The organism is Chryseobacterium sp. MMS23-Vi53 (assembly GCF_047651245.1).
Lineage (GTDB): Bacteria > Bacteroidota > Bacteroidia > Flavobacteriales > Weeksellaceae > Chryseobacterium.
Genome location: NZ_CP180265.1, coordinates 1613015 through 1670685, shown reverse-complemented (window position 1 = coordinate 1670685; position 57671 = coordinate 1613015). Strand labels below are relative to the sequence as shown.

General features: G+C 33.3%; 59 protein-coding genes and 1 other RNA gene (2 of these 60 running past the window's edge). 32 read left to right on the top strand and 28 right to left on the bottom strand.

Annotated elements, in window-relative coordinates; translation table 11 throughout:
* From ACKX2A_RS07435 to ACKX2A_RS07400, 8 genes are all read left to right on the top strand, one after another.
* A protein-coding gene (locus tag ACKX2A_RS07435; RefSeq protein ID WP_415328744.1) for a KUP/HAK/KT family potassium transporter crosses the window boundary here: on the top strand, positions 1-1891 show its 3' portion. Its footprint begins 104 nt before the window's first position; only the last 1891 of its 1995 coding nucleotides appear in the window; its start codon lies beyond the left edge, outside the window; the stop codon is at positions 1889-1891.
* Between the two features lie 67 nt (positions 1892-1958).
* Complete coding sequence (locus ACKX2A_RS07430; protein ID WP_415328743.1) at positions 1959-2432, top strand: Fur family transcriptional regulator; 474 nt, start codon at positions 1959-1961, stop codon at positions 2430-2432.
* On the top strand, positions 2432-4180 hold the full coding sequence (locus ACKX2A_RS07425) for an OstA-like protein (protein ID WP_415329426.1): 1749 nt from the start codon (positions 2432-2434) through the stop codon (positions 4178-4180). The genes ACKX2A_RS07430 and ACKX2A_RS07425 overlap by 1 nt, the downstream gene beginning before the upstream one ends.
* Before the next feature lie 446 nt (positions 4181-4626).
* Complete coding sequence (locus tag ACKX2A_RS07420) at positions 4627-5463, top strand: P-loop NTPase fold protein (protein WP_415328742.1); 837 nt, start codon at positions 4627-4629, stop codon at positions 5461-5463.
* A complete protein-coding gene (locus tag ACKX2A_RS07415; protein ID WP_415328741.1) occupies positions 5445-6473 on the top strand; it encodes a hypothetical protein in 1029 nt (342 codons plus the stop codon). The genes ACKX2A_RS07420 and ACKX2A_RS07415 overlap by 19 nt, the downstream gene beginning before the upstream one ends.
* Positions 6474-6491: 18 nt before the next feature.
* Complete coding sequence (locus ACKX2A_RS07410) at positions 6492-7667, top strand: aspartate aminotransferase family protein (protein WP_415328740.1); 1176 nt, start codon at positions 6492-6494, stop codon at positions 7665-7667.
* A 189-nt stretch (positions 7668-7856) separates the two neighbouring features.
* Complete coding sequence (locus tag ACKX2A_RS07405) at positions 7857-8243, top strand: START-like domain-containing protein (RefSeq protein WP_345200590.1); 387 nt, start codon at positions 7857-7859, stop codon at positions 8241-8243.
* A gap of 81 nt (positions 8244-8324) precedes the next feature.
* A complete protein-coding gene (locus ACKX2A_RS07400; RefSeq protein WP_415328739.1) occupies positions 8325-9134 on the top strand; it encodes an aminotransferase class IV in 810 nt (269 codons plus the stop codon).
* Between the two features lie 85 nt (positions 9135-9219).
* On the opposite strand, the gene ACKX2A_RS07395 is transcribed toward ACKX2A_RS07400, so the two are convergent.
* Positions 9220-9804 (bottom strand): N-acetylmuramoyl-L-alanine amidase family protein, encoded by a 585-nt coding sequence (locus ACKX2A_RS07395; RefSeq protein WP_415328738.1) that lies wholly within the window; start codon positions 9802-9804, stop codon positions 9220-9222.
* A 109-nt stretch (positions 9805-9913) separates the two neighbouring features.
* Positions 9914-10462, bottom strand: coding sequence for a YqgE/AlgH family protein (locus tag ACKX2A_RS07390; RefSeq protein WP_415328737.1), 549 nt, complete (start codon positions 10460-10462; stop codon positions 9914-9916).
* Between the two features lie 24 nt (positions 10463-10486).
* Here ACKX2A_RS07390 and pdxH point away from each other — a divergent pair, with 24 nt between their 5' ends.
* Positions 10487-11128, top strand: a complete 642-nt coding sequence (pdxH, locus tag ACKX2A_RS07385; RefSeq protein WP_415328736.1) for a pyridoxamine 5'-phosphate oxidase — start codon at positions 10487-10489, stop codon at positions 11126-11128.
* A 249-nt stretch (positions 11129-11377) separates the two neighbouring features.
* Here pdxH and ACKX2A_RS07380 read toward each other — a convergent pair whose 3' ends face one another.
* A complete protein-coding gene (locus ACKX2A_RS07380; RefSeq protein ID WP_027379880.1) occupies positions 11378-11668 on the bottom strand; it encodes an HU family DNA-binding protein in 291 nt (96 codons plus the stop codon).
* A gap of 399 nt (positions 11669-12067) precedes the next feature.
* Here ACKX2A_RS07380 and panD point away from each other — a divergent pair, with 399 nt between their 5' ends.
* Positions 12068-12418 (top strand): aspartate 1-decarboxylase, encoded by a 351-nt coding sequence (gene panD / locus ACKX2A_RS07375; protein ID WP_309428059.1) that lies wholly within the window; start codon positions 12068-12070, stop codon positions 12416-12418.
* A 4-nt stretch (positions 12419-12422) separates the two neighbouring features.
* On the top strand, positions 12423-13448 hold the full coding sequence (locus ACKX2A_RS07370; protein WP_415328735.1) for a lysylphosphatidylglycerol synthase transmembrane domain-containing protein: 1026 nt from the start codon (positions 12423-12425) through the stop codon (positions 13446-13448).
* 73 nt (positions 13449-13521) lie between these two features.
* Here ACKX2A_RS07370 and ACKX2A_RS07365 read toward each other — a convergent pair whose 3' ends face one another.
* Positions 13522-14016 (bottom strand): hypothetical protein, encoded by a 495-nt coding sequence (locus ACKX2A_RS07365; RefSeq protein ID WP_415328734.1) that lies wholly within the window; start codon positions 14014-14016, stop codon positions 13522-13524.
* A 140-nt stretch (positions 14017-14156) separates the two neighbouring features.
* On the opposite strand from ACKX2A_RS07365, the gene ACKX2A_RS07360 reads away from it, so the two are divergent.
* Positions 14157-14732 (top strand): TerD family protein, encoded by a 576-nt coding sequence (locus ACKX2A_RS07360; RefSeq protein WP_415328733.1) that lies wholly within the window; start codon positions 14157-14159, stop codon positions 14730-14732.
* A gap of 2 nt (positions 14733-14734) precedes the next feature.
* On the top strand, positions 14735-15409 hold the full coding sequence (locus ACKX2A_RS07355; RefSeq protein ID WP_415328732.1) for a TerD family protein: 675 nt from the start codon (positions 14735-14737) through the stop codon (positions 15407-15409).
* Positions 15410-15439: 30 nt separating this feature from the next.
* Here the strand turns inward: ACKX2A_RS07355 and ACKX2A_RS07350 are convergent, their stop codons facing one another.
* From ACKX2A_RS07350 to ACKX2A_RS07310, 9 genes are all read right to left on the bottom strand, one after another.
* Complete coding sequence (locus ACKX2A_RS07350; RefSeq protein WP_415328731.1) at positions 15440-15877, bottom strand: GNAT family N-acetyltransferase; 438 nt, start codon at positions 15875-15877, stop codon at positions 15440-15442.
* A 13-nt stretch (positions 15878-15890) separates the two neighbouring features.
* A complete protein-coding gene (locus tag ACKX2A_RS07345) occupies positions 15891-16412 on the bottom strand; it encodes a 3'-5' exoribonuclease domain-containing protein (RefSeq protein ID WP_415328730.1) in 522 nt (173 codons plus the stop codon).
* A 24-nt stretch (positions 16413-16436) separates the two neighbouring features.
* The gene (locus ACKX2A_RS07340; RefSeq protein ID WP_415328729.1) at positions 16437-17261 is read right to left on the bottom strand and encodes a GLPGLI family protein; all 825 of its coding nucleotides are present in this window, start codon (positions 17259-17261) and stop codon (positions 16437-16439) included.
* Positions 17262-17347: 86 nt separating this feature from the next.
* On the bottom strand, positions 17348-18547 hold the full coding sequence (gene tyrS, locus ACKX2A_RS07335) for a tyrosine--tRNA ligase (RefSeq protein WP_415328728.1): 1200 nt from the start codon (positions 18545-18547) through the stop codon (positions 17348-17350).
* A gap of 194 nt (positions 18548-18741) precedes the next feature.
* Complete coding sequence (locus tag ACKX2A_RS07330; RefSeq protein WP_415328727.1) at positions 18742-19365, bottom strand: hypothetical protein; 624 nt, start codon at positions 19363-19365, stop codon at positions 18742-18744.
* A 122-nt stretch (positions 19366-19487) separates the two neighbouring features.
* On the bottom strand, positions 19488-20174 hold the full coding sequence (locus tag ACKX2A_RS07325) for a hypothetical protein (RefSeq protein ID WP_415328726.1): 687 nt from the start codon (positions 20172-20174) through the stop codon (positions 19488-19490).
* A gap of 284 nt (positions 20175-20458) precedes the next feature.
* Positions 20459-20842 carry a tetratricopeptide repeat protein gene (locus ACKX2A_RS07320; protein WP_415328725.1) on the bottom strand — a complete coding sequence of 128 codons (384 nt, stop codon included), beginning with the start codon at positions 20840-20842 and terminating at the stop codon, positions 20459-20461.
* 159 nt (positions 20843-21001) lie between these two features.
* On the bottom strand, positions 21002-21646 hold the full coding sequence (locus tag ACKX2A_RS07315) for a hypothetical protein (RefSeq protein WP_415328724.1): 645 nt from the start codon (positions 21644-21646) through the stop codon (positions 21002-21004).
* A gap of 145 nt (positions 21647-21791) precedes the next feature.
* A complete protein-coding gene (locus tag ACKX2A_RS07310; RefSeq protein WP_415328723.1) occupies positions 21792-23810 on the bottom strand; it encodes a M3 family metallopeptidase in 2019 nt (672 codons plus the stop codon).
* Positions 23811-24022: 212 nt separating this feature from the next.
* Between ACKX2A_RS07310 and ACKX2A_RS07305 the strand changes: the two genes are divergently transcribed.
* From ACKX2A_RS07305 to rimM, 5 genes are all read left to right on the top strand, one after another.
* Positions 24023-24553 carry an SRPBCC family protein gene (locus ACKX2A_RS07305; protein WP_415328722.1) on the top strand — a complete coding sequence of 177 codons (531 nt, stop codon included), beginning with the start codon at positions 24023-24025 and terminating at the stop codon, positions 24551-24553.
* Positions 24554-24631: 78 nt separating this feature from the next.
* Positions 24632-25081 carry a hypothetical protein gene (locus ACKX2A_RS07300; protein WP_415328721.1) on the top strand — a complete coding sequence of 150 codons (450 nt, stop codon included), beginning with the start codon at positions 24632-24634 and terminating at the stop codon, positions 25079-25081.
* 132 nt (positions 25082-25213) lie between these two features.
* A complete protein-coding gene (locus ACKX2A_RS07295; protein ID WP_415328720.1) occupies positions 25214-25735 on the top strand; it encodes a nitroreductase in 522 nt (173 codons plus the stop codon).
* A 159-nt stretch (positions 25736-25894) separates the two neighbouring features.
* The gene (locus ACKX2A_RS07290) at positions 25895-26455 is read left to right on the top strand and encodes a 30S ribosomal protein S16 (RefSeq protein ID WP_415328719.1); all 561 of its coding nucleotides are present in this window, start codon (positions 25895-25897) and stop codon (positions 26453-26455) included.
* A 12-nt stretch (positions 26456-26467) separates the two neighbouring features.
* Complete coding sequence (gene rimM / locus ACKX2A_RS07285; protein ID WP_415328718.1) at positions 26468-27010, top strand: ribosome maturation factor RimM; 543 nt, start codon at positions 26468-26470, stop codon at positions 27008-27010.
* A gap of 78 nt (positions 27011-27088) precedes the next feature.
* Here rimM and ACKX2A_RS07280 read toward each other — a convergent pair whose 3' ends face one another.
* The 4 genes from ACKX2A_RS07280 to ACKX2A_RS07265 all read right to left on the bottom strand — a co-directional run bounded on the left by ACKX2A_RS07280 (position 27089) and on the right by ACKX2A_RS07265 (position 30666).
* Positions 27089-28759 carry a serine hydrolase domain-containing protein gene (locus ACKX2A_RS07280; protein ID WP_415328717.1) on the bottom strand — a complete coding sequence of 557 codons (1671 nt, stop codon included), beginning with the start codon at positions 28757-28759 and terminating at the stop codon, positions 27089-27091.
* Between the two features lie 178 nt (positions 28760-28937).
* The gene (locus tag ACKX2A_RS07275; protein ID WP_415328716.1) at positions 28938-29738 is read right to left on the bottom strand and encodes a helix-turn-helix domain-containing protein; all 801 of its coding nucleotides are present in this window, start codon (positions 29736-29738) and stop codon (positions 28938-28940) included.
* Between the two features lies 1 nt (position 29739).
* Positions 29740-29976: a hypothetical protein gene (locus ACKX2A_RS07270; RefSeq protein ID WP_415328715.1), complete on the bottom strand. Its 237-nt coding sequence runs from the start codon at positions 29974-29976 to the stop codon at positions 29740-29742.
* 75 nt (positions 29977-30051) lie between these two features.
* Positions 30052-30666, bottom strand: coding sequence for a hypothetical protein (locus ACKX2A_RS07265; RefSeq protein ID WP_415328714.1), 615 nt, complete (start codon positions 30664-30666; stop codon positions 30052-30054).
* 131 nt (positions 30667-30797) lie between these two features.
* Here ACKX2A_RS07265 and ACKX2A_RS07260 point away from each other — a divergent pair, with 131 nt between their 5' ends.
* The 5 genes from ACKX2A_RS07260 to rpoN all read left to right on the top strand — a co-directional run bounded on the left by ACKX2A_RS07260 (position 30798) and on the right by rpoN (position 36757).
* Positions 30798-31406, top strand: coding sequence for a hypothetical protein (locus tag ACKX2A_RS07260; protein WP_415328713.1), 609 nt, complete (start codon positions 30798-30800; stop codon positions 31404-31406).
* A 5-nt stretch (positions 31407-31411) separates the two neighbouring features.
* Positions 31412-32011: a CDP-alcohol phosphatidyltransferase family protein gene (locus ACKX2A_RS07255; protein ID WP_415328712.1), complete on the top strand. Its 600-nt coding sequence runs from the start codon at positions 31412-31414 to the stop codon at positions 32009-32011.
* Between the two features lie 135 nt (positions 32012-32146).
* Positions 32147-33595 carry an asparagine--tRNA ligase gene (asnS, locus tag ACKX2A_RS07250; RefSeq protein WP_415328711.1) on the top strand — a complete coding sequence of 483 codons (1449 nt, stop codon included), beginning with the start codon at positions 32147-32149 and terminating at the stop codon, positions 33593-33595.
* Positions 33596-34015: 420 nt separating this feature from the next.
* Entirely contained in the window at positions 34016-34948 is a 933-nt protein-coding gene (locus ACKX2A_RS07245; RefSeq protein WP_415328321.1) for an IS110 family transposase, read from the top strand.
* A gap of 345 nt (positions 34949-35293) precedes the next feature.
* Positions 35294-36757, top strand: coding sequence for an RNA polymerase factor sigma-54 (gene rpoN / locus ACKX2A_RS07240; protein ID WP_415328710.1), 1464 nt, complete (start codon positions 35294-35296; stop codon positions 36755-36757).
* A gap of 185 nt (positions 36758-36942) precedes the next feature.
* Here rpoN and ACKX2A_RS07235 read toward each other — a convergent pair whose 3' ends face one another.
* Genes ACKX2A_RS07235 through ACKX2A_RS07225 form a run of 3 tightly spaced genes read right to left on the bottom strand, consistent with a single transcriptional unit; the run spans position 36943 to position 39787 of the window.
* Positions 36943-38568 (bottom strand): AMP-binding protein, encoded by a 1626-nt coding sequence (locus ACKX2A_RS07235; protein ID WP_415328709.1) that lies wholly within the window; start codon positions 38566-38568, stop codon positions 36943-36945.
* A 60-nt stretch (positions 38569-38628) separates the two neighbouring features.
* Positions 38629-39303, bottom strand: coding sequence for a beta-carotene 15,15'-monooxygenase (locus ACKX2A_RS07230; RefSeq protein WP_415328707.1), 675 nt, complete (start codon positions 39301-39303; stop codon positions 38629-38631).
* On the bottom strand, positions 39296-39787 hold the full coding sequence (locus ACKX2A_RS07225) for an RNA polymerase sigma factor (protein WP_072954385.1): 492 nt from the start codon (positions 39785-39787) through the stop codon (positions 39296-39298). The genes ACKX2A_RS07230 and ACKX2A_RS07225 overlap by 8 nt, the downstream gene beginning before the upstream one ends.
* A gap of 174 nt (positions 39788-39961) precedes the next feature.
* Between ACKX2A_RS07225 and rnpB the strand changes: the two genes are divergently transcribed.
* Positions 39962-40287: RNase P RNA component class A (gene rnpB / locus ACKX2A_RS07220), an RNA gene on the top strand.
* 74 nt (positions 40288-40361) lie between these two features.
* Here rnpB and ACKX2A_RS07215 read toward each other — a convergent pair.
* Positions 40362-41231 (bottom strand): PPK2 family polyphosphate kinase, encoded by an 870-nt coding sequence (locus ACKX2A_RS07215; RefSeq protein ID WP_415328705.1) that lies wholly within the window; start codon positions 41229-41231, stop codon positions 40362-40364.
* A gap of 251 nt (positions 41232-41482) precedes the next feature.
* Entirely contained in the window at positions 41483-41968 is a 486-nt protein-coding gene (locus ACKX2A_RS07210) for a DUF1573 domain-containing protein (RefSeq protein ID WP_415328703.1), read from the bottom strand.
* A gap of 128 nt (positions 41969-42096) precedes the next feature.
* Between ACKX2A_RS07210 and ACKX2A_RS07205 the strand changes: the two genes are divergently transcribed.
* From ACKX2A_RS07205 to ACKX2A_RS07180, 6 genes are all read left to right on the top strand, one after another.
* The gene (locus ACKX2A_RS07205; RefSeq protein WP_415328702.1) at positions 42097-44712 is read left to right on the top strand and encodes a valine--tRNA ligase; all 2616 of its coding nucleotides are present in this window, start codon (positions 42097-42099) and stop codon (positions 44710-44712) included.
* A gap of 47 nt (positions 44713-44759) precedes the next feature.
* Positions 44760-45395, top strand: coding sequence for a DUF4241 domain-containing protein (locus ACKX2A_RS07200; protein WP_415328700.1), 636 nt, complete (start codon positions 44760-44762; stop codon positions 45393-45395).
* A gap of 87 nt (positions 45396-45482) precedes the next feature.
* Positions 45483-46370, top strand: a complete 888-nt coding sequence (locus tag ACKX2A_RS07195) for a ribokinase (RefSeq protein WP_415328698.1) — start codon at positions 45483-45485, stop codon at positions 46368-46370.
* A gap of 91 nt (positions 46371-46461) precedes the next feature.
* Entirely contained in the window at positions 46462-47301 is an 840-nt protein-coding gene (locus ACKX2A_RS07190) for an alpha/beta fold hydrolase (RefSeq protein WP_415328696.1), read from the top strand.
* Positions 47302-47946 carry an HD domain-containing protein gene (locus tag ACKX2A_RS07185; RefSeq protein ID WP_415328694.1) on the top strand — a complete coding sequence of 215 codons (645 nt, stop codon included), beginning with the start codon at positions 47302-47304 and terminating at the stop codon, positions 47944-47946.
* A 41-nt stretch (positions 47947-47987) separates the two neighbouring features.
* The gene (locus ACKX2A_RS07180; protein ID WP_415328692.1) at positions 47988-48584 is read left to right on the top strand and encodes a hypothetical protein; all 597 of its coding nucleotides are present in this window, start codon (positions 47988-47990) and stop codon (positions 48582-48584) included.
* 28 nt (positions 48585-48612) lie between these two features.
* Here the strand turns inward: ACKX2A_RS07180 and ACKX2A_RS07175 are convergent, their stop codons facing one another.
* The 6 genes from ACKX2A_RS07175 to ACKX2A_RS07150 all read right to left on the bottom strand — a co-directional run bounded on the left by ACKX2A_RS07175 (position 48613) and on the right by ACKX2A_RS07150 (position 55828).
* Entirely contained in the window at positions 48613-48843 is a 231-nt protein-coding gene (locus ACKX2A_RS07175) for a hypothetical protein (RefSeq protein WP_415328690.1), read from the bottom strand.
* Positions 48844-49038: 195 nt separating this feature from the next.
* The gene (locus ACKX2A_RS07170) at positions 49039-49929 is read right to left on the bottom strand and encodes a DUF72 domain-containing protein (protein WP_415328689.1); all 891 of its coding nucleotides are present in this window, start codon (positions 49927-49929) and stop codon (positions 49039-49041) included.
* A gap of 96 nt (positions 49930-50025) precedes the next feature.
* Positions 50026-52131, bottom strand: coding sequence for a T9SS type A sorting domain-containing protein (locus tag ACKX2A_RS07165; RefSeq protein ID WP_415328688.1), 2106 nt, complete (start codon positions 52129-52131; stop codon positions 50026-50028).
* A gap of 306 nt (positions 52132-52437) precedes the next feature.
* Entirely contained in the window at positions 52438-54096 is a 1659-nt protein-coding gene (locus ACKX2A_RS07160; RefSeq protein ID WP_415328686.1) for a ribonucleoside-diphosphate reductase subunit alpha, read from the bottom strand.
* A gap of 232 nt (positions 54097-54328) precedes the next feature.
* Entirely contained in the window at positions 54329-54844 is a 516-nt protein-coding gene (locus ACKX2A_RS07155; protein WP_415328684.1) for a hypothetical protein, read from the bottom strand.
* A gap of 9 nt (positions 54845-54853) precedes the next feature.
* On the bottom strand, positions 54854-55828 hold the full coding sequence (locus ACKX2A_RS07150; protein WP_415328683.1) for a ribonucleotide-diphosphate reductase subunit beta: 975 nt from the start codon (positions 55826-55828) through the stop codon (positions 54854-54856).
* A gap of 425 nt (positions 55829-56253) precedes the next feature.
* Between ACKX2A_RS07150 and ACKX2A_RS07145 the strand changes: the two genes are divergently transcribed.
* Entirely contained in the window at positions 56254-56943 is a 690-nt protein-coding gene (locus tag ACKX2A_RS07145) for an ABC transporter ATP-binding protein (protein ID WP_415328681.1), read from the top strand.
* 149 nt (positions 56944-57092) lie between these two features.
* Positions 57093-57671, top strand: partial view of an ABC transporter permease gene (locus tag ACKX2A_RS07140; protein ID WP_415328679.1) — the start only. 651 nt of this gene lie beyond the right edge of the window; 579 of the gene's 1230 nt are visible here — the first part of the coding sequence; it begins with the start codon at positions 57093-57095; the stop codon falls past the right edge of the window.

Sequence of the window (57671 nt, the reverse complement as noted above, 5' to 3'; positions counted from 1 at the left end):
ACCGCTTTATGTAATGAAAGCGATTGTAAACGCAAGAGGAGAAGGCAGTACGATGCCATTCAATGAATACATCGAAGGGGCACTTTCATGTATTATTTGGACTCTTACGCTTCAGACTACAATTAAGTATGTAATAATTGCGTTGAGAGCAGATAACAAAGGTGAAGGTGGAATTTTAGCACTTTTCTCTTTGGTTAAGAATCTTAAAAAGGGTTGGTTGTACCTCATTGCGATTGTTGGTGCAGCAGCGCTGATTGCAGACGGAGTTATTACACCTTCGCTTACAGTGATGTCGGCCATTGAAGGTCTTCAGATTTACAACCCGCATACGCCGGTAGTGCCGATTACCATTGGTATTTTAATTGTCATTTTTGTGGTTCAACAATTTGGAACAAGTTTCATTGGTAAATTTTTCGGACCTGTAATGGTCATTTGGTTCTTGGTTTTGGGAGGATTAGGAGTTTCTCATTTAAGCGAAAACTTCGAAATCTTAAGATCATTTAATCCTTATTATGCTTATAAACTTATTGTAAACTCACCAAGTGCCATCGTTATTTTAGGAGCAGTTTTCCTTTGTACAACGGGAGCAGAAGCACTTTATTCAGATTTAGGACACTGTGGTGCAAAAAATATCCGAGTAAGTTGGGGATTTGTAAAAATCATGTTGATTTTAAACTATCTTGGACAAGGTTCTTGGTTATTAACAAATTACGGACAGCCTGGAGTTGCATCTATCAACCCCTTCTTTGGGATCATGGAAGAGTGGATGATCGTTCCGGGAGTTATTATGGCGACTGCAGCGGCAATTATTGCAAGTCAGGCGTTGATTACAGGATCGTTTACAATCTTCTCAGAAGCAATGTCTTTGAATTTATGGCCAAACCAAAAAATCGATTATCCTTCTGGGGTAAAAGGACAAATGTATATTCCGAGAATTAACTGGGGATTGCTTATCCTTTGTATCATCGTGGTTCTTCACTTTAGAGAATCTGGTAAAATGGAAGCAGCTTACGGTCTTTCAATTACAGTAACAATGTTGATGACAACGATTCTTTTGATGTATTGGCTACTAAAACATAGAGTAAATAAAGGTTTAATTTTATTATTTGCTTTAGTATACATGTCGATCGAGCTTGGATTCTTCAGTGCAAATATCATCAAATTCTTCGAAGGAGGTTGGATTACGGTAATTCTGGCTGGATTCATCGGGGTTTGTATGTATGCTTGGTACAATGGTAGATCCATCAAAACCAAATTCATCAAATTTATTAAATTGGAAAATTATATTCCGATTATCAAAGACATGAAACTGGATGAGACGATTCCAAAATATGCAACGAACCTGGCTTATTTAAGTAGAGCAAAAAGAAATGATGAGATCGAATCAAAAATCATTTATTCTATAATTAAGAAACAACCGAAAAGGGCGGATCATTATTTTATCTTAACGATTACCAATCAGGAAGATCCGTATACTTTTAAATATGCTGTAGATGAGGTTCTTCCGGGAACAATTTATAAAATTAACTTCATGTTAGGATTTAAAATTGATAGAAGAATCAACGATTATTTCGATATGGTATTAAGAGATATGATGGCAGACGGAACGATTCCTTCAAGAAGCAGTCACCCTTCATTAAGAGCTCATAATATTCCACCAGATTTGAAATATGTGATTATAGATAACACCTATATCAACGATATACTTTTGACGGTAAAAGAGAAAATTATCCTAAATATCTACAATTTTGTTAAATATATAGGCAGTGACGACTTTAAAGCATGGGGTATCACCTCACACAATGTTGTTGTGGAATCTGCGCCTATGACGGAAGATTGTATCGGTAAATCCAGAATAGAGCAATGCGAATTCATTCGTCATAACAGTTAAATTCTTTAACATAGTCGTTCATTACGTATTTAAATAAAAATCAATAAATTTGTAGATAATTTTTTTGATGGATACTTTACAAAAAGAAAAAAATATTGCGTTAATTAAAGATGTTTTAAGAAACTACCTGCTAGAAAAGGGTTTCAGAAACACTCCTGAACGATATACGATATTAGAAGAGATTTATAATATGGATCATCACTTCAATGTTGATGATCTGTATCTTCTGATGATGCAGAAAAAATATCACGTTTCCAAAGCGACAATCTATAATACGATTGAAATTTTCCTTGATGCAGGTCTGATCCGTAAGCATCAGTTTGGAGAAAAAACTTTAACGTCTTCATCTTACGAAAAGTCTTATTTTGATAAACAGCATGACCATTTGGTGATTTACAAAAAAGACTCAGACAAGGAGATTGAAGAAATTATCGAGTTTTGCGATCCAAGAATTCAAGGCATCAAAGAAGCAATTGAAGAAGCATTTGGCGTAAAAATTGATTCTCATTCGCTGTATTTTTATGGCACTAAGAATGATTAATCAATGAGGCTAATTTTTGTTTTATTAGTTTTTATTTCAACGTTTACATTTGCTCAGGTTCAGCCACCAAAACCTGCGCAAAAGGATCCGTATTTCACTCCGAACACTCCCCAAAAAAGAATGCTCCACCTCCTGAAACGGTAAAGCACAGACATTCTGATGAGCTTAGGAAAGATGAAAAATACGACGGAAACAATTATTTTGTTGGACATGTGGAATTTGAACATCAAGGTTCGGTTCTTAATGCTGATTTGGTTATTGTATACGAGGAGCAGAATTTCATCAAAGCAATCGGAAATGTAAGGCTGCAAAACGCAGACGGTTCTGTAATCACAGCAGACGAAATGGAATACGATGGGAATACTCAGAAAGGTATTGCCCGCAAAAATGTTGTTTTAAATGATCCTAAAGGGACAGTTATCAAGACTGAAACCATGTATTATGACAGGGTTGCAAATCAGGCTTATTTCAATACTGGAGGTACAATTAATGATGGAAAAAGTACTACTTATGCAAAAGTTGGAACTTATTTTCTATCGACAAGAACAATCGATCTTACAGGAAATGTGAAAATTGAAGATCCTCAATATATTTTGGAAGGAAGAAATGTAATTCAAAACCAGAATACAAATATTGTCGATATCAACGGACCTACCACAATTACCAACAAGAAGAATTACAAAAACCGTATTTACACGGAAAAAGGAACATACAATACAAACTCTAAAGAAGCTTTTTTATACAAAAACTCGAAAGTTTTTTACAATGATAAAATTCTTACAGGAGACGAAATGTATTATAATCAGCTGACTGGTTTCGGAAAAGCTACCGGAAATGTAACATTGGATGATCCCAACGAAAGAAGATGGATAAAAGGTGGTTACGGAGAAATTTTCGAAAAGAAAGATTCTGCAATGATGACGAAAAATCCTTACGCTGTAAAGGCTTTGGAAAAAGACTCAATGTATTTTGCTGCGGAAAAAATCATTTCTTTCCAAAAACAGGATGCTGCAGATATTACTAAAAAGAAAAGTTTTTTACGAGCTTTCAGAAAAGGAAGATTTTATAAATCGAATGCACAGGGAAGAGCAGATTCTATTGCGTTTAATGAAACAGATGGTGTTCTTCATATGTACACAGATCCAATTCTTTGGAGCAACGGAAAACAAGTAACCGGAGATAAAGTTGAAGGGTATTTTGATACCGAAAAGGAGAATCTTGATTCTTTAAAAGTTATCGGAAATGCGTTTGCCATCAGCAAAGTGGACTCTCTTGATATGAAAGATGAATTCAATCAGGTAAAAGGGAAGTTGATGACGGTTTATTATGATGACGAAAATAATATTAAAGAAGCAAAAGTAATCGGAAATGCACAGGCAATCAGCTATTCTGATGATGTGAATGAGCAGACGAAGGAAAAAGAAAGAATCGGGATTTCATTAACAGCTTGTGGAATTATCGATGCTATTTTTGAAGAGAAGGCATTGCAGATCGTTTCTTGTAATATAGGAGCTACTTCAGACACCTATCCGATGAGCAAAATAGAACCTGCCCGAAGGAAGTTCCAGGATTTTAATTGGAATACCAAAGACAGGATTAAGAAATGGCAGGATATTCTCGTCGATACCCCAAATTATCCGGAAGAAAAGTATGTAGCCGATGATGCTTTATACAACAAGGCTCAGGAAGCTATCGACAAAGAGAAAGCAAAAGAAGAAGCTAAAAAGCCAAAAAGAGTAAGAAGATAAGTTCTAAAATCACTTAAAATTTTCGCTAAAATATAAATTCACCATTTTCGTTATAGGAAATGGTGAATTATTTTTATATAAAACCTTTAAAAATGGTAGCTTGTGGTACTCTGTAAAAGTTAAAATTCGATTTTTTTCTAAACTGTTTATTCAAGGTGATGTGAAGACTAAATCCCTATTAGAACAATACTTTACATTATTTTATTTTTATCTCACAGCGAATTGATTTTAATTATTTTTAAATTTTTATTAAAATTATTGACGATAGTGTATTTTGAATTGAAATTTTCCATATATTTAATATAGATATAGATTTGAAACTATATATTAATATTTTGTGATTTGGTGGTTCGCTCTCGATATACTTTATTGAGAGCGATTTTTTTATTCTATCGGTTTCATTTCGAGGTTTGGCGAATGTTTTTTAGTTTTGCTAAAATTTTTTTATGAGTTTTTTTAATAAAATAATAATAGATTTTTTATCAAAATCGTCAGACTATGCAATACAATTAACAGGAAACTGGGGAGTTGGTAAAACTTTTTTTTATAAAAATGTTATTGAGAAGCTAGTTGGAGAGATAAAAGTTTACAATAATGCTACAAAAAGCTATAAACCAATTTACATTTCTTTATTTGGTTTAAAATCAATAGAAGAAATACAAGAGAAAATTGTGTTTGAATTATTTGAATCAAAGTTGTTTGATAAATACAAAGAAAACAAAGTTTTTAAGATTACAAAAAATATTCTAAAAATTGGTCTTAAGGGTTTTCTAAATTTTAATAAGATTGGAACTGATTTTAACACTGAAATTAAAGATATTGGTCAAAATGTTTTAGGCTCTAATGAATTATTTATTTGCTTTGATGATTTAGAAAGAATAAATTCAAAGCTAGATATAAATGATTTTATTGGATATGTAAATAGTCTCGTCGATGAAGGTGTAAAAGTACTTATAATTACTAATGAGAATATAAATTTAGACCAAAAAGAATATAAAGATGTAAAAGAAAAAGTTATAGGTATTACGATAAATTTTGATATTGATAAGGAAGAAATTTTAGAAAATATAATTTCTGAAAGATATAAAGGTTTTAATAATTATAAAGAGTTTTTAATTGAGAATATGCATATTTTATTACAAGTTGCCGATTGTTCACAATATAATTATCGGAATTTAAAATATGCTTTAGATAACCTACATTATATTTATTTATCTATTAAAAAAGATATAATTGATGTAGATGATGAAATACGTGAAACAATTTGTCAAAAAAAGAATTAATTATAAAATTAATTCTTGCGTTTTCAATAGAATATAAGTTATCTATAATAAGTATTAAAAATAAAGCTGATTTCGGAAATGAAAATAATGATACTTTAGGTATATCAAAATTGATAGCTTCTCAAAATGGAAAAGAATATACGAAAAATTCAATTGAATTATTTTGTGAAAAATATAAAATTGGTCAAAATGAATATTTTTTCTTCAACTCCATTTTTGATAATGTAATAAAATTAAAAGATTTTGAAGCAAAAGAATTCAAAGTAGAAGCTATCGAGAATTTTAAATTAAAAATTGAAAATGGAGAATTGTTAGAACATTATAAAATTTATAATGAGTTAAACTTTGATAAAATTGTTAATTATACAGAAGAACAATATAAAAATTTATGTGATAAACTATTGGCATTTGCTTTTAATGGAAGTTTTAAACCATATGAAATGTTTGGAGTCTATCAGAGAATTATATTTCTAGATAATATTTTAGGATATGACTTAGAAGACATAACACAGAAACTTATTACAGGCATTCAAAAATATGTAGATGAAAATGAAATTGAAATCGATGATTTAAGACAATTTCAAGCGCATTCAAGGAGTGAATACACATCACGAAATACTGAAATAAGAGAGAACGGTTTAAGATTACTAAAAAATAAAAATGATTTTCAACTAAAAGATAAATGCTTGCAAGAAATCAATAAAATTATTAATAATGAAATAAATGTGGAAATTGGAAATAAGCTTGATGGGATCTCCTCGCTTTTAGAAAATGACTTTTTAGTATTAATAGGTCATAATACATTTTTTGATTTAACAAAAGATAGTACCAATTCTGTTTTTGAGTCATTAGTTGAAATTTTCACGCTTAATAATAAATTAGATAAAGAGATCTTAAAATCATATATTTCTTTACTTGAAGATTATCAAGAAGAATTTGAAGAAAAGCATAATGATAAGTTAAGAAATTATTTTTATAAACGATATTTGAAATTTATTAAAGAAAATTAGAACTTAGAGAAAATGGAAATGCAAAAAGATTTTTTTATATATCAGGCTCAAACCACAAAATTTGCAGCAGGTTTTGAAGTTGAAAAAGCAGAAGGAAGCTACATTTATGGAAAAGACGGAAGGAGGTATTTGGATTTCGTTGCCGGAGTTTCTGCCAATACATTAGGGCACTCTCATCCAAAGGTCGTTGATGCGATTAAAGAACAGGCGGAAAAATATCTTCACGTTATGGTTTATGGCGAATATGCGCAGGAAAAACCAGTGGCTTTGTGTAAATTATTAGCCGAAGCAACTCCAGATCCTTTAGAAATTACCTATTTGGTAAACAGTGGAGCAGAAGCCATTGACGGAAGTTTAAAATTAGCCAAAAGATACACCGGAAGAGAAGAAATTATTTCTTTTAAAAATTCTTACCACGGAAATACACATGGAGCTCTGAGCGTTTCAGGAAACGAAACCCATAAAAGAGAATTCCGTCCGTTGTTGCCGATGGTTTCTTTTATTGAATTCAATAATGAAAAAGATTTCGACAAAATCACAGAAAAAACAGCTTGTGTTATTCTTGAAACCATTCAGGGAGCGGCTGGATTTTTAGTTCCAAACGATGATTATTTAATTAAATTAAAAAAGAGATGTGAGGAAGTCGGAGCGCTTTTAATTTTGGATGAAATTCAACCGGGATTTGGAAGAACCGGAAAATTATTCTCTTTTGAGCATTTTGGAATCGTTCCTGATATTTTGGTGATGGGAAAAGGAATGGGAGGCGGTGTTCCTGTGGGAGCCTTCATGAGTTCGAGAGAAATAATGGAAACATTGGCGCATTCTCCGAAGTTAGGTCATATCACAACTTTCGGTGGAAATCCTCTGATTGCAGCTTCAAGTCACGCGACTTTAAAAGAAGTTTTAGAAAGCGGTTTGATGGATGAAGTGGCAGAAAAGGAAAAATTGTACAGAGAACTTTTGGTTCACCCAAAAATTAAAAATATCAACGGAAAAGGATTGATGTTGGCCGTAAATTTAGGCTCACCGGAATATACTTTAGATGTTGCAAAAAGATGCATGGAAAAAGGACTGATCGTTTTCTGGCAGCTGTACCGAAACGAATACCTTAGAATTTCTCCACCCCTAACAATTTCTCTCGATGAAATCAGAGAAGGTTGTCAGATAATTTTGGATGTTTTAAACGAAAATTAATATAAAAACTCTTCAATTCTGAAGAGTTTTTTGCTGACAAAAATCTCAATTATTATGTTCAAAATAATATTAAACACTTATTTGAAATTCTCTGATAAATATCATGAAGATTATGTAAAAAAGTAAACAGAATTTTGTGTAGTAAAAAAATTAATTTATATATTGCGGGACGATAAAAACAAAGATTATATGGCGAAACATAAAGTCCATTACGAATTTCCAATGCATTGTCTTTCAGAGATTTTATACGAATATCTGGCAACTGCAGAGGGATTGTCTGAATGGTTTGCGGATGAGGTAACAGAGAAAGGTGATGACTTCTTTTTCAGTTGGGGTGGAGGTCCTGCTGAGAAAGCGACTTTAATTAGGTATAAGCCTGAAGGTTTCGTGCGTTTCAGATGGGAAGAAGATGAAGGAACCAAAAATTTCTTTGAGATGACGATCACAATAGACGATATTACGGAAGATTTAGCATTAAATATTACAGATTTCTGTGAAGAAGGTGACGAGAATGAGAACGCGATGTATTGGGAAAACCTTATCGAAAATCTTAGAATAAAACTAGGTGCAGCTTAATGTTTAAGCTGTATTAAAAATGGTAAAACTGATGAACGATTTATCGTTCATTATTTTTTTATAAATAAATCAGATTTAAAATTGGAAAATCAATATTTTACATCAGACGAATTAAATGTAAAAAACAGAGCGTTTCTTTTGGGCGACGCCGTGAAGGTGTCTTTCTTCCTGAGAGATTCTAAACTCATCATGGATGAAGAATGTTATTTCTTCCTAATGGCTTCCATGAGAAAAATGAGGATGAATATTCCGTTGACATACACGCTTGAGTTTTTTCAGTCACTTTTTCAGAAAGATATTATTGATGAAAAAGGTATTAAAAACGGGATTATCAATTTTCAGGTTTTTAGAAATTCTGATGGAATAACACTTTCAAAATCTTCGATTTCTTATTTCTATGAAGTTGAGGAAATGAATGATGTTTTGTCTGTTCACGATAGATTATTGGAATTGGATGTAATAAAGGAGATTAACGTTAATAATAATCTTCTAAGCAATATTCGGGTTCCAAGCCCGGAAAATATCTATGGAGGAATTTACGCTCAGGAAAACGATCTTGATGATGTTATTCTGCTAAATCCCAATAAGAGAATTGCACGCGCTACAACCGGAAATCTTTTATTTTTGGATGGAGATGTCATTAAAGTTCCGAAACAGACAGAAGGAGCCTATATTTCGCCTTTAATGGAGAATTTTGTTACTTTTTTACATAAAAATAATCTTGCGGATATTCAGGAACACGAAATTATCGCATTTGAATCTCAGAAAGCCGAAGAAATTTTATTGATTTCTGATGAGAAAGGCATATTTTCTGTAGGAAAGATTAGGAATAAAACTTTCGGAAACACCCGCTTTTTAGAATTGGTAGAAAGCTGGAAAGGAAGTTTCTAAAATTGACAAACCCGGTAAACAACAAAAGTTCCAAAAGTCCTTTACCGGGTTTTTTTCTGAATAAATCAGAAATTGTAATTTTTATTTAATATTCATTGAAAACTTCAACGAATTTTTGTGCAGTTTCTTTTTGACCTTGTTCGCTCGTGATAAACTCTCTGTCCTTTGTATTATTGATAAAACCAAGTTCTACAAGCACTGTCGGAGCTTTAGATTCTCTTAAGATATGAAGATTTTTCTCACCTAAAACTTGACTAGGATTAAATTTTTTAGAAATTTTCTCAGCCAATCTTTTAGAAGCCTCCGTATTTTGAGTGTAAATTTCCTGTCCCTGTTGTACAGATTCCTCATGAGGACTGCTGTTGATGTGAAGGGAAATCACCATTTCAGGATTCAATTTATTAATCAAAAGAGTTCTGTCGGATAATTGAATGTAATTATCATTATCTCTTGTCAAAACAACCTCAAATTTATCCTGAGTTTCGTTAAATTTTTGAATTTCTTTTCCGATATTTAAAACAATATCCTTTTCGTAAACCTGATTTCGGTTGGCTCCCATATCATTTCCGCCATGTCCTGCATCGATGATGATTAATTTTTTATTTACCGGAGTAAAAGATAAAAATGCCGCCGAAAAAATTGATATAGCAAGTAATTGTGTTCCTTTCATATCAGTGATGTTTTGGTTTAGCAAATAACGTGAATTCTTTATTAAAAATTGGTTAAGAGATTCTTAAAGTTTGTTAAATTTTTATTCACTTTACAATGAATAGTTTTTATCAGTTTAAAGAAATATCTTCAGGAGAATTTGCCCAAAGCAGATATTCTCCGCCAAGATTTTGCATGATCGATTTCCAAAGTGTTTGATCGTTTGGAAGAGTATAATCTAGATTATAAACATCCACAACGGTCCACAATTTTCGCTGAATTTCTTTATCAAGCTGCATTGCCGACCAACCTGAATATCCTGAGAAAATTTTAACATCATTAATATCCAGTTCGCCACTTAAAACCGAACTGATAATATTTTCGATGTCTTCCGTTAAATAAAATTCATCTGTAATATCGGTGTAAATTTCGGTTACTTTTTTACCTTTTACAATAAAAAATACTTTATCGTTCTCTACAGGACCGCCGTCATATACCTCAATTTTGAAATCAAAGAAATTTTTGAACTTACTACTCATCTGGCTGTTTTTTTTGTTTAATATTAAGCCAAATGCACCCTGCTCGTTATGTTCAATAACCAAGACAACAGATCTGGAAAAAATATCGCCGGAAATGTCAGGGGTGGAGATTAATATTTTACCTTTGTATGAGTAATTCATACTCAAATTTAATAAAAAATATTTATGGAAAACCTGCACGATAAGAGAAAAGTGTACGAGAAATCCCAACTTATTGAAAGTGAGATAAAACAAAATCCGATTGAGCAGTTTCGCGACTGGTTTTTGGAAGCCAGCGAGAACCCAAACATCTCAGAATCCAATGCCATGGCGATTTCTACGGTGGAAGAAGATGGTTGTCCGCGCACGAGAATGGTGTTGCTGAAATCTTACACGTATGAAGGATTTATTTTTTACACGAATTACGACAGCAAAAAAGGAAAAGCAATAGAGAAAAATCATAAAGCATGTCTTCATTTTTTCTGGCCCAATCTGGAAAGACAAATTATTATTAAAGCTGATCTGGAAAGAATTGCTGAAAATTTAAGCGACGGATATTTTCATTCAAGACCGAAAGGAAGTCAGTTGGGAGCGGCTGTTTCTCCACAAAGTCAGGAAATTCCAAATAGAGAGTATCTTGAAGAGAAACTGAAAGATTTAGAAAAAAAATACGAAAATTCTGAAGTTCCAAGACCTGAAAATTGGGGTGGATATCTCGCAAAACCTTATGAAATAGAATTTTGGCAAGGAAGACCAAACAGACTTCACGACAGAATTATTTATACTTTAGAAGATTTGGATTGGAAGATTTCGCGATTAGCTCCGTAGTTTTAAATACGAATTGACACAAATATTTTCACTAATATCACAAATGAATATGTGACATTTTTCTCAATTTATACCATTCTGTTTGTCATCCCGTAGGGATCTAGACATAGTATTAGAAAAAGGATGGGGAAATTCGAGCTTAGATCCCTACGGGATGACAAACTTGGCGAATATTTTCCTATTATACTGTATATACAAAAAAAGGCCGTTTCAACCGAAACAGCCTTGATTTTTTTCTAATCTGAATGATTATTTTTTCTTAGCACCAGAAACTGCGTTAGAAAGATCTGCACCAGCTTTGAACTTAGCAACTTTCTTAGCAGCAATTTTAATTGGTTTTTTAGTTGCAGGGTTAATACCTTGTCTAGCAGCTCTCTCAGCTACTGAGAAAGTTCCGAATCCTACTAAAGAAACTTTTCCATCTTTTTTCTTTAGAGTAGAAGTTACGTTTCCAATGAAAGATTCTAAAGCAGCTTTTGCTGCAACTTTAGTGATACCTGCATCTTTTGCGATTGCGTCGATTAATTCAGACTTGTTCATAATTTTTAATATTAAAGTTAGTTCGTAATTATAGCAAATATAATACTATTTTCTAATTGTGCAATTTTTTTATTAAAAATAGTAAAATATTTTTGATTTTCGGTAAAAACAGTTAAAATATGATAATTTGGGTTTTCACGAAAAATCTACGTTGTACGCCACTAAAATCATGCCAAATGCTTATGTGTATTGACTTTAGCAAAAATTAAAAATTATCCCTTACATTTATTAAATCCTGAATTTTGTATCAACTCTTAATAGTTTTATCGATATAGTTGTAGATTTTGTAAGTAAAATCAATAAAAATTATTTTTAATAAAATGAAAACCCTGTGTATCTGCCACTTTTAAAATCATTTTAAAAACCCGTTTTGTAAATTATTATTAATAAATTTGCACCATGTTAATAGAAGTTTTTAAGTCTAAGATTCACAGGGTGAGAGTTACGGCTTCTGACCTTAATTATATTGGGAGTATTACGATCGATGAAGATCTTATTGAAGCTGCCGGATTGGTAGTAGGAGAGAGAGTTTATATCGTAAATGTGAATAACGGTGAGCGTTTCGATACGTACGTCATCAAAGGAAAAAGAAAATCAGGAGAAGTTTGCCTGAACGGTCCTGCAGCAAGAAAAGTGCAGAAAGATGATATCATTATCATCATTGCATATGCTCAGATGACGCCGGAGGAAGCACAGACTTTCCAGCCGAAGATCGTTTTTCCGGATGAAAAGACCAATCTTTTGACGTAATTCGATGGAGAAAAAATCTAAAAATCCTTTAAAATCAATTCTTACAATAGTAATTTCGCTTGCTTTTGCAGGCTTTTTTTTATGGTTTGCGCTGAAAGGTTTAGACTTTAAGGTGATCCAAAAATCATTATCAAAGGCAAATTACTGGTGGGTGCTGTTTGCAGCTTGTTTTGGAATTTCTGCATATTGGTTCAGAGCAATTCGCTGGAATCTGATGCTGGAACCGATGGGACACAATATTTCAAACTCCAATTCACTTTGGTCGATTTCGTTTGGATATTTAATGAACCTTACAATTCCCAGAAGTGGAGAAGTAGCGAGAGCAACGGCTTTGTATGGGGTGGAGAAAGTTCCTGTTGATCAATCTTTCGGAACGATTATTTTGGAAAGAGTAGTCGATTTGGTTTGTATGATCGCCTTTTTGGGATTGACTTTAATTTTTAAAGGAGAAGCTATTTATTCATTCTATAAAAATTCAGGAATCAATTTTAATCCGACTAAAATTTTAATAATTTTGGGAATTTTGGTTGCAGGAACAGTTTTGTTTTTTATGTTTAAAAAGAAATTGTCGAAAGTTCCTGTTTTAGATAAAATTATCAACTTTATTGATGGGATTTTCCAGGGTTTAACTTCAATATTTAAATTAAAACAAAAAGGAAAGTTCATTATCTATACAATCGGAATTTGGGTTTCGTATTATTTTGCAGCCTATTTGGTATGTTTTGCATTACCAGAAACATCCAGTTTTACATTTGCAGACGGATTTCTAATTATAGTGGTCGGAACTTTAGGAATGATGGTTCCTGCAAGTGGTGGAATCGGGGCTTTCAACCTTGCAATGAAATACGGTTTTATGGCTTTATTTATTTCAATGGGGAAAAATGGCGAACAAGGTGCTGAAATAGGATTAACGTACTCTTTCATTTCTTTACCAATGCAGATTGTTATTATGCTAATTATGGGACTAATTTCAATTCCAATGTTGGCGAAAGCAAGAAATAATATGACAGATAAAGAAACTCAACAATAATTATTTTGAATTAAAGTTAAAATTTTAAATATAAAGTAAAGTCCGATCATATTTTGACCGGACTTTTTTATGTTTAGCAACCACAAGTTCCGACAATTTCCTTTTGAAAAAGCGTTTTTCCTTTTTTATCTTTAAGTATTAATGTGGATTCAATATGCCAAATCTCGTCACTGGTTTTTGTGATGCTTTTTTGATTGATAATTAAATCAAATTCTCCATTGGTAAAACTTTTGGATGTAGAAGAAGCTGTCGTCATCATAAACTTTGTAACTTTTCCATTGAGACTTACATAAGCAAAATTTTCTTCCAATTTAGGGAGTGAACCATTATTATCAATAAAAATGAATTGATTCTTTTTAAAATCTTCTTTATTAATAGACATATGACAACTACAACCCATTGATTCTGGGTATTGTGAAAATACATCAAGGCTTATTTTCTCGTTGTTGTTTGCAGGTACCGATGTTTCTGCTTTAGCATTTTCTTTTTTTGGATTTTCTTTACATGAAAATAATAATGTCGAAATCATGATTGCCACGAAAAGTGACTTTTGTGTATTTTTTATCATTGTACGTGTTTGTATTCGATTGACATAAGCAATAATTCTGCCAATTTTTTTAACGGGTTTATAAGATTTATTCTATCGAATATATTTGGAAAATTCCTAAAACAGCCATAACTTCGATTAAAACTACACATAACGTTATTATGGCAATTAATTTACAGAAAGGACAAAGATTAGAACTTGGATTTACAAAAATGACGATCGGCCTCGGCTGGGATCCGAATGAAGGAACAGGATATGACTTTGACCTTGATGCTTCAGCAATCATGATTGATACAGACAGAAAATTGGTGAGTGAAGAATATTTCGTTTTTTATAATAATTTAAATTCTCCTGACGGCGCTCTTGCACATACAGGCGACGATCCCAACGGAAAAAGCAGCGATGGAGATGATGATGAAGCCATCATCATAGATCTAGAAAAAGTAGATCAGCGAGTACAGGAAATTCTTTTCGTAGTTACCATCGAAGACTTTGAAAGAAGAAAGCAAAACTTCGGGCAGGTAAGAAATTCGTACATCAGAATTATTGATAATGCAACTCATCAGGAAATTGCAAAATACGAACTGGATGAAGATTTCTCTATCGAAACAGGCGTAGAATTCGGAAGACTGTACAAACGCGGAGGAAGCTGGAAATTCGAAGCTTCAGGATTGGGTTACAGAGCGGATCTTGGCTTCTTCCTCGAAAAATACTACAAAGGACAAATCATCAAATAAATATGGCAATCAATTTGCAAAAAGGTCAGACGATCAATCTTAGAAAGAATGATCGGGGAGAAAGTATTTACGATCTTTCTTCGGTTACGATTGGTTTAGGTTGGGATGTTCGCAGACAGGGTGGATTTTTCGGTAGATTATTCGGCGGAAACGAAGGACCTGAGTATGATTTGGATGCGATCGCTTTTCTTCTCGACAAGAACGGAAAAGTGGCAGATATGGGAAAAACTTTGCCCGGAAGTTATGGAAGGGAAGTGGTGTTGTATCAGAGTGATGTTATTTATTTTAATTCGATGCAGCATCCAAGTGGAAAAATTTGGTTGACGGGAGATAACAGAACCGGAGCCGGTGATGGAGACGATGAACAGATCATTGTTAAACTGGATCAGCTTGATGAACGATATCAGAAAATTGTTTTTGTGGTTTCAATTTATCAGGGACTAATCAACAGGCAACATTTCGGAATGATTGAAAATGCTTTCATTCGAGCGGTGGATGCGAAAGGAAGAGAGATTACAAAATTCAGTCTTTCTGGTGATGCAAGTATGAACGGGATGTGCTCCATGACTTTTGCGGAAGCGTATCGACACAACGGCGACTGGAAATTCAGAGCGGTCGGAGAACCGCATCGAACGGATAATTTTATTGAGGTTTTAGTGCCTTACACGTATAGATAAAAGAAAAGTATGCTGAAAAGGCATACTTTTTTATTTCGAAAATTCCATAAAATAGGAATGCTCGTTTTCATCGATGATTACAAAACCCAAACTTGAATACAAATGTTGGGCTTTATTGGTTTTTAAAACGCTTAGAGTTACCGTTTTTCCAGTATTTTCAGCTTCTTCCAACATGTCTTTTAGAATAAATTTTCCAATTCCTTTTCCTTGTAAACTTGGATCAATTTGCAGTTGAATAATATAAATCGTTTCGTTATTTCTGCTTACTTTTAATAACCCGACAGATTCATCATTAAAAATAATAATCTTTGCATTGTCATATTCATACAGAACTCGTTGTGTGTGAACTTCTCTGGTTGCCGGAAGATTTGAACTGATGTAATGTTCGCTCATCGTTTTTTCTCTTAGATCAATTAGAAATTCGATGTCGTTTTCTGTGGCCTTGCGGTATTGGAGGTTAAAACTCATTTTTGAATAATTTTTATTTCAATCCAATTTTCAACCCCATTTCTTTTTTCATATGCAGCAAAACTTCCGCGTTTCCTCGTGCATCATCAACGGGATGATGTGTATGTTCGGTTTTTCTTAAATGTTTCCATTGTGCAAAAGTATCCTTTTCCAGTCCGCAATAGAGATCAGAGAGCCTTCTCGACGAATATCCGAAAGGGTTTTTACCGATAAAATGATGAAAATACCAACAGATAAACATCCAGTCGAAACCATTATTGTCACTAATGAAAATAGGTCTTCCTTTTGAATTCTCTTTAATCCATTCTTCAAACTGAAGCATTACTTCTTTCGGATCATCAAAACTCATCGTTTCCTCTCTCGAAAAGCCAGAAACAGCCAATGCATCAGGATTGAATTTTTCCGAAATAGGTTTTAATTTTCCATAGAAAGTTTTATCCAGATTTTCATCGACCAGCACAGCTCCGAAACAGATCATTGAGAAGTCTCCGGGAATTGGACCGTCCGATTCTATGTCGACCATGATGTAGCTCATAATTTTGTGTTTTAATAAATTTACTTATTGATATTTTATTGCTTTATTTTTTTCAATAGGATTGTTGTATTTTAGAATATATTTTTGTTCATCTTTTATTAGTGGAACCAGTTGCTCTGCATTAGTATATCTTATACCACTGTCATCATAACTTTTTGTTGTTCCATTTCTTAAACTTTCTCGAATCCTATGCAAAGGATCATTAAAATATTCTTTCGCTTTAGTAATATAAATTTTTTCAGTTACTGGAATAGGTTTGTTTCCATATCTAATCTCTAAAATGTTTTTTGTATCATAGGTTTTCTCTAGTTTTTCATTTTTTACCAATGCAAAATTATATTGTTCTTTACTATCCTGAATTTGAACAATCAACCCAGGTAAACCTTTAAACTTATAAGGTCCTTCTGAAAAAGGAATTTCCTTGGTAAACCACGCAGTCCATTGTCTTCCGCCAAAATTTGAAGTTGCTTTTTGAACTCTAAACTTATCGTATTCTTTTGTTTCGTTTGTAAGATTCCAAACAATAGGGTCTTCTGTGACGTATGAATAAAGTTGAAATTCTATCATTGAATAATTGATATTCTTATCAGAATTTTTCTTTCTGGTAACTGGGATTTGTTTTGTCCAACTTGTATTTTGACTTCCTGTTTTTTCGTTTTCAGCTTCTTTTTCTAAAAATGCATTATCGTAAAATTTGATTTCGTCAGGATTAATATCAAGTATCATCAATGATTTTGAAGGTTCAATTTGAGTAGAATCTTTTTTAAATTTAAGATCATAATAAAAACGATGTGTTTGGGAAATACAAATTCCGAATGCTAAAATTCCTGCAACATAAAATATCTTCATGGTTTGTGATTTTGAGTTTTGGTTAAAACTTTAATAGTTAGTTATTAAAAGCTAATTTATCAAAAATATTTTTCACATGTTAACATTTACAAAAGTTCAAAAAAACTTCTTTTTCCGATTTTTATTTTGGTTTCTTTTATCAGTTCAATTTCCTGATTTGGGTCGGTTATTTTTTCATTATTAATTTGAATTCCGCCACTTTCGATCAATCTTCGGATGAATGATTTACTTTCATTGTTTTTTAATTGATGACATAATTCTACCAAAATCATTTTATTGTTAACGTGATTTAAAGAATGAATTAAAATAGGTTCAAAAACTTTCTCCTCAAAATTTTTATTTTGAAACTGATTCACAAAAAAATCCTCTGCACTTTCTGCAGATTCAAAATCATGGTATTGAGAAATGATATTTTTAGCAATTAATTTTTTTATATTCATCGGATTTTCTCCGTTTTTGATTTTTAGCTTTAAATTTTCCCTTTCTTCATTTGAAAAATCTGTTGTTAAATCAATAAATTCTTCAATCAAAGAATCGGGAATAGACATGGTTTTTCCGAACATTTCATTGGGCTCATCTGTTAATCCGATGATGTTATTCAATGATTTACTCATTTTTTCTTTTCCGTCAAGCCCTTTTAATAAAGGCATACACATCACAATTTGTGGTGAAATTTGGTGAGTTTCCTGCAGTTGTCGTCCCATCGTACAATTGAAAAGCTGATCGGTTCCGCCCATTTCGATATCACATTCAATTTTTACAGAATCGAAACCTTGCAAAATTGGGTAAACAAGCTCGTGCATTGCGATTGGCGTATTTTCCATGAATCTTTTATTAAAATCATTTCGATGCATCAATTGAGCAACCGTTACTTTCGACATCAGTTGAATGACTTCTGAAAAATGTAAAGCATCCAGCCAATCTGAGTTAAAAATAATCTTCGTTTTTTCAACATCGATTACTTTTGAAAGCTGATTGATGTAAGTTTCTGCATTATGCTGAACTTCTTCAACCGTTAAAGGTTTTCTTGCTTTATTTTTTCCAGTCGGATCGCCAATTCTTGCGGTAAAACTTCCAACAACAATTATAATCTGATGTCCAAAATTCTGAAATTGTTTTAATTTTTTCAATACAACAGCGTGTCCCAAATGCAAATCGGGAGCAGTGGGATCAAAACCAAGTTTGATGATTAATTTTCTGTTTTCTTCTTTGGCTTGTTTTAATTTTTCTTCCAAACCGTTTTCCGGTAGAATGATTTCTACATTTTCTTTTAATTGATTGATCATTTTGATGAGTTTTTAGCACAAAAAGCCCGAACAAAATTGTCCGGGCTCTGTATGTTTTAGATTAAATTTTTACTGAATTTAAGCAACAAAAATTTTTCCCGAACGATAGATCGGGTAGTAATATTCGCTGAAAAATGGTACGCGTAATATGTTGTTGAGTTGCTTCATTGCTTTGCAAATATAGAAATTACATATTAAAAATCCTGAAGTTTAATAATTGAACCTTTGTAAAATTTGGTTGAATCATACAAATCGATGAAATTATTATAAATATTTTCCTTTACAATAAGATCATTATTTTTAGAATGAAATTCACCTTCTGCGACTGCGTATAGATTTTTATGATCCAGTTTTAAATAATCAACAAAAACATTTTCTTCGCCTTTTTCCTGATTAGCAAAACCGGTATAAAATATTCCGTAAATCAAAAATTGGTTAAATTTTTCCGCATCAGAAATGTATTCTAAATTTTGATGTGAATATTTTTCGTAATCTGAAAGAATTTGCTGAAAGCTCTCAACTTTTGCTGAGGTTTGAATTTCATAGAAAAGGTCGATTCCATGTACAAAAAGCTGAGTTTTTACTTCTTCATAATCTGAATTATATTTGGCATTAAACCATTCCAGAAGATTTAGCAATTCCTGTTTCGAAAGGCTGTTAACATCCTCCTGAAGCTTTTTTTTAATGAGTTCCAGACTGGTTTTTTTGTCATCATCAAGATATTGAAGAACACTAGATTCTTCACAGCAGAGTTTGTTGTACAAATTGATTTTTGCCGCAACAGGATTGGTTTTTATGAAATAAAGTTCTTCTGCCATAATCTTATGTAACGCCTGGTTTTTAAGGTATTTTCTACTCTAAGGTAGCGAAAAAAATTACATAAAATGAAGATATGGTATTATTTCGTAAATATTTTATAATGAGTTGATAAAAGAGGAATTTATTTATTAAAAAGGGGAAGATCTTTTAATTCATCATGAAACACAACTTCTTCAATTGCCTGATTAATCATATATCGAACCTTTGTAAGAGGATGTTCCGGAAATTCTACGTCGTATTCTTCTTTTTCAGATTTATTCATCGGAGTTCCTTCTTTGAATGTGGGATCGTAAGGATCTTCAAACCAATTTTTAAGTCCGGCATCATCAAAGGTAACTTCACCGCTTCCTAAAAATCTATCTAATACAAAAGCATCACGAATTCCCGTGGTTCCTACTTCAACGGCTTGTGTTTTAATCACAAAACTGCAATTTTCGAAAGGAATGGTAACCGATGCAAGGTAGCTCATCCCTTTTTCAGGCTGAGGAAATTTAAATATTGTTTTTACACTCGGAAAACTTTTAAGATTGAAAGTAGAAACTTCGATGATTCCACCTCCTGAATCTGCAACTGAGCGATGAAAACTTCTAAGAGCATCAACATCTTTAATCGTTGGCAAATCGGGAGGGATATTGAAAAAGTATAGTGAAATCAACGCACTTTGTTCAGGGTTTACCCAAACGATTTCTCCATCGTTTTTCTCTACAATGTCCCATCCAAAAGTAGGAATAGAAATGGAATTGATATTTACAGGATTTGTATTTGTAGGTTTGTCAGCGGGTTTTCTTTTCTTGAAAAAATTGAACATATTTTGGTTATAGTTTTTAATTGAAATTATCTTTTATTTTCTTTCATCGCACGAATCAGTTTATCATTTCGTTTGTCTGCTCTTTCATTATTTAAAGACAAAACAGCCCAGATTGCAGCAGGAAGCTAGCCGATAAGTGTAATTTGTAATATTAAACATATGATTCCTGTGAAAATTTTTCCACGAACCATAAAAGATAGAAAGGGAAGAAGTATTGCGAGTAGCATGATTTTTAGGTTTTTAATTTTTTTACAATTTACAAATTAAGATTAAAATGCTCAAAACTAATAAGCTTGTGGATCAAAATGCGCTTTAAAAGTCAACGGATCTTCTTCTTTATCTTCTGCAATCTCAAGATATTCGTGATATTCTTCGGCATGCATTCCCATATCGACCATCACAATAGCTATATTGATGTAGAGATTTTTATCCTCCGAACCTAATTTAAAAGCTTTTTTAAAATAAGAAATTGCTGTCTCATTTTCTCCCATATCAGAATAAATGGCTCCGATATTGATTAAAGCTGCCGTATTTTCAGGTTCAATCAATAAAATATCATCCAGTTCTTTGATGAGAAGATCGTTGATGTCATCCCAATAATCTTCGTTTTCGATTTTTTTGGCTTGGAGTTTTTTTGTGTTTTCTAATCTTTGTTTAATATTGTCCATTATGTATTATTAATGATTAGATTCTATAGTTAATAAATTAATTCAATTTTTCCCAATCTAATATATCGATTTGAAATAGACCCATTTTCGCTTCCGAGTATTCAATTTCTTTTTATAATAAGTATTTAAAAAAAACATCAAATTTTCTAATTCGAAGAACTATTTTATCTTATCAAATTTTTCAATAAATCTTTGTTCAAGTTCACTGCTAAATTTTTTTTGTGGTTCATCATTTTGTAAATCAAAACTATTTTTATCAAAAAGAGGTTGCTTGAATCTATGAACTATATATACTTTATTAATTATTAAATTTAACTTATTACTTGAAAAATCATAAACGTAAATTTTAAAATTTCCATAAAGTAAAGCCCTTGTAGGAGTTTTTTTATGAGTTTCAAAACCTAATTCGTGATTCAAATTCTCATATATGAGCATTGGATCATTTACATCAATATACTGTGTGTTTTTTAAAACAAGTATTATTTTGCTAAAATTATTTTCAGAACATATTTTTTTTAAATCTAAGATTGCCGACTTAGATTCATAAAACATTTTGTAATCAGTGAAATGATTGCTGTAGAATTGTTCAGTCTGTATATTCTTTGATTGAAAGTGATTTTCGATGAATTTAATGAAATTATAGTCAACATCTTTTTCTAAAATTGGTTTTTCATTAAAAAATTCTCCTTTAAAAACTACATAACCCATTTGCGGATTTATATCTGATATAATTCCTATTTTTTGAGTGTAAAAAAAATTAGCAAAAATGCTAAGAAATAATATAAGTATTCTTGTTATGATCATATTTTATTTTTCTAACAATTCTAAGGTAGTTTAATTTCTTTAAAATTGAAAATCCAGACTTCGATAATTATGGTTTTTATATTAAATTAATAAAAAACTCCAAAAAGCCTTAACCTTTTGGAGTCTTAAATTTAATATTAAAATCCTATCCAAACGCTCTCTTCAACAAACTCTCCACTTTAGGCTCGCTTCCTCTGAAATTCTTATACAATTCCATCGGATCTTTTGTACCACCGGAAGAAAGAAGAACTTTATATTTCGCGGCAATTTCAGGATTGAAAATTCCGTTTTCTTTAAAATATTGGAACGCATCGGCATCCAAAACTTCCGCCCATTTGTAAGAATAATATCCTGCAGAATATCCACCCTGGAAAATATGCGAAAAGCTCGGACTCATCGCTGTTTCAGGATTCGTCGGATAAAGCTGAGTCGCTTTCGTGTAATAATCCTCAAGCTCCTTTACGCTCTTACTCTCCAATTCTCCAACCTTAGTGTGATAATTCATATCCAATAATCCAAAACCAATTTGTCTCAAAGTCTGATAACCTTCCATAAAGTTTTTCGATTGAGCAATTTTCTCGATTTTTTCATCCGGTAAAATTTCACCTGTTTTGTAATGTTTGGCGAAAGTTTTTAAGAATTCAGGTTCGTAGCAGAAATTTTCCAAAAACTGAGAAGGCAATTCCACAAAATCCCATTTCACAGAAGTTCCTGAAAGTGTTGGATATTGAGTATTTGCCAACATTCCGTGAAGGGCGTGACCAAATTCATGGAACAAAGTTGTCACCTCTTGGAACGTCAGTAAACTCGGTGTATCTTTCGTCGGTTTACTAAAATTACAAACAATAGAAATATGCGGACGGGAATTTTCGCCATCCTTTTTATACTGATTTTTATAGCTCGTCATCCAGGCTCCGGCTCTTTTGCCTTTTCTCGGGAAATAATCAACATAAAGCAAAGATTTGTATTCTCCATTTTCTTTAACCTCGTAAACTTTTACATCTTCGTGATATTTCGGAATTTCATTCCTTTCTTCAAAAGTCAATCCGAAAAGTTGTTTTGATAATCCGAAAACAGCTTCCTGAACTTGTTCCAATGGAAAGTAAGGTTTTAATTCCTCATCATTAAGATCGTACTTTGCTTTACGAAGTTTTTCTGCATAAAAAGCATGATCATAAGCTTGCATTTCATCGATTCCGTCAGCTTTTGCTAAAGATTTTAATTCTTCGATTTCTTTGTCTGCATAAGGTTTTGCTTTAGTTAAAAGTTCGTTCAGAAAATCAATTACTTTTGTTGGAGATTTTGCCATTCTTTCCTCCAAAACATAGTCAGCATAATCTTTATAGCCTAATAATTCAGCTTTTTGCTGTTTTAAATTCAGCAACTCTTTAATTAAATTCTGATTATCAAATTCACCTCCGTCGAAAGATTTTTTACCGTTTGCTAGGGCAATTTCTTTTCTCAATTCACGGTTTTCAGCATACGTCATAAATGGAATGTAGCTTGGGTATTGTAAAGTTATAACCCAGCCTTCCAGATTTCTTTCTTTCGCTTCTTCGGCATATTGTTCCAAAATGGCTTCCGGAATTCCTGCCAAATCTTCTTTGTTTGTGATGTGTTTGAAATAATTATTGGTTGAAGCCAATACATTTTGTCCGAATTGAAGCGACTTTAAAGATAAATCCATGCTGATTTTCTTTAATTTTTCCTTGTCTTCTTCATTTAATAAAGCACCGCTTCTTACAAAACCTTTGTAAGTTTCATTCAAAAGCATTTGCTGCTCTTCATTCAGATTGTATTTCTCTTTTTCATCGTAAACTTTTTTAATTTTATTGAAAAGCGCTTCGTTTTGAGAAATTTTTGAAGAATATTCCGTTAAAATCGGAGAAACTTCCTGAGCGATTTCCTGAATTTCATCACTCGTTTCTGCTGAGTTTAAATTGAAAAATATATTGGAAACCGCATCCAGTTGTTCTCCTGAATAAGCTAATGCTTCAATAACGTTTTCGAAAGTCGGTTCTTCGGGATTGTTGACTATAGCGTCGATTTCTTCTTCTGATTTTTGAATTAATTCCTTAAAAGCAGGAAGATAATCTTCATTTTTAATTTGATCAAATGGTGCGGAATGATATGGTGTAATAAATTTTTCAGTTAAAATATTCATATTCTAATTTTTAATTAATGTAAATTTAATGATTCTAGTGAATCGACAGCAGAAATGCTCAAAAATGATGCCTGATTGGGAAGTTGTGACAAAAATGCTTTATCTTTAATATCTTGTCATATGCAAAGTTAAAATGTAGTGGGAATGACTAATTTTGAAACGGATTTAATGCTAATGATGTTGAAAAATTTAACCCAAAATATATTTAAACTATGAAAACAATCTTAAAAATTATTGGTGTAATCATCTTGTTGATTGTGGCTTACGCAATTATTGCGATGCTGGCTTTCAGTAAAGATTACCATTTCGAAAAATCAATTGTCATTAATGCACCGAAAGATAAAGTCTGGCAGCATGTAGGCTCTACAAGGGCTTTCAACGACTGGAATCCTTTTGCAAAAGCGGATCCAAATATTCAAATTACCTATTCAGGAACGCCTGGAACTGTTGGTGATGCTTACCATTGGAAAGGAAACGATCAGGTAGGTGAGGGGGAACAGACTGTGACAGCCGTTGTTCCGAACGAAAAATTGTCGAGCGATCTTCATTTCATTAAACCATGGGACGGAGTGGCGAAAGGAAATTTCATTTTAACTCCTGAAGGAAATGGGACAAAAGTAACCTGGTCAATGGATAACGAGCTTAATACCATGATGAAAATAATGAAACCCATGATGGACAGCCAAATGGATAAAATGTTTGGTCAGGGATTAGATGAACTGAAAAAGATTTCTGAAAAATAAAATGAAAGCCTTGTAAATTTTACAGGGCTTTTTTATTATCATTTAAAAAAATATTATCTTTATATAAAGATTTGATTTATGGAGAAGACAATATTTGAGAAAAACGACATAAGAAATTATGTAAAAAACGTGATTGCCGAAAAGATCGAAAAACTGAAAAACTTTATCGAATTTACTCAGGAAGCAAGTCGCGATATCAAAAAAACTCCGAAATATGACAGTATGCGTGAAGAGATGCAGGAAGAAATATATCAAATGCAGCGTCAATTGGGAGCATTAAATGATCTTAAAAGAAATATGGCTAAGGTTTTAAACAACTCAACAGAGAGGATTCAGTTAGGTTCTTTGGTCATTACTAATAAAGCACGTTTTTACATCTCGGTTTCGCTTGGGGAGTTTTTTTTTGAGGGTGACCGTTTCTACGCCATTTCTCCCGAAAGCCCGATGGCTAAAAAAATGATGGGAATGAAATCAGGAGATGATTTTACATTGAATAAAATACATCAGGAAATTGTAGAGGTGATATAAAACTTATCAATGATAAGTTATGAATTTTTCTTCTCAAAGTCATTTTGACGAAGGAGAAATCTATTGATGTTAAGAGTGAAAAACTATCAAGCATCAGCAGTCAGCTATCAACTTTTTCGTAATTTTGCGCTCATGAATAAAGCAGAAGTTTTAAAAGGAATCATAGAGCAAAGAAGAAGTATCTTTCCAAAAGATTATGCAGAAACAGGAATTTCTCAGGAAATTTTGGATGAAATTTTGAATTCAGCGACATTTGCTCCCAATCATAAACGTACAAAACCCTGGCGTTTTAAAATATTCAGAGGGGAGGAAAAGGCAAAATTGGCTTTAGAAATGCAGTCGATTTACAAGACTTCTCAACCAGAACATCTTTTTTTAGAGAAAAAATACAATGACATCGGTTTTAAAATCAATAAAGCTGATGCCGTGGCTTCCATCGTTGTTAATTTCAGCAGAATGGTTCCTGAATGGGAGGAAATCGCTGCGGTTTCTATGGCAGTACAGAATATGTATCTTACTTGTACAGCCAATGAGATCGGATGCTACTGGAGTTCTCCGAAAATCGTTGAACAGTTGAAAGAATCTTTAACAATCGAAGAAAACCAGAAATGTCTTGGTTTATTTTACATGGGTGTTTCTAATGTAACAGTATAACAGTTTATCAATGTATCAATTCTAAAAAAGTAAGATCAATATTATTATATTACTAGATTGATAAATTGTTACAGATATTAATTGTTAAATTAGATTTTTTGTTTATCTTTGCACTCTTAAATATTTAACTGGGACGAGTTCCCATAAAATTCAAACATTATGTCAGTAAAAATCAGATTACAAAGACACGGATCTAAAGGGAGACCTTTTTTCCACATCGTGGTTGCAGATTCTAGAGCTAGAAGAGATGGTAAATTCATCGAAAAAATCGGAACTTACAACCCAATTACTAACCCTGCAACTATCGATTTGAACGTTGATTCTGCTGTAAAGTGGTTAAACAACGGTGCTCAGCCAACTGATACTGCAAGAGCAATTCTTTCTTACAAAGGTGCACTTTACAAAAAACACTTACAAGGTGGTGTTGCTAAAGGAGCTTTTGATGAGGCTGAAGCTGAAAAGAGATTCAATGCTTGGTTAGAAGCTAAAGAAGCAAAAGTACAAGGTAAAGTAGAAGGTTTGGCTCAATCTAAAGTTGATGCTAAGAAAGCTGCTTTAGAAGCTGAAGCTAAAGTAAACGAAGCTAGAATCGCTGCTGCTGCACAAGCTGAAGCTGATGCTAAGGCTGCTGAAGAAGCTGCAAACGCACCTGCTGAAGAAGTTGCTACAGAAGGAGAAGCTCCTGCTGCTGAATCTACAGAAGAAAATACTGAGGCTTAAGAAAAATCCTGTATGCGTAAAGAAGATTGCTATTTGTTAGGAAAAATCACACGCAGACACGGACTTGCGGGAAATGTAATCCTTAAATTGGATACAGATCAACCCGAGCTTTACAATAAACTGGAATCAATATTCGTTGAAATCAACGGATTATTGGTTCCTTTTTTTATTGCAAAATCATCTTGGAGCAAATTAGATGCTCTGAATATTGCTTTCAAAAATTCTACAGAAATGCTGGTAGACCAGTCTTTAGGTAAAAATGTCTATTTACCCTTGGCTTCTTTACCAAAACTGACAGGCAAACAATTTTACTACCACGAAATCATCGGTTTCGAAATTTTTGATGAAAATAATAATAACTGTGGTGTGATTCGATCTGTAAATGATCAAACCGCTCAGGTTTATTTTATCACCAATCTTGATGGAAAGGAAGTCGTTATTCCTATGATCAAAGACTGGATTCTTGAAGTTGATCGTGAAGAACGAACCATCAAAATGCAGCTTCCTGAAGGTCTTATTGATGTTTTTTTGGTTCCTTCTAAGAAAGACGAATAATCTTCTCGTGAGATCTCAATTCACGATTGACCATTCACATTATTGACCAAATTTTTACTACTCATTACCAATTGCTTATTACTCATAAACTGCGGGTAATATATATTCCTGTATAATTTTATCAACCTGAGAATGAGCGTAAGGTTGTCCATATGCACTTGCTGTAATTACGATTACCAGTGGCTTGTCTTTAAAAATCAAGATATAGTTTCCTCCGTTTCCTGCACAATAGTAAGCTTCATATAATTTGTCTTTTGATTTATAGCTTTTATTCCAGAACAGATAACCATAATATTCATTTTTTCTGTCGGGTATTTGCTTTTGTTTTGTAAAAGTGCCGTTTACCCAACTCTTGGAGAGAATATGTTTTCCATTCCAAATCCCGCCGTTTTTATAAAGCTGTCCGTATTTTGCGAAATCCAAAGCATTCATTTTAATTCCTCCTGCTGTATTTGGTACATTCTGGGGTGTATATTGCCATTCGTAATGATTTATTCCGAGGGGTTTGAATAACTTTTCATCAGCATAATTCTTCAAACCATCTGGAACAGATTGATCAAGAATATCTCCTAAAAGAACCACTCCTGCAGTAAAATAATGCCATTGATGATTAAGCTTCTCCTGAAATGGCAAATCCAGCGTAAATTTTATCCAATTTTGAGTAGAGTACATATTCTCCTCGTTTCCGGGACTGTTTCCGTCTTCATCATTTCCGTCGAATCCGGAGCTCATCGTCAGCAGATCTTTAATGGTAACCTGCTCTTTGGCTTTACTAAAATTTTCAAATTGATTAAGCTGATAAAAATCTTTAATGGGTTGTTGTTCATCTTTGATATAACCATCTGAAATTGCCTGTCCCATTAACGTTGAAGCAAAAGATTTCCCAACAGAACGCGGGTCGTGCAGCGTTTCTCTATTTTCGCCATTGAAGTATTCTTCAATTAATATTTTTCCGCTTTTTATAACGACAACGCTATTTATCTTTTTAAATATTCCCTCATCTATAGAACCTTTTAGTAATTTTATTTTTTCGGTATCATATTTTTCTTTGGAGATAGAAAATCCATCGTAAGGAACTATTTTATTTAAAGTAATATTTGAAATGTCAATTTTGGGATTTCTTACAACATTCAGTTTCAGGCTTCCGGAAGCAATTATCTCGCCTGTTTTTAGAATTCCGTTTTTTACATAAGGTCGGATTTCCATTTTCAGAGTATGACTGCCGTCCGAAAGAGCTTGATCTCCACCATTATTAAGAAATCGATTCCAAAAAGATTCGCTCCAGGAACCTTGACCATTCATATTATCTATAAAAGGGCGATTCAGAAAGGTAGCCCTATCTTGAACTTCAGATTGTGGAGCTCCCGGCATTAGATTACTTTTATAAATTTCGTTTCCATCTACGAATAATGTAAATTGATAATTTCCACTTTTAAATAAAGAATCGACAGGAATTTTCGGCGATAAAAAGTGCTTATAATTGGTCAAAGAATTGTCAAAGTAAGCGACAAAAAAGAGATTACTCTTATTCGTAAGCGTGTAAGAATTCAGAAAATCTTTCTGCTTCAAAATATCATTCCCTATTTTCTTATCTGTAAAAAATATTTTGCCAATATTATTTTTATGTAATTCTGTTTTTATACCTTCAGTTTCGACAATATTTAATTTTTGACCGAAAGAAAAAAAATGAAATATTATTGATAGAACTAAAGATAGAGAGAATTTAGATTGTTGTGAGAATTTAGACATGATGATCTTTTTTGTCTGACAAAATTAGACTTTGACTTTCAAAAAAAATAGAATGAAATTAACGTTTTATAATTTACGCAGATTATACGGATTTCACAGATTATTGTACATATTTTTAAAACTTACAAAATTAAAAGATAAACATCAGTGAAATCCGTGTAATCTGTGGGATAAAAAATCATTTCAAAATCTTCCGATATTTCAATGGAGTAACTCCCATATTTTCCTTAAAACAGCGAATAAAATGACTTTGATCCGAAAATCCACATTCTAATGCAACCTCCGATAAAGACTCAAATTCATTCAAAAGTTTTAGTGATTTTTCAACTTTTAATTTTCTCAGATATTCTCCCAAATTACAATGAAAATATTTTTGAAAATCCCTGCTCAAATGCATTGGATGAATATTTAAATCTTCTGAAAGTTCATGTAAACTGAGTTTGTCTGTACAATTTTCATGTAAGATTTCATCAATTTGTTTTACCCAAATCGGTTTTTTCTCTGAATTTCCTTTTTGATTGGATAATTGATTAAAAATATTCAGTAAAAGCTGATGAACACTTAATTCAAATGAATCAACACCAATTTTTGTTTCTTTAAAAATCTGATACATCAATAATTTTAAAGACGGATTTTTAATATTAAAACTTCCTTCAATCTGATTTTTCGAAAGTTGAAATTTTTCAAACCAATCTTCTGTAATTTCAATGTGAAATCCGCGTGTAAAAATTTCAGGTTTTAAGTTGTAATGCGCATCTTCCCAATGATGATAAAGTAACGTTCCGGATGAACAATCGTAGATTTCTTTTTTATTTCCTTCCTTCATATTTCCCTGTAGCAGAAAGGTGAAATAAGGATTTTCATGATAATGCCAATCAACGAAAGGATGGGTGTATTCCGTATCCGTAATGGTCAATCCATCGAAACTGAATGTCGCGTTGGTTTGCCCAAAAAATTCACCATTACGAAGGTTTTTCATATTATAGTTTTTGCTTTAAATTTTCAATCTGTCTATATATTTTATTGAAAAATATTTTTCTGTCACGATTTCCCGAAGTGTTCAGTGATTTTGAGTTTTGAATCTGATGTTCAAAATAATTCTTCGTTTCATTACAGGTTTTAGCATCATTAATCAAAATATATCCGAACATATTCGTAGGCAACGCAAAAAGCGACTGTTGCGGATGATAAAAAAATATATCGTTGGAAAGATGCATCAATTCATTTTCATAAAGATGAAATTTAGGATTATTTTCTGTCTTTTGCTCGATATATTCGATTAAATCTTTTAACTAATTTAAAATAATTTCGGCTTCATTTTTCTTTAAAAGTCCGGTTTCGTAGTAAAATAAAATTTGCTGCAAAATACTGGAAACAGTCATATCATTCCATAATTCAACAACATTTTGCTCTTCATATTTTTTTCTTAGTTCTTTGGTATTGGGTTCAGAATCCGGTGGTGAAAACTGCAAGAAAGGAATGAAAACCTGTTTTGAATTCAATAAATTCATCCAAACATAAATTTTGAAACGGGAAAGCAAAGTATCTGAAAGCGTATAAAAAAACGGAATATCTTTCGCCGAATAATAAATCGTCATCCCATCCGATAGCGGAAGATTTTCAAAAACATTAAGATTATTTTGAAAAAATGACTGTAAATCATTCGTTTCAGTAACTGCCGTAGTTTTTTGCACAACAATTTGTTGATCGGAAGTGATGAATTGATTTAACGAGATTTGATAATATTTTGCCAATTCCAAGCCTTCTTCAAAACTGAATTTTGCTTTAAGAGAAGTTCTTCTATGTGCTGCATCATAGCTAATATTCAGGATATTCGCAATTTCGTCATTCAACGATTTATCGCCAATTTTCTTTCGAATTTCCTTAAGCAAACGTTCCTGATGCATGGTTTTGTGATTTTCACAAATTTAGTTATTTATTTTAATTTTTTTTCGCATTTGTTTTCGCGTTTTTCGCCAATAATTTTGAGTCATAAATTTTAAAATAATGAATTATGAGAACACGGATTTTATTAATAATGAGCCTTTTATTAATTAATTTTTTTAAAGCTCAAGATAGTTTAAACCTAAAAAAAACAAAAGTTGTCGCTTTTTCTCCATCGAAAAATGTAAAAAACGTAAACGGATTATTGTTTAAGTATTTTGATGAAGAGGGCGAAAATTTTAAACCTAAAAAAGTAAATGGATTAGGAATGGGAGTCAACTTCATTGGTGTTTTTTTTCCTGCGATGATGTTGTTTAATTTACCGGAAGCTAATAAATGGAATTTTGAAAGTACGGGGATTGCCAATAAAGATAAAATGAATAAAATCAACGGGATGCAATTGTCACTAATAAATATGGAACCTACAATCACTAATGGTTTGGAATTTAATATTTCCAGCAATATTGGAAGTCATGCGATAACAAATGGAGTAGCAATTTCTCCAATTTTGAATATTCACGATGAAATGAAAGGGGTTTCGGTGGCAACTCTCGCCAATGTTGGAAAAAAATGCAGAGGTCTGCAAGTCGGTGCCTTCAATAAATGTGATGATTTTAGAGGGGTACAAATAGGTTGGTGGAATGAAAATGAGAAGAGAAAACTGCCTCTTATCAATTGGAATTTTAAGGCTAAAAAAAATTAAAAATCATGAAAACAATACCATATCTATTAATCGCTACAAGATTTATTCTGGCTCCAATTATTTTATCATTAGCTTATTTCAAGGGCGAAGAATCCCGATTTTTAATTTTAGGATTAATGTATTTCGGATTATTGACAGATATTTTCGACGGAATTATTGCCCGAAAAGTCGGCGTTTCTTCTGAAAAATTAAGAAGACTAGACAGTCAAACCGATTTGATTTTCTGGCTTTCATTGGGATTTGCATCTTATTTTTTAAGCCCTGAATTAATAAAAAGCGAATGGAAAGGAATTGTTTTAATCTTCGTGATGGAAGCACTTTGTTATGTCGTAAGTATTTGGAAATTTGGAAAAGAAACCTGTACTCATGCTTTTTTATCGAAGATGTGGGGATTAAGTTTGCTGATTGCCTTTACTTATTTAATCGGATTTCAACAGGCAGGTTGGGCTTTTTATCTTGCTGTGATTTTAGGATTTATTTCTCATATCGATGTTATTTTGATTGTTTTAATACTTCCAAAATGGCAATATGACGTTCCAAGTTCTTACCATGCCTGGAAAATCCGAAACGGTAAAAAACATAAAAAGTCGATCTTCTTTAATTAAAATAATATTTAAAGCATAGTTTTTCGTTAAATAATTGATAAATGATTTTTTAATTAAGACAGCGTCATCATCAAATTGCGCTGTTTTTTTGTAACTTTGCACTCATTAATTTTTATAGAAAATTTTAATCAACAAATGAAAAAGCAGACAATTAAGGAAATCCTACAGGATTACAAGAAAGTATTACATCATGACATTACGGTTTACGGTTGGGTAAGAGCGTTCCGTTCAAATCGCTTTATTGCGCTAAATGATGGTTCTACGATTAATAATTTGCAAATAGTTGTTGATTTCGAAAATTTTGACGAAGAAATTATTAGCAAAATCAGCACTGCAGCTTCTTTGAAAGTTGTAGGAGAGGTTGTAGAAAGTCAGGGAGCTGGACAAACTGTTGAAATTATCGCTAAAAAAATCATTATTTTAGGAGATAACTTTACAGAAGAAAGAGATAAAACGATTCTTCAGCCGAAGAAACACTCTTTAGAAGTTTTAAGAGAACAAGCACATTTAAGATTCAGAACAAATTTATTCGGGGCGGTTTTCAGAGTACGTCACGCTGTGAGTTTTGCGGTGCATTCTTTCTTCAACCAAAACCAGTTCTTTTACATCAACACACCTGTCATTACAGGAGCTGATGCGGAAGGAGCAGGTGAAATGTTTGGAGTAACGAACTTCGATTTAAACAATATTCCAAGAGATGAGCAGGGAGATATCGATTTCGCTCAGGATTTCTTCGGTAAAAAAACGAACTTAACGGTTTCCGGACAGCTTGAAGGTGAAACTGCAGCAATGGGATTGGGAAGAATTTATACTTTCGGACCAACTTTCCGTGCAGAAAATTCTAACACAACTCGTCATTTGGCGGAATTCTGGATGATCGAGCCGGAAGTTGCCTTCAACAATCTTGAAGATAACATCGACCTTGCGGAAGATTTCCTGAAATATGTGATTCAATATGTTTTAGATAATTGTAAAGATGATTTGGACTTCTTAGACAAGCGTTTCGAAGAAGAGCAAAAAGGAAAAGCAGAAAAAGACAGAGCGAAAGAAGGTTTGATTGAAAAACTTCAAAATGTGATTGCTAAACGTTTCAAACGTGTAAGCTATACAGAAGCAATCGAAATCTTAATGAACTCAAAAGAGAATAAAAAAGGGAAATTCCAGTATCCGGTGGAAAACTGGGGCACCGATCTTCAATCTGAGCACGAAAGATATTTGGTTGAAAAACATTTCGAAAGTCCGGTAGTTTTATTTGATTATCCGAAAGAAATCAAGGCATTCTACATGAAATTGAACGACGATAACAAAACAGTTGCAGCAATGGACGTTCTTTTCCCTGGAATCGGTGAAATTATCGGTGGTTCTGAGAGAGAAGCTAGATTAGATGTTTTAAAACAGAAAATGGCAGATATGCATGTTGATGAGCATGAGCTTTGGTGGTATTTAGACACAAGAAAATTCGGTTCTGTTCCGCATGCAGGATTTGGTTTAGGATTGGAAAGATTGGTTCTTTTCGTAACAGGTATGACGAACATCAGAGACGTGATTCCTTTCCCAAGAACACCGAAAAATGCAGAGTTTTAAAAAACTTTAGGTATAAATTATACAAATCCTTCTCATTTAATGGGAAGGATTTTTTATTTGAAGCTATTTCCCGCTTTCCACTGTATCTTTTTTGTTACGGCTTCGCTTTGCTCCGCCGCAACAAAAAGGATGTCGTTCCAATGGTAAGTTTGCATTAAGAAAAACCGATTTATAAATTAGTTAAAAAAATTAACTTTAAGAAAAAGCAGCAGGATAAAGACAGACGTTCAATTGATAGATAGATATCGCCCCTGATTTTATTCCCCTGCTGCTGTTTTCTTCCAAATCCGGATAGAACATTGTTGGTAATAACTTTTACCATGATGGATCAGAAGAAAACCTCTTTATAAAAAAGATTTATGATGGCAAAATTATCAAAAAAAGTGATTGGAGTAGATGTAGGGTCTAAGTTTTTTAACGTTGAGTTTTAATGATCACAATGGTCAGGATCAAATTAGTAATATCGAAAACAATCAGCGCTCGATATTATCATTTTTAAAGAAAATATCCTCAGATGATTATTGTTTTGTTATTGAAGCTACCGGTAATTACAGTAGTAGAATTCTTCATTTTTCTTTGGGTAAAGATTTTAAATCCAACCTTATAAACTGTATGTCTGTCAAGCATTTTGCAAGGATGAAAAATATTATTACAAAAACTGATGCCGAAGACGCCAAGTTGATCAGGCTTTATGGTGAGATGTTCCGTCCTGAGAATTACATGCCCAAAAGTATTGAGATTGAACATCTTGACCAAGAGATTAAACTGTTGAATGATTTGGAAGAAGAAAAACGCCGATATGCTGTAAAACTAAAATCGCTTCGTTTTAATCCTTACCTAAATCCAGATACAGAAAAGCATTATGAAAGGAGGTTGAAACAGTTGGAAAAAGAAATCAATGAAGTTGAGCAACGCCTTCCAAAACTTCAGGATGAAGAGTTTAAGGAAGTGAAGGATTTAATACAAAGTGTATCGGGAATTGGCGAAAAGACTTCATTACAATTAATGGCAGCAACTTCCGGTTTTAAGAATTTTGAATCTGCAAAGTCATTGGTTAAATATTTTGGATTGGCTCCCAGAATTTATCAGTCTGGAAAAAAATGTTATTCTCCGGGAAAGTGCAGAACCTCTAAAACTCATATCAGAAGTCTACTGTATGTTTGCTCGTGGACCGCAATAAAACACAACGTTCACTGCAAAGAACTTTATTTAAGATTATTGGCCAAAGGCAAACCTAAGAAATTGGCATTGATTGCCGTTTGTAATAAACTCTTAAGAATCTGTTTTGGTGTGGTCAAAAATAAAATAGCTTATCAAGCAGATTATCAGAAAAACTTTAAAATTTTAACTTGAAGAATTTGCATATTAACATAGAACATCGGGGCTATGGTGTAAGTTATCCATAAAGCATTCGGTAAATTTTCACAAAGTTTGTCATTCCATAGGAATCTCAACACCATTTTGCTAAAACTCGAGTCTAGATTCTTACGGAATGACAAACCGTATGTAACGAAGAAAAATTAAAATAAATAAAAAAAACCACAAAAAAAGCCTTTAAAAATCAATTAAAGGCTTTTTTGTTTATTTTAAATAGTTTATCGTGGTATGTTGAGTGCAAAAATCGTGCTAAAAATTATTTTATATCAAAAAAATGACTAAATTCGTAGAATATGTTATGTTAAAACACAAAATAGTAATATGCTTAAACAACACTTACAACTCAAATTAGGACAGAAGATGGCGCCTCAGCAAATCCAGTTGATGAAGTTGATCCAGCTTCACACCTTGGAATTTGAAGAAGAGCTGGAAAGGGAGTTAGAAGAGAACCCTGCTTTGGAAATTGTAAAGGAAGAGTCGAAAGAGGACGATTATTCTTCTCTGGAAGATGCGTATCAAGACGAAGGAACGGAAAGCATTGAGACTGATTTTGATGTAGACCAATATCTTTACGACGACGAACCGACTTATAAAACTGCGTCCAGCAACTATTCTCCGGACGACGAGGAATTCGATAACGAAAGTCTTTTGACGGAAGGACAATCTTTATATGATTATCTAACAGAACAGATTCATTTATCAAGCATCAACGAAGAAGATCTTAAAATCGCTGAATATATCATCGGAAACCTTGATACAGACGGATATTTAAGAAGAGAAATAAAATCTATTGTTGATGATCTTGCGTTTTCCCAGGGAATTTACACCACGAAAGAAAGAGTAGAAGATATTCTTGAAAATTACGTTCAGAAGCTGGATCCGCCAGGGGTGGGAGCGAGAGGTCTGCAGGAATGCCTTTTATTGCAAATCGAAAAGAAAGTGAGTTCTGATAAAGCAGTTTCTTTGGCGGCCAATATTTTGAGACATCAGTTTGATGCTTTGACGAATAAGCACTACAACAAGATTATTCAAAAATATGATATTGAAGAAGAAGATTTGAAGGACGCTTTAGATGAAATTTCAAAATTATCTCCAAAAGTAGGTGGAAACTTCGATACACAGACAATTACGATCAATCAGGAGATTATTCCGGATTTTGTGATTCAGGTGAAAGACGGTTTGGTTATTCCAATGCTGAACAGCAAAAATGCACCAACTCTAAGAGTTTCTGAGGAATATAAAGATATCTTAACAACATATTCTCACGATAAAAATTCATCTGAGCACAAGCAGGCTGCTTTATTTATCAAACAAAAACTGGATGCTGCAAAATGGTATATTGATGCAATTAATCAACGTCAGAATACTTTACTGCAAACGATTACAGCGATTGTGAAATTCCAGAAAGATTATTTTATTACAGGTGACGAAAAGTCCTTAAAACCAATGATTTTAAAGGATGTTGCTGATATTACAGGATTTGATATCTCAACAATTTCAAGGGTTGTAAAAAGTAAATATGCGGATACACCGAATGGAATTGTTTACTTAAAAGATTTATTCTCTGATAGTTTAACGAATGATGATGGTGAAGAGGTTTCTACGAAAGAAATTAAAACACATCTTCAGGAAGTGATCAGCAAAGAAAATAAGCGAAAACCTCTGACGGACGATGCTTTGGTAGTCATCTTAAAAGAACAAGGTTACAATATTGCAAGAAGAACGATTGCAAAATATCGTGAACAGCTAAATATTCCTGTCGCAAGATTAAGAAAAGAATTATAAAATAGAAAGCAGTTCGGTTTGAACTGCTTTTTTATTGTTTTTAATTTGAATTGAAATTTTATAGAATAATTTTAAGTTTTGGCTAAAGCCGATAGGTAAATTTCCTTTTTTGAAAACGGGCTAAAGCCCGTTCCTATTGATGAAAAACGTTGTGTTTATTTGTGAAATATTAGTGCAATTTGTGTTTAAACAAGTTTAAACTTTTCCAATCCAAGCTCCTTCATAGAAACCTCACGCATTTCAACTTTCCTAATCTTTCCTGAAATCGTCATTGGAAATTCATCCACAAACTTCCAGTATTTTGGAACTTTATAATGGGCGATTCTGCTTTTGCAATAGTCTAAAAGTTCAGCTTCGGTTACGTTAAAACCTTTTCTCACTTTCACCCAAGCCATCACTTCTTCCCCGAATTTCTCACTTGGAACTCCAATAATCTGAACATCTAAAATATTAGGATAAGTATACAGGAAATCTTCAATTTCTTTAGGCGAAATATTTTCACCACCGCGAATGATGAGATCTTTTATCCTTCCGGAAATTGTGATGTAACCTTCATCATCCATCACAGCCATATCTCCAGTGTGCATCCAGCGCGAATCGTCTAAAACCTTTTTGGTATTTTCGGGATCGTTCCAATATTTCAGCATGACGGAGTAACCTCTTGTGCACAATTCTCCATGTTCGCCACGTTCTACGATTCTTCCATTTTCGTCGATAATTTTTATTTCTAAATGATTCTGAACTGTTCCCACCGTATTCACCTGTTTCTCAAAAGGTGTTCCGATCAAAGTTTGCGTTGAAACAGGAGATGTTTCCGTCATTCCGTAGCAGATGCTCATTTCTTTAATGTTCATTAAATTTTCAACCTTTTTCATAATCTCTGGCGGACAAACAGAACCAGCCATCACGCCTGTTCTTAAACTCGAAAAATCAAAAGTATCGAAATTTTTTACGGCTAATTCGGCGATAAACATGGTAGGAACTCCATATAATGATGTACATTTTTCATCAGAAACGACTTTTAACGTAATATCCGGATCAAAACTGTCATTCGGAATCACCATACAGGCGCCGTGAGAAGTGCAGCAAATATTTCCGATCACCATTCCGAAGCAATGATAGAATGGAACGGGAATGCAAACTCTGTCTTTTTGTGTATATTTTAATCGAATTCCGATAAAATACCCGTTATTTAAAATATTGTGATGAGAAAGCGTCACACCTTTTGGAAATCCCGTTGTTCCGGATGTATATTGAATATTCACAGGATCATCAAACTGAACATGTTCTTCAAAACTATGCAAAGTATCGTCTGAAATTTCCTGGCCGTTATTCAAGAAGTCTTCCCAATTGTCATCAAAGAAAATTTCTGATTTTAAAGTCGTGCAGAATTCTCGTGCATCAGCAATCATTTTTCTATAATCGCTTGATTTAAAATTTAATGACGAAAAAATATGAGACATTTCCGACTGATTGATCACGAAAATAAGTTCGCTGGTTCTGTAAGCCGGATTGATATTCACTAAAATAACTCCGATTCGAGCCGTTGCATATTGCAAAAGAACCCATTCGTAACGGTTTGCAGCCCAAACTCCGACACGATCGCCGGTTTTTGCTCCTAGAAAAATTAATGCTTTCGCGACCGCCGTTGTCTGATTATAAAATTCCTGATACGTTGCGCGATAGTCCTGGTGTACGCAGATCAGCGCGTCTTGATTGGGGTATTTTTCAACAGTGTGTTTTAAGTTGCTTCCGATGGTTTCACCTAGTAATGGGATGTCAGAAGCACCATGTACGTAAGATAAGTGCATAAAGTGAAAGATTTGGATAAATAAAATTAATAATTTAATCCCAAACTGCCACTTTTTATGTTAAATTTCCTGTGAATCTATTTCTCGAAGTTGCTTTAAATTCCGATCAAGTTTTTTAATGATAATTCCGTAAACTAGCTTGTAGTAAAGCCAAATCAATAAAATACTTAAAACCATACTTACTACAATTCCAACGATAACGATGGTAAGATCCGCAGTTTTTGGTTCAATATTCTGAGTATTTAAAGCATAAAATATAAATGCAGTGAAAACCGATGTAAACGCCACCAACAAAACAATGCTAATTAGAATGAAAGCATTTACGGTTTTTTTAAATTTAATAATTCTTGTAATCAGCCCTTTTAAGTTTTCCTCAATCTTGATTTTTCGATAATTCTGATAAAATTTAAACACAAAATAAGCGGTAACCAATAAACTTAAAATTTTTATGGCTAAATAAGTATTATCGAAATTATTTTCAACTTCTGGAGTTTTTTGAGCTCCCAATCTTTCTAAAACCTTTATAAAGCTATTAGATTCTTCACCCTGGAAAAAATAAAACAATCCCAATACAGAAAAGAAAATAAATTCTGCAACACTGATCCAGAAAATATACTTCACATAATTGCGCGACTTTCTGTTCAACATTTTTAAGATTTCGTTGTCGTCGTATTTTTCCTGAACAGGCTGTTCCTGCCACGTTTTCTTAAAGCTGTCTAAATCAAATTCAGGCATATTTTTCCATCTGTTCTTTAAGGGTTTTCTTTAATCTGTTCATTTTCACACGCGCATTTACTTCGGTAATCCCGAGGTTTTCTGCAATATCCTTGTAAGGCAAATCATCCAGATACATCATTACGATCGCTCTTTCCACGTTGGGAAGCGTCTTTATTACAGTATACAAAAGTGATACCTGCTGTTGTTTTTCGTCATCATCTTCGATAAAATCTGCATGATTGATGTCTAATTCGTTTGTAGGCAGGCTCTTGCTTTTTTTTCTGAAAAGGGTAATGGCTGTATTCAGAGCAACACGGTACATCCACGTAGAAATTTTAGAATTTCCTTTAAATGAGTCATAACTTCTCCACAATTGTAACACAATTTCCTGAAAAAGATCTTCCTCGTCCTCCAAAGAATTGGTGTATAAACGCGAAACTTTAATAATCAGTCCCTGATTATCCTTAATAAGCTGCGCAAATTCTTTTTCCTTTGAAGCCAATGTGAATGAGTAGTTTAGTTGCACGAAGATAATAATTATGTGGTAATTATTGAGAGTTATGAATTATAAATTATGAGTTATAAGTTTTTTGACAAAAATGTTCTTTAAAGAAGGCTCTTGAAGACTCATAACTTATAACTTTCAACTCATAACTAATTTGTATCTTTGCAGCCACGAGAAAGTCGGCTTGTTGATTCTTATTTCGGTAAGGGTAGGAAAGTCCGGACACCATAGAGCAGCAAAGCGGATAACATCCGTCACCCGCGAGGGTAGGACAAGTGCAACAGAAAGAATGTACAGTTCGGCTGTAGTGAAACCAGGTAAACTCTTTGTGGTGCAATGATAAGTATATCGGTTCTTTTCAGCAATGAAAATAGGAGTTGCTCGCTCTGAAAGCCGAGGGGTAATCAGCTCAAGTTTTGCAGTAATGTACGACGTAGATAAATAACAGGCGCTTCTTTCGGGAAGAACAAAATCCGGCTTATAGATTTTCTCGTGATTTTTAATAATATGCCACGAATACACGAATTTTATAATATCATCCGTACATTCGTGACAATTTAATTTCTTTCTTTTACTCGCTTTCCAACTGCTTTTTCGCTTCTTGCAAACCAAGAACTTCTTCTTTCGAAAGCTTCGGATATTTCAAATCCATTTTTTCCAGAGTATCAATGATAATCTGTATTGCAGCTACTCTTGCAAACCATTTATTATCTGCCGGAAGAACATACCAAGGTGCATCATCTTTTGAAGTTTCGTTGATGGCAGTTTCGTAGCACTCCATATATTTATCAAATAAAGCTCTTTCCGGAAGATCTGCAGTGGAAAATTTCCAGTTTTTATCCGCTTCATTGATTCGGTCTAAAAGTCTTTTCTTTTGCTCGCCTTTAGAAACATTTAAAAATATTTTAACGATGGTTGTTCCGTTTTGAGCAAGATGTTTTTCAAAATTTCGGATGCTTTCGTAGCGGTTTTCCCAAAATTTATTGTCAAAATCCTTTACAGATTTCCATGTTTTTTCACTTAAATTATATTCAGGATGAACTTTACAAACCAACACACTTTCATAATGCGAACGGTTGAAAATTCCAATCATTCCCTTTTGAGGCAATGCCAGATAATGTCTCCATAAGAAGTCATGGGTATATTCTTTGGATGTGGGAGTTTTAAAACTTGTCACATTACAGCCCTGCGGATTTACTCCTCCAAAAACATGTTCAATCATGCTGTCTTTTCCTGCTGCATCCATCGCCTGAAGTACCACCAAAAGAGATTTGCTTCCATCTGCATACAATCTTTCCTGCAATTCGCGAAGTTTTTCCTTTTCCTGAATCAACAATTGAGTTCCTTCTTCTTTCGTGAGCTTTCCTTCATATTTCGTTGAAGTTTTTTTGATTGAAAATTTTCCTTTTACTAAAAAGTCATCTGAGAAATTGGTGTCCATATTTTTTATAGTTATTAAAAGATTAAAGATTAAAGATTAAAGATTAAAGATTAAAGATTAAAGATTAAAGATTAAAGATTAAAGATTAAAGATTAAAGATTAAAGATTAAAGATTAAAATTATATCTAAATTTAAGCTTTTAGTAGTCATCTATCAACCAATAACGAGTAACCATCAACTAAACCCAACATAAATTTAATAAAAAACCGCCTCGATGGAGACGGTTTCTTTATTTTTAAAGTAGAAATTTACTATTTTGCAGCAGTTTTAGCGGCTTTTTTAGCAGCTTTAGCGGCAGCCTTTGCAGCAGCTTTTTCTTCTTTAGCCTTCACTTTCAACTCTTCTGGAGTTAATGGTTTTGGTTCCGGAGCGTTTGCATCTACGTTTCCTTTGATGTAAATTACGCTTCTGCTGTTTGCAGGGTCGTTAGAAAATACCTCGATCATTTTGTTGAAACCACCATTAATAGCTGTGTTGTATCCAACTTTGATCTGAGCAGATTTTCCAGGCATAATAGGATCTGTCTTGAATTCAGGAGTTGTACATCCACAAGATGCTTTTACATTTGAAAGAACAAGAGGCTTATCACCAGTGTTTGTAACAGTGAAAAATCTTGTACCATCTGAGTTGGGCTTTATTGTGCCATAGTCAAATGTAGTTTTATCAAACGTAATAGTCTGTGCAGATGCTAGAGCGAATGTTCCAAATAATGCAATTCCTGCGATTAATTTTTTCATATTCTTGAATGTTAATATGTTTGTTAGATAAATTTTGAGAAACAAAGTTAAAAATTATTTTAATTCATACTCAAAATTTTTTTTCTTTAGCCTATTTTTGCAAATTGTAAATTAAAGAAATAGAATTTATGCAGATTTCAGAAAAGTACAATCCACAGGAAACAGAACAAAAGTGGTACAATTACTGGTTGGAAAACAAATACTTCCATTCAGAGCCGAATGACAAGCCGCCTTACACTGTTGTAATTCCTCCGCCAAACGTTACGGGGATCTTACACATGGGGCATATGCTTAATAATACCATCCAAGATGTTCTGGTCCGTCGTGCAAGAATGCAGGGCTTCAATGCTTGTTGGGTTCCGGGAACAGATCATGCTTCAATTGCTACTGAAGCTAAAGTTGTTGCTAAACTGAAATCAGAAGGGGTCAGTAAATCTGATATTACCCGAGAAGAATTCTTAAAACATGCTTGGGACTGGACCGATAAATATGGAGGGACAATTCTTGAGCAGTTGAAAAAACTAGGTTGTTCTTGCGATTGGGACAGAACCCGTTTCACGATGGAGCCAAAACTTTCTCAGCAGGTTATCAAATCTTTTGTTGATTTATACAATAAAGGACTGATTTACCGTGGCTACAGAATGGTCAACTGGGATCCTGAAGCGAAAACCAATATTTCAGACGAAGAAGTAATTTTCAAAGAGCAAAACGGAAAATTATATTTCCTAAAGTATAAAATTGAAGGTTCGGAAGAATTCCTTTCAGTTGCTACAACGCGTCCTGAAACGATTTTCGGAGATACTGCAGTTTGTATCAATCCTAATGATGAGCGATATGCTCATTTAAAAGGCAAAAAAGTAATTGTACCGATCGTTGACAGAGTAATTCCTATCATCGAAGACGAATATGTTGATATTGAATTCGGAACAGGCGCATTGAAAATTACACCGGCTCACGACATCAATGACTACGAAATCGGACAAAAGCACAATCTTCAGATGATTGATGCTTTGGATGATGACGGAAATCTGAATGATTACGGTTTACATTACGCCGGAAAAAACAGATTTGATGTAAGAAAACAAATCGCGAAAGAATTAGAAGAAAAAGATCTTTTGTTAAAAGCAGAAGATTACGTAAATAAAGTAGGAACTTCTGAAAGAACAGGTGCGGTGATTGAACCTAAAGTTTCTGTTCAATGGTTCTTAAAAATGTCTGAAATTGCAAAGCCAGCTTTGGATGTTGTAATGGATGATGAGGTTAAATTTTATCCTGAAAAGTTCAAAAATACGTACAAACACTGGATGGAAAACATCCGCGATTGGAATATTTCCCGTCAATTATGGTGGGGACAGCAAATTCCTGCGTTCTATTATGGAGACGGCGAAAATGATTTCGTAGTTGCAGAGACCATTGAAGAAGCATTAGAACTTGCAAAACAAAAAACAAATAACGATCAACTAACAGTCAGTAACCTAAAACAAGACGAAGATGCTCTTGATACATGGTTCTCATCTTGGTTGTGGCCAATGTCAGTTTTTGACGGATTGCTAGATCCTGAAAATAAAGACATCAATTATTATTATCCAACTTCAGATTTGGTAACAGGTCCGGATATTATTTTCTTCTGGGTGGCAAGAATGATCATGGCAGGTTTGGAATACAGAAAAGAAGTTCCGTTCAAAAATGTTTATTTTACAGGAATTGTAAGGGATAAACAGAGAAGAAAGATGTCAAAATCTTTAGGAAATTCACCGGATCCATTGGAATTGATGGATAAATATGGAGCAGATGGAGTTCGTGTAGGAATTTTATTAAGTTCTGCAGCTGGAAATGACCTTCTTTTTGATGAAGATTTAATGCTTCAAGGAAGAAATTTCATGTCAAAAATCTGGAGTGCTTTCCGTTTGATTAACATGTGGAATCATGAAGATAAACCTGCGAACTCGACAGAAATTCAGGCAATTGAATGGTTTGAAAATAAATTGAATAAAACAATCGTTGAAATTAATGATCAGTTTGAGAAATTTAGAATTTCTGATGCTCTGCATTTGATCTATAAATTAATCTGGGACGATTTCTGTTCATGGTATCTGGAAGCGATTAAACCAAATTACGGTGAAGGAATTTCTAAAGAAGTTTACAACAAAACTGTTGCTCTTTTTGAGGAATTAATGAAACTATTACATCCGTTTATGCCTTTCTTAACAGAAGAATTGTGGCAGACGATTTCTGATAGAAGTATTGAAGATGCATTAATCATTTCTCAGCAGAAAAAAGCGGAAGCTTTCAGTGAAGATATTATTAAAAACTTCGAAACGGCATCCGAAATTATTTCAGGTGTAAGAAATTACCGTCAAACGAAAGGTATTTCTCCAAAAGAAGCCGTTGAAATTTATACCAATGCTTCGGAATTTGCAAACGAATCGGTTATTAAAAAATTAGCCAACGTTTCAGAAATTCATTTTGGAACAAAAACAGATAAGCCGAGCTTTACATTCTTGGTTGGAGCGACAGAAATTTCTATTCCATTAAGTGAAAACTTAGATTTAGGAGAAGAGAAAGCTAAAACAGAAGAAGAATTAAAATATTTAAAAGGATTCTTAATTTCGGTTGATAAAAAACTTTCAAACGAAAAATTTGTTGCCAACGCAAAACCAGAAGTTGTAGAAGTTGAGCGTAAAAAACAAAAAGATGCTCTTGACAAAATTGCAATTTTGGAAGAGAAATTAAAAACTTTATAATAAATAAACCTTCAAGGTTTTTAAAACCTTGAAGGTTTCAAAATAAAATGACACACTTAAAAAACATACAAAACCTATTCTCAAAAAACTTCGTAGAAAGTCCTTTATTGGAGAGCTTCGAGGTTGGGAAGATCTATCTTTCAAGTGGGAAGCTGGTATCTTGTGATCCGTTGATTACAAACGATATGCAGCCTTTCACAACAGAATTTCCAAAAGGAGATTTTTCTGTTTTGTTGCATAAGGAAAGAGAAAGCAATTGTGTGGCGTATGCCGAAATTATTTTCAGCCAGTCTGAAATTACAGATTGGAAATTGGCAACAACAGCAGGACAAAATATAAAAGATCTGGCAGATGGTGAGGTGTTCGGATATCCTGTGGAAAGCGGTATGGGATGCTTTATGGATGTTGATACACAGAATAATTTAAATGAACTGGAGCAAAAACTGTATCGTAGAAAAGGTGTAGATTTCATGGGAATTTATGAGGAATTTTTCCATGATTATTTCTTTGATGAAAATGGTGCAATCGATCAATATGCATTTTTGAAACCATCGGAAGAACATCCTGGAACTATTTTTGCCTTTGAAACAGGATACGGAGAAGGTTTTTATGCAAGCTACATCGGGTATGATAAAAATCAGGCTCCCGTAAAAATTGTAACTGAATTTATAGAAATTAGTTAATTAAAGTTAATTATTTTTGAAAGACAGTTCCCAAACTATAAATTTGCCAGAATCAACACACAGATAATAAAACTAATTTAAAACACAATGAATTTCTCATCAGAACAGCCCAAAATCATCGTTGTAGGTAGCTCTTCCATCGATCTTGTTTTAGAAACGGAAAAAGTTCCATGTGCCAACGAAACGGTTATTGCCTATAATTCCGAGAGCTATTTCGGAGGAAAAGGTGCCAATCAGGCGGTTGGAGCAGCAAGGCTGGGAGCCAGCGTATATTTCATCGGCTGTGTAGGAATGGATCCTCTCGGTCAGCAAATCATGAGAAATATGGTTGGCGAAAATGTGAATGTAGGTTTTGTTTTCGAAACAGATCAGGAAGCGACAGGTACAGCCTATGTTACAACTTCCGAAGGAAACGCTGCAATTGTCGTAGTTCCTGCGGCAAATAATTATTTAAGCATCGAGCATGTTGAAGCTGCCGACAAATATTTTCACACCGCAGATCTTGTTCTTGTTCAGCTTGAAGTGCCAATGAAAGTGATTGAATATACCATTAAAAAAGCCAAAAAATATGGCAAAAAGGTTGGTTTATATGCTTCGCCGGCACAGCGATTGAGCGATGAGGTTTTAAATAATGTAGATTTTATAATAGCTAAAAGCGGCGAACTTCATATCATTTTCGGAGAAGATCAAAGAGAAGAAATTCTTAAAAAATATTTCAATAAAGTTTTTGTTCGCGACGATATAAATTCTACCATTTATTTCGATGGAACCGAGATGAAATATTGTCGTAACGATAAAGACAGAACCGTTCACAAGATGGGAATGGGAGATGCTTTTACCTCAGGGTTTGCGGTCGCTTTATGCCACGGAAATTCTATTGAGGAATGTGTGAAATTCGGAAATGAGGTTTCGGCAAGAGTTTCGGCGAAGAAAGGTTCGCAGACCGGGCTGCCTAGAGTTTCGGATTTTATTTAATACGTTATTTGCTACATATCGAAAGTTTTAAACTGAACATAAAATATAAAGTAAAATTTCCACTTTTATAGTGGATTTTTTCTTTTAAAACATGGAAAAGTTAACACTTACAACTCACGATCATATTTCACTTACAGCGCATCTTTTTTTACCTAAAAAAAGCAACCACCGACTATTGCTTATTAATTCTGCGACTGGGGTAAAACAGCATATTTATTTCTCATTTGCCCAGTTTTTTTCTGAAAAAGGATTTACAGTAATTACCTACGATTATCGTGGAATTGGACTTTCAAAACCAAAAAATATGAGAGGTTTTAATGCTTCTATGAGAATTTGGGGGTCGGAAGATTATAAAGTGGTAACAGATTATATTAAAGACAATTTTAATGATTATCAGAAATATTGTTTAGGACATTCCGTCGGAGCTTTGATTTTGGGAATGAATGAAGATTCAGAAATATTTGATGAATTTATCTTTGTAGGAACTCAGAATGCTTTTGTCGGTAATTTAAAATTCAGAACAAAAATTGAGGCTTATCTTGGATTTGGAATTGCCCAGCCTCTAACTACCGCATTGCTAGGGTATTTCCCCGGAAATTGGTTTGGACTTGGAGAAAGTCTTCCAAAAAATTGCGCATATGACTGGAGAACCTTAATTTTAAACAAGAAATCAACCAACGGTTTGTTGGAGAAAATTGATGATTATTCTAAAAATTTAACGCAAAAAGTGTTCGTCATTCGGGCAGAAGATGATGTGTGGTTAACGGAAAAAGGAGTAAAAAGTCTGTTAAATGACACGTATCCAAATCTTCAACCAACCTACAGATTAGTAAAAACTTCCGAGTCGGAAAAGGGCGAAATTGGCCACGTTAATTTTTTTAGAAGCTACAACAAAAATCTCTGGAATATTATTTTAAATGAATTGATATAAATGAAGAATCTGATCGAAAACACGGTAGAATTTGTAAAAGAAAAACTGGAAGGTGCGGAAGCTGGACACGATTGGTTTCACATCGAAAGAGTGTGGAAATTGTCAAAAAAAATTGCTGAAATAGAAGAATGTAACCAAGAAGTTGTAGAATTGGCAGCTTTGCTTCATGATATTGCCGATCCAAAATTTCACAATGGTGACGAAACCATTGCACTAAAGGTTTCCCGTGAGTTTCTTGAAAGTCAGAATGCTTCAGAACACGTTATTGAGCAGGTTTTATTTATTATTAAAAATATTTCGTTTAAAAATAGGGGGGAAGTTCCTCAGAATCTGCCGATTGAATTAAAAATTGTTCAGGATGCCGATAGAATCGATGCAATTGGAGCGATTGGAATTGGAAGAACGTTCAATTTTGGTGGTTTTAAAAACAATCCGATGTACGATCCTAATGTCGAACCTAAGCTAAATATGACCAAGGATGAATATAAAAAATCAAACGGAACGACAATCAATCATTTTTATGAAAAGCTTTTATTGTTAAAAGATTTAATGAATACCGAAAAAGGAAAGGAAATTGCTGGTGAAAGACATGATTTTATGTTAAAATTTCTCGATCAGTTTTATAAAGAATGGAATGTTGACTAGCATTGCTTCCAAAACCCTTTTAAAATAAGTATCTTTGCAGCATGGTATTCGTGATTTTAGTTATTTTCTGGGCATCGGTTTTTTCTCTTATTTTATTTAAAGTAAAAGGAGGAAAACTGGCACAGTGGGCTAAATTATTCCGAATCATAACGCTTGTTTTCTCGATTTCATTTTTTACGTATTGGTTTATCAAAAAAAGCTCTATCGGAATTGTTGAAGATTCGCTTTCTTTACAAGTGATTAACAAGCTTCCGCAGCCTTTGGATTTTTACGTAATCAATCTCAATACGCATGCAGATTCTACAAAATCTTTTGAGACAAAACATATCGGAAAAGTTCGCCCCGAATATTACCGGATCGAACACCTTAAAATGGAAAGATCCGATGAATATTGGGTTGTAGGATATTTAGGAAAAAAGAACCTTGTATATTTCTCACAACATTCCGTTCCGAACAAAAATATTGATCAGATTATTGAGGTTCAGAATTATATCAATCAAAGCGTAAGGCTTTCAGATACTGCTAAAAAGCAGATCGACGCGTATAATTATGAAAACGTAAAAATTGGGATTTGGGTGGCGTTGGATTTTCTTTTGATGTTCCTTAATCTGGTTTTACTCATTAGAAGTAGAAAATAAAGTCAATTTTTATTTTTGCTCTAATATTTTAAGGATAATCTAAAATGTGCATAACTTTTTCCTTAAGCTCTTCAGGACAATTTTTTACCAATCTATCCTTATTTTGCTTATTGATCTGGTTGGGTTTCAACCATTCCGTTACATCAGAGCTCAGGCTATTATTATCAAAATTTCTTTTTATTCTGTCATCTTCATAAAAAGTATACTCATCAGTCAACCAATTATTTGTGATGCTGATGGTGCAAATTTCCTTTTCCATGTTGTAAGTGTTTTTAGGTGTTCAAAAATCAGTTAAGTTTCCTGTACTCTCTAATTTACTAAATTTTACAATATGAAATGAGGAATTGAGACTTAATTTTTTTAAGTCCCAAAAGTGAATTATTTTTTATTAAAACTTAATTTTTTAAGATAAAAGAATCTGTTTTAGATTTAAAAAACGAAAAAATTATCGGGACTAAAATAAAGTACCTGTACTTTCAGTCGCCATTTTTGGTATTGGAAGATCAGTTTTCCAGTCGTCGTTCAATTTTTTAATGAAATATGCGGATAAAAGGGGTGAGGCTTTCTCAATATTCTGGTGAACAAAAAAATATAGATTCTGAAGACCTTCTTTTTTCCACTTTGTGAGGTGTTTCAGCCAATCATCAAGCCTTTCGTAATCGCTTTCTGCATTGGCTCCAACGTAACGGATAAATGCATTTGGAGTCGTTAATCTCATGTGAAGCATATCTCGTCTTCCCGCTGTATCTACAATGATATTTGTGATATTGTTTGCTTCAAAAAGCTCGCAGGTTGTATTTAAAATTTCCTCATCGGTAAACCATTCAGTATTTCTCAATTCGATGGCAAGAGGTACTTCTTTTGGCCAGGTTTTTACGAATTTTTCTAACCTTTCATAATCTTTTGGTTTAAAATTATCATGAAGCTGAAGAAAAACCATTCCTAATTTTTCGTCGAAATTTAGAACAGCTGTTGCAAACTGAGTCACAACATCGTCGATATTTAACAATCTTCTGAAGTGTGAAACGGTATTCGTTATTTTCGGGAAAAATTTAAAATTTTCAGGCGTTTTTTCTTTCCAGGTTTGTACCTGTTCAGGGGTTGGCATTCCGTAGAAAGTAGCGTTTAATTCGATGGAATTGAACTGAGTTCCGTAATATGTTAATTCGTCTTTAGTTCCTTTAGGATAAAATCCTTTCAAATCGGTTTTATTCCATTTTGCACATCCTATAGAAATATTTTCTAAACCTTTTTTGTTCTGGCTTAAAATTTCTTTTGTTTTTGGATGATCTTTAGGTAATGTGAAATCTATTTTTGAAGGATCTTCTACTTGCCCGAATTTCATATTTTTCGTTTTTAAGAATTAAACATTGTAACAAATATAGCACAAAAACCACAGATAAATCGATGGTTCTTGTTTAAAAAACTGCTAATATGAATGTTATTTTTTTATGATCTTTTTAGAGATCTCTGTATTGTCTGTTTTTATTTTTATGATGTAAGTTCCCGTTGGATAATCCGAAAGGTTGATTTTCATCATCTCATGATTCAAATCCTGATGGAAAGTCATTTTTCCTTGTACATCGAATATTTTTACATTTTTAATATTTTCTTCAGCTTTTATCATCACAAAATCTTTTACTGGATTTGGTGCAATTTGGATCTTATTTTTGATTTGTGAGTTATTTGTACTTAAAAAATTTCCGCAGTTGGTGGTGAATGTAATATCCGGATAAAGCAATTGTAGGTCACTTAATTGGGCGTCGTCAATACACATATGTAGATTCGTGCTATAGCCACTGTAATCGTTAAATTCCTCTATAGATCCGTTTCTAAGATTAACATAATTGAGATTTGGCATATTCCAAAACGAAAGTCCTTCGAAATTTGTTGCTGTAGAAAAATTTAATTGTGTTATTTGAGGACAATTGCTAATAAATGCAGATTTTAAATTAATATTATTTAGAGTATTCAACTGTGAAATTAAAGAGAGCGATTGTAAAGTAAGAGATTCTAAATTTAAATTATTAGAAATATCAATTGAAGACAGTAAATTATCTCCTTGAAGTTCTAATGTTTTTAAAGAAGAACATTGTGAAACATTTAAGGTATTGATTTCTGTATTATGAATAATGATTTCTTTAATACCAGGACATTGTAGTAAATTAATTGAATTTAACTCAGGAAAAATACCATCACTTTCCTGAACATAATAACCGATAGCTATTCTTTGTAAACTTGGACAATTTTGCAAGTCTAGTTCTTTCAAATGACCATTGCCATTAAAAACGAAATTTGTTAATGAGTTGCAATTTTTAGCAGTAATTTTTTGTAAATTGCTATTTACATTTGTTCCGGCTGAATCTATTGTATTTGTTTTTAAAGTGTTTAAATTCGTCAAATTACTTACATTTACTGTATTCATGGATGCACATGAATTCGTAATGTCAATATTTTCTAACGCTGTAGCTGTGCTAAAGTTTACATCGTTTGTAATAGGCTGATTGAAAGCTTTTAAAACTTTAAGTTTTGGTAATCCTGCCAGATTTAATGTAGTCACTTTTCCAAAATATACAAAACCATCTTGGTGACCGGTATATATATACCTGTTATAGTAAGCGCAATCCAGTTCTTCTAAATTGGTTAATCCGGCAATGGTAAAATCAATAGAAGGAGTATTCAGCCCTTTTATTTTTTTTAGATTTGTACAGCCATTTACATTAATATATCCTATATATAGCCCTGTCGAATAATAGTGGTCCGCATCGGTCGTAATTTCCTGTAAATTGATACAATCATTAACTGTAAGATCAATGTGTTGACCAAGATTGTTGTATGGCTCACCTGTATATCCTTCTAATGTTATTTTTGTCAGTGAGTTGATATTTGGTAGTTGTACCTTTTTTAGTGTAAAACAAGAAATAGCACGAAATGTTGTGATATTACAATTTTCAATAGAAATTTCTTTTATTGCTTTTCCTGAAATTAAAATATCACCATTTAATTGCGGACAATTTTTGAATGTTAATTTTACCCCTGCTGGTTGAATTAAATAGTAAGTATTTAGATTAACCAAAAATTGATTAACATCATGTACAGCAGAACAATTATCAAAAGAATATTTAATAGGTATTTCCTGTGCAGTTCCTGTACTGTCCGTATATGTTTCTGATCCGGTAAAAAGAATTTTTTTGATTTTGCTATTATTAACGAAACTAATTACAGCAGATTTTGTATCATGGATAAACAATTCTTCCATATTTGTAAATAGAGTAGCATCAATAATTTGATCTGGAAGTTTATTTAAAGTAGGCGTACCATTCAGTTTTATATTTAAAACTTTCACCTGCTCTGCTTCAGCAACCTGAATTTCCCCATCCCCATTTGCGTCTATTGCGATAGCATTTCCGTTCAGATCTTTTGCTATTTGATTCGCTGGGCTTGAACTCAGCAATAAAGCCTTAAACTTTGCATCAGTAAAATTAAGATTTTGGGAGTGTGCTATAGAAAAACATCCTACAGCAATCGTAAGTATAATTTTATTCATTTAGTGTGTTTTTTTCTTTATATCAAAACTCTAATTTCAGTGAAATTTCTGAGCTTGACTCTGCGAAAATAATCTTTTTTTTAATTGTAATTTTTTAAGATCTGTGTTAAATAATCTATTTATTAATCTATTTGGTTTAAAATATTTTTTATTATCTCAATCTAAAATTAAAAATAAACAAATAATAAGGTGTTGGATTTAATTTTTACGGCTGCGGAATTTTTTTCATTTTTTTTGAACATAAAAAAACACGCCTTAAAAAGCGTGCTTTTAATAAATATGTTGATGTTTATTATTTGTGAAATCTTATGCTTCGCAAGCTGAACAGGTAACGAAATTTACCATCATTTCTTTTGAAACAGAAGAACTTCTTTGATAATAAAGGGTTTTTACACCTTTTTTCCAAGCCTCGATATAAAGATAGTTTACGTCTTTTACCGGCATTGTTGATGGAATCTGTAAGTTCAGAGACTGAGCCTGATCGATGTACTGCTGTCTTTGTGCAGCCTGAGAAATAATTTCCATCGGAGAAATCTCTTTAAATGTTTTGAATACTGCTTTCTCTTCGTCGGTCAATTCTTTTAAATGCTGAACAGATCCGTGATTCAACATGATCGTTCTCCAAGTTTCCTCGTTATCAAGACCTTTTTCTTCTAATAATTTTGCCAAATACTTGTTCTTACGCATAAAATTTCCTTTTGCCAAACCAGCTTTGTAATAGTTAGAAGCAAACGGCTCGATTCCTGGAGAAGTCTGTCCCAAAATTGCAGAACTTGAAGTTGTAGGCGCGATCGCCATTGTTGTTGTATTTCTCAATCCGTAACCCTTCAACAACTCCGGTTCTCCGTAGATATTTGCCAATTCTCTTGACGCCTGATCTGCCTGTTCTTTGATATGTCTGAAAGCTCTCGCATTGAACTGAGTCGCCTCAAAACTTTCAAACGGAATCATATTTTTCTGTAAATACGAGTGGTATCCTAAAACTCCCAATCCTAGTGCTCTGTGACGCATTGCGAAGTTTCTTGCTCCCTGTAAATAATAATTTCCTTCTGTTTTTTCGATGAATTCTGATAAAACGGCATCTAAGAAATAGATCGCTAATTTTACAGCATCTGTATCTTTCCACTCATCATACAACTCTAAGTTCATTGATGATAAACAGCAGATGAAAGATTCTTCTCTTGTAGAAGGAAGCATGATTTCAGAGCAAAGGTTACTTGCATTTACAGTAAGTCCTAAGTCTTTGTAAACCTGTGGCTTATTTCTGTTTACGTTGTCTGTAAAGAAAATGTATGGAAGACCTTTCTGCTGGCGGCTTTCCAAAACTCTAGCCCAGATTTTACGTTTATCCATATCACCATCGATCATGTCCTGCATCCAGTAATCAGGAACACAAATTCCTGTAAATAGGTTCTGAATCGGGCTTCCGATGTCTTTAATTGATAAAAACTCTTCAATATCTCCGTGGTCGATATCCAGATAAGCAGCAAAAGCTCCTCTTCTTACACCGCCTTGAGAAACGACATCCATTGCTGTATCAAACAACTTCATGAAAGAAACAGCTCCCGAAGATTTTCCGTTGTCTGTTACGGCAGTACCTCTGTTACGAAGTTCTCCGAAATATCCTGAAGTTCCACCTCCGATTTTCGTCTGCATGATAACTTCACCCATTTTATGAGTAATTCCTTCGATGCTGTCCGGAATGTGAACGTTGAAACAAGAAATAGGAAGACCTCTTTGCGTTCCCATGTTTGCCCAAACCGGCGATGAGAAACTGATCCATCCTTTCGTGATCATTTCCTTGAAAGCAGGCTGAAGTTCTGGTTTATATAATTTTTTAGCAGCAGCAGTGGTGATTCTGTCGATTGCTCCATCTACAGTTTCTCCTTTTAGAAGATAACCTCTGTTAAGCATTTGCTCAGACTCCTCGTTGAGCCACCATATATTGTTGTTCTGTTCTTCCATAGTTGTTGTATATTTTCGAATTCCCGAACGGTTTTAAGGCTCAGGAATTTTGTTGTTTATATTAATTAAAAACCTCTAGCGTATACGAGTTTAATAGCGCTATTTTTTTATTATTGAAGTTTATTTGTGATAAATTATTTTTTCACAATAGGTAAATCTTCACTCTTTTCTCTCCTATCACCTGGTAATTGAGGTCGAGGTTTTGGCTCTGATGGCTTATTATTAGTATTACTCATTTCAATAAATTAATTAAAGTGATTATTATTATATTAATTATTGTAATTATAAAATTGATAATTATAAATCTTCTTGCTCGAAATAGGCTATCTCCTCTTTTTTCATTAATTAAAGTTGATTCATCAGCATATATCACTAATTTTTCTTTAACAACTTCTTCTAAATTTATTTTGTCATTATCGTCTTCACAATCCTTATTAAATAATTCAATTTCTCGATATTTTGACATTAAATCAAAGTGAGGATAATCGAATCCTTTAAGAAGGTTATTACTAGCCAAAAATATAAAATAAGAAGAAATTAGGATTAGCACAACACTCAATGATAAAAAGACAATGACTAACCAGTCTGAAAAATTCCATCTTGAATTGAAAGTGTAAGTTTTTAGAATATAAGAATTCAATCCCATTATCAATGTTAAAACAAGTATAGGGAGATTCATTGCGCTATCTAAATCAACTCGTCTTTTCTGTTCTCTTTCGAACTTGTTTTTGTAAAAATCTAAATTCAATTTTATTAATTAAAACAAATCGTTCGCAGTAATACTCTTATCGTGTTTTGTATAATCTACTGGTCTTTTCGCAAAGAAATCGTCCATAGAGTTGGCAAAAACTTCTTCTTCGAACCAAACCATCGGTCTGTATTGTTCCGGAGTTACGTTGTATCTAGTTTTCATGTTGATTTTCTTTAAACTATCATCAACACGGTATTTCATGAAGTTTAATAGATCTTCTTTAGATACATTATCGATTTCTCCCAATTCGAAGATCCAACTTAAAATATCACCTTCTCTTTCGATAGATTCGTCAACCAAAGTATAAATGTCTTCGATATCGCTGTCTGTTAAAAGATCAGGTTGCTCTTCACGGATTTTGTTAATTAAATAAATTCCGGCGTTTGCGTGAATTTGTTCATCTACAGAAGTCCATGCAATGATATTGGAAACATTTTTCATGAATCCCTTAAATCTTGTGAAAGAAAGGATGATGGCAAACTGTGAGAAAAGAGATACATTTTCTACCAAAATACTGAATAGCAATAATGCAGAAACATATTCTTTAGGCGTTGCAGAATTGGCATGTTTCAGAGCATTTCCTAAAAACTCGATTCTGCTTTTTACGGCAGGAATTTCAACAACGTTCAGAAACTCGTCATTATATCCTAAAACCTCCAATAGACGGGAGTACGCTTCCGAATGACGGAATTCACATTCTGCAAAAGTAGCTCCCAAACCGTTCAGTTCAGGCTTCGGCATGTGAGTGTATAAATTTCCCCAGAATGTCTTTACAGACACCTCGATCTGTGCAATGGCTAAAAGTGCATTTTTTACAGCATGCTTCTCGTGCGGCTCCAACTGCGAATGAAAATCCTGAACATCTGCAGTAAAGTCCACTTCCGAATGCACCCAAAACGATTTGTTGATCGCCTCTACGAATTGAAGAACCTCAGGGTATTCAAATGGCTTATAACTTACTCTTTTATCGAAAATTCCCATGTTAAAATGTCTTTAAATTAAATTAATTTGATCAATGTTGATAAGTTCAAAAAATAACCAACACTTTGATTTGTTGTAACTTATGAATAAAAGTTATTAACAGAGAATGTGTGTTTATCTTTTGTGATGTGCAAGCACAAAGTTAGAAAACAAGAACTGTAATTAAAAGGGGAAAACACTAATTCGTTGAGTTTTAACCTTAAAAGTTTTCCACATTTGCACGGAAAGCCCTTAAATATTGACTTACAAACCTTTACTGTGGAAAAATAGATGTTATCAGCAACTTAGTATTAAACAAAAAAATATAAAAGCCTATGGATAAAGGTTTAAATAGTTAAACATTAAATTATTTAAAGAAATTTTTATTCTTCGTAACAAATTAAAAATTATATCTACTTATTGGGTATAAAATCATACATCACTTAATGTTAGTAATTCAGGATTTACATAAATCGTACGATACAGGAAAGAGTAAGCTGCACGTTCTCAAAGGTATTAATCTTAATATCGCTGAAGGTGAATTCGTTTCTATCATGGGAAGTTCCGGCTCCGGAAAGTCTACCCTTCTTAATATTATTGGTATTCTTGATGAGAAAGATTCAGGAACTTACGAATTGGACGGAGTTCCGATCGAGCATTTGTCTGAAGTAAAAGCTGCAGAGTACAGAAGTAAGTTTTTGGGATTCATTTTCCAGTCATTTAATTTGATTGGATATAAAACTGCACTGGATAATGTTGCCCTTCCTTTGTATTATCAAAATGTTCCGAGAAAAGAGCGTGAGAGAAAAGCCATGGAATATCTTGAAAAGGTAGGTCTTGCACAATGGGCAAATCATTTACCGAATGAACTTTCCGGAGGACAAAAGCAAAGAGTTGCCATCGCAAGAGCTTTGATTACCAATCCGAAAGTTGTACTTGCCGATGAACCAACCGGAGCATTGGATTCTAAAACAACACATGATATTATGAAGCTTCTTCAGGATATTAATAATGAAGGAAAAACAATTATCGTTGTAACCCACGAACCCGACGTAGCCGCACAGACAAAAAGAAATGTCATCCTGAAAGACGGAATTATTGAAAGTGATGAGTTTATTAAGCAGTTGGTGCTGTAAGGTGAATTGTCAATTTTGCTTCGCAAGTGAATTTTTATAAGATGATAGGATTGAGGCTTTATGCAAAGAATTGACAACGAAGTTAATTGCTTCAAAGAAAATTTGCAGCGCAGCTAATTCATTTTTTTACAAAGTAAAAAACAAAAAATATGTTCGACCTAGATCGTTGGCAGGAAATATTCAGTTCGATTCGCAGTAATGTATTGCGAACGGTGCTTTCTGGTTTTACCGTGGCTTTGGGATTATTTATTTTCATTGTGCTTTTCGGGATTGGAACGGGATTGCAGAATGCCTTTACAGAAGGATTTGCAAGAGATGCCCAAAACCTGATTACCATTGTTACAGGGAAAACCACAATTGCTTACAATGGACTTCAATCTAACCGACAAGTAACCATGAACAACGACGACTACGATTTTTTGGTAGGCGTTGATAAAGAAAAAGTAGGAAGCTCCACTCCAAGATATACCACAAATTTATTGGTAAAATACGGTAAAGAAAGTGGAAATTATCAGATTAATGGAGCACAGCCGGAAGAACAAATCATCGAGAACCGAAAAATGTTGGAAGGACGTTATTTGTCGCCGACAGATTTAAACAGAAAACAAAATGTAGCCGTAATCGGAAGGATGGTTCAACGTGACTTGATTAAAAACGGTAGCCCGGTTGGAAAAGAATTAGATATCAATGGAACCATGTTCAAAGTTGTTGGAGTTTTCTCCGACGAC

Excerpts from the sequence above, each read along its gene's own strand:
- ACKX2A_RS07430 (WP_415328743.1), top strand. The coding sequence starts at position 1,959 with ATGGATACTTTACAAAAAGAAAAAAATATTGCGTTAATTAAAGATGTT.
- ACKX2A_RS07420 (WP_415328742.1), top strand. The coding sequence starts at position 4,627 with ATGAGTTTTTTTAATAAAATAATAATAGATTTTTTATCAAAATCGTCA.
- ACKX2A_RS07410 (WP_415328740.1), top strand. The coding sequence starts at position 6,492 with ATGCAAAAAGATTTTTTTATATATCAGGCTCAAACCACAAAATTTGCA.
- ACKX2A_RS07405 (WP_345200590.1), top strand. The coding sequence starts at position 7,857 with ATGGCGAAACATAAAGTCCATTACGAATTTCCAATGCATTGTCTTTCA.
- ACKX2A_RS07395 (WP_415328738.1), bottom strand. The coding sequence starts at position 9,804 with ATGAAAGGAACACAATTACTTGCTATATCAATTTTTTCGGCGGCATTT.
- ACKX2A_RS07390 (WP_415328737.1), bottom strand. The coding sequence starts at position 10,462 with ATGAATTACTCATACAAAGGTAAAATATTAATCTCCACCCCTGACATT.
- pdxH (WP_415328736.1), top strand. The coding sequence starts at position 10,487 with ATGGAAAACCTGCACGATAAGAGAAAAGTGTACGAGAAATCCCAACTT.
- ACKX2A_RS07380 (WP_027379880.1), bottom strand. The coding sequence starts at position 11,668 with ATGAACAAGTCTGAATTAATCGACGCAATCGCAAAAGATGCAGGTATC.
- panD (WP_309428059.1), top strand. The coding sequence starts at position 12,068 with ATGTTAATAGAAGTTTTTAAGTCTAAGATTCACAGGGTGAGAGTTACG.
- ACKX2A_RS07370 (WP_415328735.1), top strand. The coding sequence starts at position 12,423 with ATGGAGAAAAAATCTAAAAATCCTTTAAAATCAATTCTTACAATAGTA.
- ACKX2A_RS07365 (WP_415328734.1), bottom strand. The coding sequence starts at position 14,016 with ATGATAAAAAATACACAAAAGTCACTTTTCGTGGCAATCATGATTTCG.
- ACKX2A_RS07360 (WP_415328733.1), top strand. The coding sequence starts at position 14,157 with ATGGCAATTAATTTACAGAAAGGACAAAGATTAGAACTTGGATTTACA.
- ACKX2A_RS07355 (WP_415328732.1), top strand. The coding sequence starts at position 14,735 with ATGGCAATCAATTTGCAAAAAGGTCAGACGATCAATCTTAGAAAGAAT.
- ACKX2A_RS07350 (WP_415328731.1), bottom strand. The coding sequence starts at position 15,877 with ATGAGTTTTAACCTCCAATACCGCAAGGCCACAGAAAACGACATCGAA.
- ACKX2A_RS07345 (WP_415328730.1), bottom strand. The coding sequence starts at position 16,412 with ATGAGCTACATCATGGTCGACATAGAATCGGACGGTCCAATTCCCGGA.
- ACKX2A_RS07340 (WP_415328729.1), bottom strand. The coding sequence starts at position 17,261 with ATGAAGATATTTTATGTTGCAGGAATTTTAGCATTCGGAATTTGTATT.
- tyrS (WP_415328728.1), bottom strand. The coding sequence starts at position 18,547 with ATGATCAATCAATTAAAAGAAAATGTAGAAATCATTCTACCGGAAAAC.
- ACKX2A_RS07330 (WP_415328727.1), bottom strand. The coding sequence starts at position 19,365 with ATGGCAGAAGAACTTTATTTCATAAAAACCAATCCTGTTGCGGCAAAA.
- ACKX2A_RS07325 (WP_415328726.1), bottom strand. The coding sequence starts at position 20,174 with ATGTTCAATTTTTTCAAGAAAAGAAAACCCGCTGACAAACCTACAAAT.
- ACKX2A_RS07320 (WP_415328725.1), bottom strand. The coding sequence starts at position 20,842 with ATGGACAATATTAAACAAAGATTAGAAAACACAAAAAAACTCCAAGCC.
- ACKX2A_RS07315 (WP_415328724.1), bottom strand. The coding sequence starts at position 21,646 with ATGATCATAACAAGAATACTTATATTATTTCTTAGCATTTTTGCTAAT.
- ACKX2A_RS07310 (WP_415328723.1), bottom strand. The coding sequence starts at position 23,810 with ATGAATATTTTAACTGAAAAATTTATTACACCATATCATTCCGCACCA.
- ACKX2A_RS07305 (WP_415328722.1), top strand. The coding sequence starts at position 24,023 with ATGAAAACAATCTTAAAAATTATTGGTGTAATCATCTTGTTGATTGTG.
- ACKX2A_RS07300 (WP_415328721.1), top strand. The coding sequence starts at position 24,632 with ATGGAGAAGACAATATTTGAGAAAAACGACATAAGAAATTATGTAAAA.
- ACKX2A_RS07295 (WP_415328720.1), top strand. The coding sequence starts at position 25,214 with ATGAATAAAGCAGAAGTTTTAAAAGGAATCATAGAGCAAAGAAGAAGT.
- ACKX2A_RS07290 (WP_415328719.1), top strand. The coding sequence starts at position 25,895 with ATGTCAGTAAAAATCAGATTACAAAGACACGGATCTAAAGGGAGACCT.
- rimM (WP_415328718.1), top strand. The coding sequence starts at position 26,468 with ATGCGTAAAGAAGATTGCTATTTGTTAGGAAAAATCACACGCAGACAC.
- ACKX2A_RS07280 (WP_415328717.1), bottom strand. The coding sequence starts at position 28,759 with ATGTCTAAATTCTCACAACAATCTAAATTCTCTCTATCTTTAGTTCTA.
- ACKX2A_RS07275 (WP_415328716.1), bottom strand. The coding sequence starts at position 29,738 with ATGAAAAACCTTCGTAATGGTGAATTTTTTGGGCAAACCAACGCGACA.
- ACKX2A_RS07270 (WP_415328715.1), bottom strand. The coding sequence starts at position 29,976 with ATGCATCTTTCCAACGATATATTTTTTTATCATCCGCAACAGTCGCTT.
- ACKX2A_RS07265 (WP_415328714.1), bottom strand. The coding sequence starts at position 30,666 with ATGCATCAGGAACGTTTGCTTAAGGAAATTCGAAAGAAAATTGGCGAT.
- ACKX2A_RS07260 (WP_415328713.1), top strand. The coding sequence starts at position 30,798 with ATGAGCCTTTTATTAATTAATTTTTTTAAAGCTCAAGATAGTTTAAAC.
- ACKX2A_RS07255 (WP_415328712.1), top strand. The coding sequence starts at position 31,412 with ATGAAAACAATACCATATCTATTAATCGCTACAAGATTTATTCTGGCT.
- asnS (WP_415328711.1), top strand. The coding sequence starts at position 32,147 with ATGAAAAAGCAGACAATTAAGGAAATCCTACAGGATTACAAGAAAGTA.
- rpoN (WP_415328710.1), top strand. The coding sequence starts at position 35,294 with ATGCTTAAACAACACTTACAACTCAAATTAGGACAGAAGATGGCGCCT.
- ACKX2A_RS07235 (WP_415328709.1), bottom strand. The coding sequence starts at position 38,568 with ATGCACTTATCTTACGTACATGGTGCTTCTGACATCCCATTACTAGGT.
- ACKX2A_RS07230 (WP_415328707.1), bottom strand. The coding sequence starts at position 39,303 with ATGCCTGAATTTGATTTAGACAGCTTTAAGAAAACGTGGCAGGAACAG.
- ACKX2A_RS07215 (WP_415328705.1), bottom strand. The coding sequence starts at position 41,231 with ATGGACACCAATTTCTCAGATGACTTTTTAGTAAAAGGAAAATTTTCA.
- ACKX2A_RS07210 (WP_415328703.1), bottom strand. The coding sequence starts at position 41,968 with ATGAAAAAATTAATCGCAGGAATTGCATTATTTGGAACATTCGCTCTA.
- ACKX2A_RS07205 (WP_415328702.1), top strand. The coding sequence starts at position 42,097 with ATGCAGATTTCAGAAAAGTACAATCCACAGGAAACAGAACAAAAGTGG.
- ACKX2A_RS07200 (WP_415328700.1), top strand. The coding sequence starts at position 44,760 with ATGACACACTTAAAAAACATACAAAACCTATTCTCAAAAAACTTCGTA.
- ACKX2A_RS07195 (WP_415328698.1), top strand. The coding sequence starts at position 45,483 with ATGAATTTCTCATCAGAACAGCCCAAAATCATCGTTGTAGGTAGCTCT.
- ACKX2A_RS07190 (WP_415328696.1), top strand. The coding sequence starts at position 46,462 with ATGGAAAAGTTAACACTTACAACTCACGATCATATTTCACTTACAGCG.
- ACKX2A_RS07185 (WP_415328694.1), top strand. The coding sequence starts at position 47,302 with ATGAAGAATCTGATCGAAAACACGGTAGAATTTGTAAAAGAAAAACTG.
- ACKX2A_RS07180 (WP_415328692.1), top strand. The coding sequence starts at position 47,988 with ATGGTATTCGTGATTTTAGTTATTTTCTGGGCATCGGTTTTTTCTCTT.
- ACKX2A_RS07175 (WP_415328690.1), bottom strand. The coding sequence starts at position 48,843 with ATGGAAAAGGAAATTTGCACCATCAGCATCACAAATAATTGGTTGACT.
- ACKX2A_RS07170 (WP_415328689.1), bottom strand. The coding sequence starts at position 49,929 with ATGAAATTCGGGCAAGTAGAAGATCCTTCAAAAATAGATTTCACATTA.
- ACKX2A_RS07165 (WP_415328688.1), bottom strand. The coding sequence starts at position 52,131 with ATGAATAAAATTATACTTACGATTGCTGTAGGATGTTTTTCTATAGCA.
- ACKX2A_RS07160 (WP_415328686.1), bottom strand. The coding sequence starts at position 54,096 with ATGGAAGAACAGAACAACAATATATGGTGGCTCAACGAGGAGTCTGAG.
- ACKX2A_RS07150 (WP_415328683.1), bottom strand. The coding sequence starts at position 55,828 with ATGGGAATTTTCGATAAAAGAGTAAGTTATAAGCCATTTGAATACCCT.
- ACKX2A_RS07145 (WP_415328681.1), top strand. The coding sequence starts at position 56,254 with ATGTTAGTAATTCAGGATTTACATAAATCGTACGATACAGGAAAGAGT.